The 52,081-nt window shown below is 59.8% G+C and carries 48 protein-coding genes, 1 other RNA gene and 1 riboswitch; of the genes, 38 read left to right on the top strand and 11 right to left on the bottom strand.

The genetic code is table 11. The features are described 5' to 3' along the window. Positions 1 to 118: 118 nt before the first annotated feature. The 23 genes from DXC99_RS04550 (at position 119) to DXC99_RS04660 (ending at position 23,736) form a co-directional block, all read left to right on the top strand. On the top strand, positions 119 to 553 hold the full coding sequence (locus tag DXC99_RS04550; RefSeq protein WP_006234269.1) for a division/cell wall cluster transcriptional repressor MraZ: 435 nt from the start codon (positions 119 to 121) through the stop codon (positions 551 to 553). 20 nt (positions 554 to 573) lie between these two features. Next, positions 574 to 1,539 carry a 16S rRNA (cytosine(1402)-N(4))-methyltransferase RsmH gene (gene rsmH, locus DXC99_RS04555; protein WP_117584231.1) on the top strand — a complete coding sequence of 322 codons (966 nt, stop codon included), beginning with the start codon at positions 574 to 576 and terminating at the stop codon, positions 1,537 to 1,539. A 90-nt stretch (positions 1,540 to 1,629) separates the two neighbouring features. Continuing rightward, a complete protein-coding gene (locus DXC99_RS04560) occupies positions 1,630 to 2,100 on the top strand; it encodes a hypothetical protein (RefSeq protein ID WP_117584230.1) in 471 nt (156 codons plus the stop codon). 182 nt (positions 2,101 to 2,282) lie between these two features. Next, positions 2,283 to 3,983 carry a penicillin-binding protein 2 gene (locus DXC99_RS04565; RefSeq protein ID WP_338134613.1) on the top strand — a complete coding sequence of 567 codons (1,701 nt, stop codon included), beginning with the start codon at positions 2,283 to 2,285 and terminating at the stop codon, positions 3,981 to 3,983. Between the two features lie 128 nt (positions 3,984 to 4,111). Next, complete coding sequence (murF, locus tag DXC99_RS04570; RefSeq protein WP_117584228.1) at positions 4,112 to 5,536, top strand: UDP-N-acetylmuramoyl-tripeptide--D-alanyl-D-alanine ligase; 1,425 nt, start codon at positions 4,112 to 4,114, stop codon at positions 5,534 to 5,536. 3 nt (positions 5,537 to 5,539) lie between these two features. Then, positions 5,540 to 6,559 (top strand): phospho-N-acetylmuramoyl-pentapeptide-transferase, encoded by a 1,020-nt coding sequence (gene mraY / locus DXC99_RS04575; protein WP_006234262.1) that lies wholly within the window; start codon positions 5,540 to 5,542, stop codon positions 6,557 to 6,559. Between the two features lie 9 nt (positions 6,560 to 6,568). Next, entirely contained in the window at positions 6,569 to 7,975 is a 1,407-nt protein-coding gene (murD, locus tag DXC99_RS04580) for a UDP-N-acetylmuramoyl-L-alanine--D-glutamate ligase (protein ID WP_089571580.1), read from the top strand. A 36-nt stretch (positions 7,976 to 8,011) separates the two neighbouring features. Beyond that, positions 8,012 to 9,505, top strand: a complete 1,494-nt coding sequence (ftsW, locus tag DXC99_RS04585) for a putative lipid II flippase FtsW (protein ID WP_055251664.1) — start codon at positions 8,012 to 8,014, stop codon at positions 9,503 to 9,505. Then, positions 9,495 to 10,610 (top strand): undecaprenyldiphospho-muramoylpentapeptide beta-N-acetylglucosaminyltransferase, encoded by a 1,116-nt coding sequence (gene murG / locus DXC99_RS04590; protein WP_117584227.1) that lies wholly within the window; start codon positions 9,495 to 9,497, stop codon positions 10,608 to 10,610. Before ftsW ends, murG begins: the two co-directional genes overlap by 11 nt. 97 nt (positions 10,611 to 10,707) lie before the next feature. Then, positions 10,708 to 12,126, top strand: coding sequence for a UDP-N-acetylmuramate--L-alanine ligase (murC, locus tag DXC99_RS04595; protein ID WP_117584226.1), 1,419 nt, complete (start codon positions 10,708 to 10,710; stop codon positions 12,124 to 12,126). A gap of 5 nt (positions 12,127 to 12,131) precedes the next feature. Beyond that, a complete protein-coding gene (gene murB, locus DXC99_RS04600) occupies positions 12,132 to 13,043 on the top strand; it encodes a UDP-N-acetylmuramate dehydrogenase (RefSeq protein WP_117584225.1) in 912 nt (303 codons plus the stop codon). A 370-nt stretch (positions 13,044 to 13,413) separates the two neighbouring features. Then, positions 13,414 to 14,256, top strand: coding sequence for a cell division protein FtsQ/DivIB (locus DXC99_RS04605; RefSeq protein WP_055251672.1), 843 nt, complete (start codon positions 13,414 to 13,416; stop codon positions 14,254 to 14,256). A gap of 199 nt (positions 14,257 to 14,455) precedes the next feature. Further along, entirely contained in the window at positions 14,456 to 15,610 is a 1,155-nt protein-coding gene (gene ftsZ, locus DXC99_RS04610; protein WP_055251674.1) for a cell division protein FtsZ, read from the top strand. Between the two features lie 210 nt (positions 15,611 to 15,820). Further along, positions 15,821 to 16,621, top strand: a complete 801-nt coding sequence (locus DXC99_RS04615) for a polyphenol oxidase family protein (RefSeq protein WP_117584224.1) — start codon at positions 15,821 to 15,823, stop codon at positions 16,619 to 16,621. Then, positions 16,618 to 17,454 carry a phosphate ABC transporter substrate-binding protein gene (locus DXC99_RS04620; protein WP_099431531.1) on the top strand — a complete coding sequence of 279 codons (837 nt, stop codon included), beginning with the start codon at positions 16,618 to 16,620 and terminating at the stop codon, positions 17,452 to 17,454. The genes DXC99_RS04615 and DXC99_RS04620 overlap by 4 nt, the downstream gene beginning before the upstream one ends. Position 17,455: 1 nt before the next feature. After that, on the top strand, positions 17,456 to 18,382 hold the full coding sequence (gene pstC / locus DXC99_RS04625) for a phosphate ABC transporter permease subunit PstC (protein WP_117584223.1): 927 nt from the start codon (positions 17,456 to 17,458) through the stop codon (positions 18,380 to 18,382). A gap of 3 nt (positions 18,383 to 18,385) precedes the next feature. Further along, a complete protein-coding gene (gene pstA, locus DXC99_RS04630) occupies positions 18,386 to 19,291 on the top strand; it encodes a phosphate ABC transporter permease PstA (RefSeq protein WP_055251684.1) in 906 nt (301 codons plus the stop codon). A gap of 12 nt (positions 19,292 to 19,303) precedes the next feature. After that, entirely contained in the window at positions 19,304 to 20,107 is an 804-nt protein-coding gene (gene pstB / locus DXC99_RS04635; protein WP_089571588.1) for a phosphate ABC transporter ATP-binding protein PstB, read from the top strand. Positions 20,108 to 20,199: 92 nt separating this feature from the next. Then, complete coding sequence (locus DXC99_RS04640) at positions 20,200 to 21,057, top strand: PhoU domain-containing protein (protein ID WP_117584222.1); 858 nt, start codon at positions 20,200 to 20,202, stop codon at positions 21,055 to 21,057. A gap of 119 nt (positions 21,058 to 21,176) precedes the next feature. Continuing rightward, positions 21,177 to 21,914: a YggS family pyridoxal phosphate-dependent enzyme gene (locus DXC99_RS04645; protein WP_117584221.1), complete on the top strand. Its 738-nt coding sequence runs from the start codon at positions 21,177 to 21,179 to the stop codon at positions 21,912 to 21,914. Between the two features lie 60 nt (positions 21,915 to 21,974). Beyond that, a complete protein-coding gene (locus tag DXC99_RS04650; RefSeq protein ID WP_089571591.1) occupies positions 21,975 to 22,697 on the top strand; it encodes a cell division protein SepF in 723 nt (240 codons plus the stop codon). 57 nt (positions 22,698 to 22,754) lie between these two features. Then, positions 22,755 to 23,000 (top strand): YggT family protein, encoded by a 246-nt coding sequence (locus DXC99_RS04655; RefSeq protein WP_227790178.1) that lies wholly within the window; start codon positions 22,755 to 22,757, stop codon positions 22,998 to 23,000. 61 nt (positions 23,001 to 23,061) lie between these two features. After that, positions 23,062 to 23,736: a DivIVA domain-containing protein gene (locus DXC99_RS04660; protein WP_006234242.1), complete on the top strand. Its 675-nt coding sequence runs from the start codon at positions 23,062 to 23,064 to the stop codon at positions 23,734 to 23,736. A gap of 165 nt (positions 23,737 to 23,901) precedes the next feature. Here DXC99_RS04660 and DXC99_RS04665 read toward each other — a convergent pair whose 3' ends face one another. The 3 genes from DXC99_RS04665 to DXC99_RS04675 all read right to left on the bottom strand — a co-directional run bounded on the left by DXC99_RS04665 (position 23,902) and on the right by DXC99_RS04675 (position 26,456). Further along, positions 23,902 to 24,432, bottom strand: a complete 531-nt coding sequence (locus DXC99_RS04665; RefSeq protein WP_117584220.1) for a nitroreductase family protein — start codon at positions 24,430 to 24,432, stop codon at positions 23,902 to 23,904. A gap of 283 nt (positions 24,433 to 24,715) precedes the next feature. Then, positions 24,716 to 25,339, bottom strand: a complete 624-nt coding sequence (locus DXC99_RS04670; RefSeq protein ID WP_117584219.1) for a DUF47 domain-containing protein — start codon at positions 25,337 to 25,339, stop codon at positions 24,716 to 24,718. Between the two features lie 67 nt (positions 25,340 to 25,406). Further along, the gene (locus tag DXC99_RS04675; RefSeq protein WP_117584218.1) at positions 25,407 to 26,456 is read right to left on the bottom strand and encodes an inorganic phosphate transporter; all 1,050 of its coding nucleotides are present in this window, start codon (positions 26,454 to 26,456) and stop codon (positions 25,407 to 25,409) included. Between the two features lie 250 nt (positions 26,457 to 26,706). On the opposite strand from DXC99_RS04675, the gene DXC99_RS04680 reads away from it, so the two are divergent. The 4 genes from DXC99_RS04680 to DXC99_RS04695 all read left to right on the top strand — a co-directional run bounded on the left by DXC99_RS04680 (position 26,707) and on the right by DXC99_RS04695 (position 29,844). Next, positions 26,707 to 27,045: a hypothetical protein gene (locus DXC99_RS04680; RefSeq protein ID WP_117715971.1), complete on the top strand. Its 339-nt coding sequence runs from the start codon at positions 26,707 to 26,709 to the stop codon at positions 27,043 to 27,045. 84 nt (positions 27,046 to 27,129) lie between these two features. Continuing rightward, complete coding sequence (locus tag DXC99_RS04685; RefSeq protein WP_117584216.1) at positions 27,130 to 27,825, top strand: Bax inhibitor-1 family protein; 696 nt, start codon at positions 27,130 to 27,132, stop codon at positions 27,823 to 27,825. Between the two features lie 141 nt (positions 27,826 to 27,966). Next, complete coding sequence (locus DXC99_RS04690; RefSeq protein WP_117584215.1) at positions 27,967 to 29,106, top strand: TIGR02452 family protein; 1,140 nt, start codon at positions 27,967 to 27,969, stop codon at positions 29,104 to 29,106. Between the two features lie 78 nt (positions 29,107 to 29,184). After that, positions 29,185 to 29,844 carry an SGNH/GDSL hydrolase family protein gene (locus DXC99_RS04695; protein WP_117584214.1) on the top strand — a complete coding sequence of 220 codons (660 nt, stop codon included), beginning with the start codon at positions 29,185 to 29,187 and terminating at the stop codon, positions 29,842 to 29,844. Positions 29,845 to 30,096: 252 nt separating this feature from the next. On the opposite strand, the gene thiD is transcribed toward DXC99_RS04695, so the two are convergent. Beyond that, entirely contained in the window at positions 30,097 to 30,927 is an 831-nt protein-coding gene (thiD, locus tag DXC99_RS04700) for a bifunctional hydroxymethylpyrimidine kinase/phosphomethylpyrimidine kinase (RefSeq protein WP_117584213.1), read from the bottom strand. Positions 30,928 to 31,105: 178 nt separating this feature from the next. Further along, the gene (gene thiC / locus DXC99_RS04705; protein ID WP_099431544.1) at positions 31,106 to 32,440 is read right to left on the bottom strand and encodes a phosphomethylpyrimidine synthase ThiC; all 1,335 of its coding nucleotides are present in this window, start codon (positions 32,438 to 32,440) and stop codon (positions 31,106 to 31,108) included. Further along, positions 32,433 to 32,548, bottom strand: a riboswitch (TPP riboswitch). It overlaps the preceding gene by 8 nt. A gap of 63 nt (positions 32,549 to 32,611) precedes the next feature. Here thiC and DXC99_RS04710 point away from each other — a divergent pair. Then, complete coding sequence (locus tag DXC99_RS04710; protein WP_117584211.1) at positions 32,612 to 33,133, top strand: hypothetical protein; 522 nt, start codon at positions 32,612 to 32,614, stop codon at positions 33,131 to 33,133. A 23-nt stretch (positions 33,134 to 33,156) separates the two neighbouring features. Here DXC99_RS04710 and DXC99_RS04715 read toward each other — a convergent pair whose 3' ends face one another. Further along, the gene (locus tag DXC99_RS04715; RefSeq protein WP_117584210.1) at positions 33,157 to 33,966 is read right to left on the bottom strand and encodes a YaaA family protein; all 810 of its coding nucleotides are present in this window, start codon (positions 33,964 to 33,966) and stop codon (positions 33,157 to 33,159) included. A gap of 103 nt (positions 33,967 to 34,069) precedes the next feature. Continuing rightward, on the bottom strand, positions 34,070 to 35,467 hold the full coding sequence (locus tag DXC99_RS04720; protein ID WP_117584209.1) for an aminopeptidase: 1,398 nt from the start codon (positions 35,465 to 35,467) through the stop codon (positions 34,070 to 34,072). A 166-nt stretch (positions 35,468 to 35,633) separates the two neighbouring features. Here DXC99_RS04720 and polA point away from each other — a divergent pair, with 166 nt between their 5' ends. Next, entirely contained in the window at positions 35,634 to 38,384 is a 2,751-nt protein-coding gene (gene polA, locus DXC99_RS04725; protein WP_117629406.1) for a DNA polymerase I, read from the top strand. 211 nt (positions 38,385 to 38,595) lie between these two features. Here the strand turns inward: polA and DXC99_RS04730 are convergent, their stop codons facing one another. Further along, positions 38,596 to 39,423, bottom strand: coding sequence for a Cof-type HAD-IIB family hydrolase (locus tag DXC99_RS04730; RefSeq protein WP_117629407.1), 828 nt, complete (start codon positions 39,421 to 39,423; stop codon positions 38,596 to 38,598). 554 nt (positions 39,424 to 39,977) lie between these two features. On the opposite strand from DXC99_RS04730, the gene DXC99_RS04735 reads away from it, so the two are divergent. The 4 genes from DXC99_RS04735 (at position 39,978) to ndk (ending at position 43,946) form a co-directional block, all read left to right on the top strand. After that, on the top strand, positions 39,978 to 41,204 hold the full coding sequence (locus DXC99_RS04735) for an argininosuccinate synthase (protein ID WP_055251721.1): 1,227 nt from the start codon (positions 39,978 to 39,980) through the stop codon (positions 41,202 to 41,204). 233 nt (positions 41,205 to 41,437) lie between these two features. Then, positions 41,438 to 41,608 carry a hypothetical protein gene (locus DXC99_RS10340; RefSeq protein WP_158551645.1) on the top strand — a complete coding sequence of 57 codons (171 nt, stop codon included), beginning with the start codon at positions 41,438 to 41,440 and terminating at the stop codon, positions 41,606 to 41,608. A gap of 118 nt (positions 41,609 to 41,726) precedes the next feature. Beyond that, positions 41,727 to 43,157 (top strand): argininosuccinate lyase, encoded by a 1,431-nt coding sequence (gene argH / locus DXC99_RS04740; RefSeq protein WP_117629408.1) that lies wholly within the window; start codon positions 41,727 to 41,729, stop codon positions 43,155 to 43,157. Positions 43,158 to 43,541: 384 nt separating this feature from the next. Continuing rightward, positions 43,542 to 43,946, top strand: coding sequence for a nucleoside-diphosphate kinase (gene ndk / locus DXC99_RS04745; protein ID WP_055251725.1), 405 nt, complete (start codon positions 43,542 to 43,544; stop codon positions 43,944 to 43,946). 175 nt (positions 43,947 to 44,121) lie between these two features. Here the strand turns inward: ndk and rpiB are convergent, their stop codons facing one another. Next, the gene (rpiB, locus tag DXC99_RS04750; RefSeq protein WP_117629409.1) at positions 44,122 to 44,589 is read right to left on the bottom strand and encodes a ribose 5-phosphate isomerase B; all 468 of its coding nucleotides are present in this window, start codon (positions 44,587 to 44,589) and stop codon (positions 44,122 to 44,124) included. Positions 44,590 to 44,859: 270 nt separating this feature from the next. Here rpiB and DXC99_RS04755 point away from each other — a divergent pair, with 270 nt between their 5' ends. Further along, a complete protein-coding gene (locus DXC99_RS04755) occupies positions 44,860 to 46,179 on the top strand; it encodes a serine dehydratase subunit alpha family protein (RefSeq protein WP_117629410.1) in 1,320 nt (439 codons plus the stop codon). On the opposite strand, the gene DXC99_RS04760 is transcribed toward DXC99_RS04755, so the two are convergent. After that, on the bottom strand, positions 46,176 to 46,934 hold the full coding sequence (locus DXC99_RS04760; protein WP_117629411.1) for an HAD family hydrolase: 759 nt from the start codon (positions 46,932 to 46,934) through the stop codon (positions 46,176 to 46,178). The genes DXC99_RS04755 and DXC99_RS04760 overlap by 4 nt on opposite strands. A gap of 315 nt (positions 46,935 to 47,249) precedes the next feature. Between DXC99_RS04760 and rpsA the strand changes: the two genes are divergently transcribed. From rpsA to DXC99_RS04775, 3 genes are all read left to right on the top strand, one after another. Continuing rightward, the gene (rpsA, locus tag DXC99_RS04765; protein WP_022095232.1) at positions 47,250 to 48,416 is read left to right on the top strand and encodes a 30S ribosomal protein S1; all 1,167 of its coding nucleotides are present in this window, start codon (positions 47,250 to 47,252) and stop codon (positions 48,414 to 48,416) included. Positions 48,417 to 48,739: 323 nt separating this feature from the next. Further along, an RNA gene (gene rnpB, locus DXC99_RS04770) (RNase P RNA component class A) lies at positions 48,740 to 49,101 on the top strand. Positions 49,102 to 49,314: 213 nt separating this feature from the next. Further along, positions 49,315 to 49,953: a YigZ family protein gene (locus tag DXC99_RS04775; protein ID WP_195403962.1), complete on the top strand. Its 639-nt coding sequence runs from the start codon at positions 49,315 to 49,317 to the stop codon at positions 49,951 to 49,953. Between the two features lie 67 nt (positions 49,954 to 50,020). Here DXC99_RS04775 and DXC99_RS04780 read toward each other — a convergent pair whose 3' ends face one another. Beyond that, the gene (locus DXC99_RS04780; RefSeq protein WP_117629413.1) at positions 50,021 to 50,467 is read right to left on the bottom strand and encodes a C-GCAxxG-C-C family protein; all 447 of its coding nucleotides are present in this window, start codon (positions 50,465 to 50,467) and stop codon (positions 50,021 to 50,023) included. Positions 50,468 to 50,700: 233 nt separating this feature from the next. Between DXC99_RS04780 and DXC99_RS04785 the strand changes: the two genes are divergently transcribed. Beyond that, positions 50,701 to 51,984 carry an O-acetylhomoserine aminocarboxypropyltransferase/cysteine synthase family protein gene (locus DXC99_RS04785; protein ID WP_117629414.1) on the top strand — a complete coding sequence of 428 codons (1,284 nt, stop codon included), beginning with the start codon at positions 50,701 to 50,703 and terminating at the stop codon, positions 51,982 to 51,984. Positions 51,985 to 52,081 lie beyond the last annotated feature (97 nt).

Raw genomic sequence — 52,081 nt, forward strand, 5'->3', positions numbered from 1 at the left:
GGGAAGGGGTGGGGAAAGGTGTTGAAAAATGGGGCGGTTCCCCATATTATTGATGACGTCGACAGGCGGGGTGGTTCCCCGCGTACGTGCCATCTGAGTAACCGAGGGGAGGGCGCACATGGGAATGACTGGTGCATATGAGCGCAATCTCGATGCAAAAGGTCGTCTGTCCCTGCCTGCACCCCTTCGCGAGGAGCTTGGAGAGCACGTTCGCGTGTTCAAAGCCCTGGATGTCGATGCTCTGTACGTGTTCTCTGCCGAGGCCTTCGATAAGTGGGTCGAAGGACTCTTCGCGGGTCGTGAGGGCCACGAGGGTTTTAACCCGCGCGACATCAACGACCAGAAGCTCATGAGGGCGATCAACAAGCGCACCACGTCGATGGACGTGGACAGCGCCGGTCGTATCGGTCTTTCTGAGTCTCTCCGCAAGCAGGCGAACCTCGACCGCGAGGTCACGGTTGTGGGCAACTACGACCACCTTGAGGTTTGGGATCGCGCCGCGGCCGATGAGGACGATGACGATGAGGCCCTGCTGGACCTCTTCTTCTCGTAAGGGCAAGGCACGGGTAACGGATGGAGCGTGGGATCTTGACACAAGAATATCGGCATGAACCTGTCATGCTCGGCGAAGTGCTTGAGTCGCTGCAGCTAAAGAGCGGCTCCGTCGTCTGCGACTGCACCCTTGGCGGTGCCGGCCATTCGGTAAAGATGGCCGCGCAGGTGGGGGAGACCGGCCTTTTGCTCGGCGTCGATCAGGACGACATGGCCCTCGAGGCCGCTGGCGCCCGTCTGGACCGCGAGGTTCCCGGCGTACCGCACCAGCTGCTGAAGGGCAACTTCGGCGACTTGGACGAGCTGCTTTGCTCGGCCGAGGTGCCCGGGGTCGATGGCTTCCTGTTCGATTTGGGCGTTTCGTCACCGCAACTCGATATCCCTGGCAGGGGCTTTTCGTATAACGAGGACGCCCCATTGGACATGCGGATGGATCCGGGCAATAACACCTTAAACGCAGCTGAGGTCATCAACACCTATAACGAACACGACCTCGCCCGGATTCTACGCGTCTACGGCGAAGAGAAGTTCGCCTCGCAGATCGCGCGCGAGATCGTGCGCCGCCGCGAGCAAGAACCGATCGAAACCACCGGCCAATTTGTCGAGATCATCAAGGCGGGTATCCCAGCTGCCGCTCGTCGGCATGGTGGACACCCGGCCAAGAAAAGTTTCCAGGCCATTCGCATCGAGGTCAATCACGAGCTCGATGTGCTCGAACGAGGGCTTGATGCCGCCACCAGGTGGCTCAACCCGGGCGGACGTATCTGCGTCATTTCGTATCACTCGCTCGAGGACCGTATCGTAAAGAACCACTTTAAGGAGATGAGCCAGGGGTGCACGTGTCCGCCGGAGATTCCGGTGTGCGTGTGCGGCAACGTGCCGATACTCAAGGTCATCACCCGCAAACCCCTGGTTGCCCAGCCTGATGAGGTTGAGCGCAACCCTCGGGCGAGATCAGCCAAAATCCGCGTGGCGCAGCGTCTGTAGGCGCGACCGCGCGATATTGGACCTCCCGCTCGCACCATAAACGAAGCTTAAACACACTACCAACGTACTCGGGATGGGAGGCGGCATATCATGGGCTACAACACTTCAAACGCAGCACTCGCCTATGATATGAACGCCATGCCCGCCTATCGTGAGACGCCGCAGGCCCCCGTTGCTCCCCGTGAGCAGCGCACGCCGCGCTTTGATGTCTACACGGGCGCGGGCCGTCAGGCAAACCAGGCGGTAAGCCCGGTTTTCATGAGCGTTCTTAAAACGTTTTGCATCATTGCGGCTATCTTCATGACGATCGGCGTCGCCCGCGTGGCGCTCGCCGGCGTTACGGCCCAGGTGCTCAACAGCAACGCCGAGCTTACCAACACGCTCGAAAAGGCGACCGATGAGAGCTCCGACCTGGAGGTCATGCATTCGGTCTATGGCGCCGACACGCGCATTCGCGACCTTGCGGGCGCTTATGGCATGGTGGAGCCCAGCGAGAGCGTTACACTTGACTTTTCGCAGGATGCAGCCGCGGGCGCCAACGCGACCGCGACCGCTCAGTAGCAAGACGGTAGCTGAGTATGACAAATGACTATCGCCGCGGTTCCGATGGGGGCCGCGGTTCTGGACGTCCCTCGTCGCGGGGACGTTCTGGTTATCAAGGAACGGGTCGGCAATCTTACAACGCCGGGCAGTCCCGTGGCAACGACCCGGCGTCGCGACTTCGCGGCTCGGGCGGCCCTCAAGTGCATAACACTAGGTCGCGCAAGAGTTCGTCGACCGAATGGCTCACAGGCACGCCGCTGCCTCGCCGCAAAGCCGTCATGGGATTCATTGGGCTTGGCTTGGGCTTGGGCGTCTTTCGCCTTGCCGACTATCAAATTGTCGAAGCCGATAAACTGCGCGAGCGTGCCGATGCGCGTCGCCTGCTTGCGCAGACCCTCTATGCCAAACGTGGCACCATCTACGACCGCAACGGTAACGTGCTGGCGTCGTCGGTCGAATGTCGCAACATCGCTGTGAACCCGCAGCTTGTCGAGGATGTTGACAAGACGGTGTCGGCGCTGGTCAAGGCAACTGGAATCGATAAAAAGACCTGCCGCAAGCTCGTTGAGTCCGATGGAACCTGGGTGTATATCAAGCGCCAGGTGGACGAAGACGATGCTGTGGCGCTGGAGAAGAAGAACCTGCCCGGCGTGCTTTTTGAGCAGGCCATGAAGCGCGTATATCCATACGGCAATCTGGCATCGCAGGTGCTGGGTGTAGTGAATGTAGACAACGACGGCTTGACTGGTCTCGAAAAGCAATACAACAAGCTTCTAACCGGCACGAACGGTTCTCTCGTACGCGAGCGCGCGAGGGACGGCAGCTATATCGCGGGCGGTGCCTATAAAAAGGTGGCTGCGGTCGACGGCGTTGATCTCGTGACGACGCTCGACGTCAATATCCAGCGTGCGGCCGAGGATGCCCTGGCAGAGGCTGTCGAGAAGACAAAGGCCAAGAACGGCTCGGCGCTGGTCACCGATCCTACGACAGGCGAGATCTTGGCAGCCTGCTCGTATCCGACCTACGACCAGACCAATTTGGAAAACGCCAAGACCGAGGATATGAACCTGCGCCTGGTCACCGACGCCTACGAGCCCGGCTCGGTCTTTAAGACGCTCGTGGCGGGCGCCGGCTTCGACTTGGGTGTCGTGCGGTCGAGTACGTCGTTTGAGGTGCCGGCGAGCATCAAGGTGGGCGACGATACCGTCACCGATGCCGACAAGCGCGACTACGCCATGACCATGGATGTGCGCGAGATGATGCGCCGTTCGTCCAACGTGGGATTTGTCCTGGTGGGGCGCAAGATCGGTGCCGACGACTTTGCCGCCTATGTGGACAAGTGGGGCATCGGTCACAGCTCTGGTGTCGATTTTCCGGGCGAGAGCCTGGGCATCGTCAAGGAGCGTGACCAGTATGACGGCGCCACGCTGGGCTCGATGAGCTTTGGACAGGCGCTGTCTGTCTCACCGATTGAGATCGCACGTGCCGTGGGCGGCATCGCCAACGGCGGCGTGATGATGACCCCGCACTTCTATAAGTCCAGCAAAGGCGACGAGAAGGACTGGGGCGAAGGCGAGCGCGCGATTTCGGAGGACGCCGCATCCCAGGTGACATCGTGCATGCAGACGGTCGTGTCGGAGGGAACGGGCGTTGGCGGCGCGGTTGACGGCTATGACGTGGCGGGTAAGACCGGTACGGCCGAACGTGCCGACGAGAACGGCGGCTACCTCAAGGAGAACTACATGTCGTCCTTTATGGGCTTTGCACCGGCACAATCGCCCAAGGTGCTGTGCTATATCACGCTCGACGGAACGCCGAGCGGCTCAGATGCCGCTGCGGTGCCGTTCCAGTCCATTATGGCCAACGCGCTCGACGTGCTGGGTATCCCACACACGAAGTAGGGGGTTACAATCTTTGGGGCGTGGTTTGTTGTCCCATATGAGGGGTGTTCACATGCCCTGCACCACGCATGCGCGGCGCTGGGATACAATACGCCGATAGCATTATTTAGGTTTACAGGGGAGCTGCAATGATAGAGATCGCCGTCAACAACCTCGCGGCCGCAACAGGGGCCCGAACCGTGACGGGAGAAGTCGATCGGGTATGCCGCGGGTGCGTTATCGACTCGCGCCAGGTCGAGGAAGGGACGATTTTCGTCGCCTTTCCCGGTGAAAACGTCGACGGCAATGATTTTGCTTCCCGTGCCGTCCAGTCGGGTGCCGGCGCCGTCGTGATGACGCGTGAGCCCGAGGCCGAGCTGGTCTCGCTGGCGCAGGACAAGGGCTGTGCCATCTTGCTGACCGATGATCCCGAGGAGTTTCTGCTGCGTTTGGCGCACGCGTATCGCCTGGAGCTTGGCTGCCTGGTCGTTGGCATTACCGGTTCCATCGGCAAGACGACGACCAAGGACGTTCTCGCCGCTGTGCTCGCCAAGCGCTATCGTGTCTGGGCCACCAAGGGCAATTTCAATAACCTGATCGGCATGCCGCTCACGGTGCTTTCCGCTCCGGCCGATACCGAGGTCCTGGTGCTCGAGATGGGCATGAATCATTTCCACGAGATCGAGCGCCTGTCCCAGTCCGCCAATCCCAACCTTGCCATCGTGAGCAAGATCGGCACCTCTCATATCGGCATTTTGGGCAGCCGCGAGAACATCGCCCGCGCTAAGGCCGAGATTGTCCAGGGCATGTGCGCCGCCGGCGACTATTTGCCGCTGCTGGTTTTGGGCGGCGAGGACGATTTTACGCCGTTCATTCGCGATACGTTCGCCCAGCCTGCTGGTATCGACGTGATGCTGGCCGGTGTCTCTGACGATGATGAGGTCCGCGCCCGCGACGTTCGCGTTGATGACGAGGGCCGTCCGGTCTTTACGCTCGATTTTGGTCAGGGCGAGACAATCGATACCATGCTTGCCATCCCCGGCGTGCAGTCCGTTCCTAATGCCGTTAAGGCCGCCGCGGTTGCCTATCGCCTGGGCGTGACGCCCGAGCAGATCGATGCTGCCTTTAGGGGTCTTACGATCACCGGGCACCGCCAGGAGATCAAGCGCGCCAAGAGCGGTGCACGCATCATCGACGATTCCTATAACGCCAGCGCCGAATCGATGGCAGCCGGCCTCGATCTGCTGTGCTCGCTTTCATGCACGGGGTCTCGCATGGCGATCCTGGGCGAGATGGGCGAGATGGGCGATGAGGCTCCTCGCATGCATGAGCTCGTGGGCGCCTATGCCGCCGCCAAGAAGCTCGACATGCTGGCGTGCGTGGGTGGTGAGCTGGCCCAGCTTATGGCCGATGCCGCGCGCATGATGGGCATGGACGAGGACCGCATCCAGGTGTTCTCCGATTATCAGCAGGTGCTCGACCGCATGGGCGGCGCGCTTGAAAAACATGATGTTGTACTGGTCAAGGGTTCCCGCTTTGTTGAGCTCGACCGCTTTGTGGAAGGTGTGTGCTAGCCCATGTTCGGCAATCCCTCGTATCCAACGTATCAGGCTTTTTTGGGGCTTGGCATCGCCGCAGCCATTGCGCTGCTGCTCATGCCGTGGTGGATTAAGCTGCTCAAGGTCGAGGGTATCGGCCAGCAGGTTCGTGCCGACGGCCCCAAGCGTCATTTGGTTAAGCAGGGAACGCCCACCATGGGTGGCGTTGTCATCCTCGTCGCGATCTCGCTGACCTGCCTGCTGATGGGCAAGCTCACCACCGAGCTCGTGCTCGTGCTGCTCGCCACGCTGGCGACCGGCGTGCTGGGCCTGATCGACGATCTGACCTCCGTTACGCATGGGCGCTCGCTCGGTCTGACGCCGCATGCCAAGATGATCGGCCTAACCATTATCTGTGTCACCTTTACGGTGCTTGCCGTCAACTGGTGCGGCGTCGCCCCCGAGATTCGTTTTCCCGGCGGCCTGACGATCGACCTTGGCGTGCTTTCGACCACCATCTGCGGCCTTTCGTTCCCGTGGCTCTATATTGTCTTTTGCTGGCTGATGATCGCTGGTCTTTCCAATGCCGTGAACCTGACCGATGGCCTTGACGGTCTTGCTGGCGGCACCTCCATGATTGCCATGCTCGCCATGGCTGCCATGGCGTTTTTGCACGGAGACGTGAACCTGTCCATCTTCTGCACCGCGTGTGCCGGTGCCTGCTTGGGCTTTCTGTGGTTCAACTGCTATCCGGCGAGCATCTTTATGGGCGATACCGGCTCGCTTGCTCTGGGCGCCGCGTTTGCCTGTACGTCCATCATGACTAACACCGAGGTCGTCTCCCTCATCATCGGCGGCCTGTTTATCGTTGAGACTCTGTCGGTCATGATTCAGGTTGTCTACTTCCACTTTACGCACAAGCGCGTCTTCCTTATGGCGCCCATCCATCATCATTTCGAAAAGAAGGGCTGGGCCGAGACCAAGGTCGTCATCCGTTTTTGGATTATCGCTGCGGCCTTTGGTGCCGTTGGCCTTGCTCTGTTCTTCCAGTTGGGATAGTGGTCTTTCATGCCTCTTGCTGATGTCTTTAGCCTGCTCGTTTTGGGTCAGGGCAAATCCGGTCTCGATGTCGCCCGCTGGGCGCTGGCACATCCAGAGCGCGTAAGCGCCGTTACCGTGTATGGCGGCGGCACCTCTGAGCCCAATGACGCCACGCGTGCGCTCGAGGCTGCTGGCGCGTCGTTTGTCTATGGGACCGAACAGGTCGAGGGCGCCTATGACGTATGCGTGACGTGCCCGGGCATCTCGGAGTTCTCGGGCTTCTTTAAGGCCGGGCGCGAGCATGCCGCCCAGATTATGGGTGAGCCCGAGTTTGCCTATCGCCTGTCGCCCGATAACTGGATTGCCATCACGGGCACCAACGGCAAGACGACCACCACGTCGCTGACTGATTATCTGCTCAAGGCTGCCGGCGAGGCCAGCGTAGCCGTCGGCAACATCGGCGAGCCGCCGGTCAACGAGATTGACGGACGAGCCCACAACGAGTGGTTTGTGGCTGAGCTCTCGAGCTATCAGATTGCTACGACCACCGAGCTCCACCCTCGCGTGGCGGTGCTGCTCAACATCACTCCCGACCACTTGGGCTGGCATAAGAGCCATAAGAACTATGCGCTTGCCAAGATCAAGCTGTTTGACAATATGGTCGATGACGATCTGGTGGTTGTCGACGTCGAAGACGCCGGCATTCACGAGTTCGATGAGTACATCTATACGCCGGGTCGCCGCATCTGCAAGGTCGCTTTTGACGAGCCCGAGGGTGCAGATGCCGCCTTTGTGCGCGACGGCAAAATGGTCGTGCGCCTAAAGGGCGTCGAGACTCAGCTTGTCGCCACGTCCGAGCTCAAGATCTCGGGCCATCACAATGTCATCAATGCCTTATGTGCCGCCACGGCTGCTCTGGCCGTCGGTGCCGATGTCGATGGTGTCCGCCGCGGTCTGGCCTCGTTCCAGCCGCTCGAGCATCGCGTGGAGCCGTGCGGCGAGATTGACGGTGTGCGCTACGTCAACGATTCCAAGGCGACCAACACCGACGCGGTCGAGAAGGCGCTGACGGCATTTCCCGATGACGACGTGATCTTGCTGCTCGGCGGCCACGATAAGGGCACGCCGCTCACGGACTTCGCGCGCGTTGTTATGGATAACGTGCGCTCGGTCGTCTGCTTTGGCGATGCGCGCGAGCGCTTCACCGCCGCTATGGACGAGGCCGATGTCGATGGCGATGTGGATATCGCCCAGGCGGATGACCTACGCGATGCCGTGGACGTTGCTCGTTCGCTGTCGAGCCGTGGCGACGTGATCTTACTTTCTCCTGCCTGCTCTTCGTTCGATGAGTTCTCGGGCTATGAGGAGCGCGGCCGCGTGTTTAAGGACTATGTGGCCCAGCTTGCCGCTGCAGCGAAATCGCAAATGGAATAGGGGTTGCCGGTGAGAGAGGAGAGCCCCCGACAAGGTATGAGGAGGCCCGACTCGGACCGTGCTTCCTCGCGGCGTAGCACACCGCGTTCCGGTCGCGGCGGGCAGTCGTTTAGCGAACGCTATATTGCCGGCGTTCCCGCCCGCATCATGCGCCCCCGTCTGATATTCATGGCCTGTCTGTTTATCTTGGTGTGTTTTGGCCTGCTGATGGTGTACTCGGCGTCTTCGGTCGAGGCGCTGCACGAGAATGGCTCAGCGACGTTTTTTCTGGGTCGACAGGCTGCGTTTGCCGTGGTCGGTGTTCTGGCGCTGATTGCCATCGTGCGCGTTTTGCCGGACAGCTGGTTTGGGGAGGATGTGCTCAGGATCTTCCTCATAGGCATGATAGGGCTACTGTTTCTGGTGTTCTTGGTGGGCAGCGGCAGCCGTGGCGCCACGCGCTGGCTCAACATCGCCGGCATTCAGTTCCAGCCTTCCGAGTTTTTAAAGCCATTTGCCATTGCGTATTCGGCCATCATGCTTGATCGCTTTTTTTCGCCCGGTGGCAACATCAACGAATTCCTTCGCAAGATGGGCATCTACCTGGGCATTCCGCTCTTTCTGATCTTTATCCAGCCCGATTTCGGTACCGTCCTGATCATCCTGCTGACCCTCATGTGCATGGCGTTGTTTGCGGGTCTCGACCCCAAATTTATCATCGGCGTGATAATCTTCGGCATTCTCGTGATCGTGATTGCGCTTGTTGCAGAGCCGTACCGTATGGTGCGTATTCAGGTTGCCTTGAACCCTTGGGCCGACGAGTATGGTGACGGCTATCAGGCCACGCTTGCCATCATGGCCTTTGCCTCGGGCGGTCTGTTCGGCCGTGGCATCGGCAACTCAACCATGAAGTACTCGTATCTGCCCGAGGCGCACAATGACTACATCCTGGCCATCATTGGCGAGGAAGTCGGTTTTGTCGGAACCGTGCTGTTCTTCTTGGTGTTTGCGATGCTGATCTACTCGGCGTTTCGCATTGCCGAGCAGGCGACCGATCGTCGGGGCGCGCTCATGGCGTCTGGCTCCGCGGTCATTCTCGCGGTGCAGTTTTTGATCAATGCGCTGGGCATCCTCAACGTGTTTCCCATGACGGGCAAACCGTTGCCGTTTATTAGCTACGGCGGTTCGTCGATTATTGTGTCGCTTATGCTTGCCGGTCTGATCCTGCGCGTTTCGTACGAGAGCGCCCGTCGCGATGAGTACGACCGTCGCCGCGAGAGCTTTGCCGTTATGGATGAGAGTACCGCCGGCGTGCCCCACGTACGCGGCGAGCGATCTTCGCGTAACGGCTTTACCGTTCTGGATGGCTCTGCGACCGAGCCGGCAGCCCGTCCGCGTCAGCGAACGGCGCCGCAAGGTCGTCCGCAGCGCCCCAGCCCTCGCAGCGCGGGCGGCGGATATAATCGAATCGATTTGAACTCGGACCCGTCGGCGCGTTTGCGCACCGACGACCAGGGACCGCGTGTACGAAGGGACTACCATGACCGATAAGATGACCGTTGCTATTGCAGCCGGCGGCACGGCAGGACACATTAACCCCGCGCTCGCTTTGGCCGAGGAGCTGCATGACCGTGGCCACCACGTTGTGTTCGTGGGCCAGTCGCGCAAGCTCGAGGGTCGTCTGGTCCCCGAGGCTGGGTTTGATTTTGTGCCCATTACGGTCACGGGCTTCGACCGCTCCCGTCCCTGGACGGCGCTGACCTCGCTGTGGCGTGTCAACAAGGCCAAGCGTGCGCTCGCCAGTCATTTCTCAAAGGTCGGCAAGCCCGATGCTGCCATCGGTTTTGGTGCCTATGTCGAGGTTCCGCTGCTGGGGTGGTGCAAGGGCGCAGGCGTTCCGTATCTGCTACATGAGCAGAACTCTGTTCCGGGCCTGGCCAACAAGATGATGAACTCCCACGCCGCTCGCGTGTGCATCTCGGTGCCGGCAGCGCGCTCGGTCTTTGAGCGCGAAGGTGACCCTGACCACGTGCTCATGACCGGCAACCCCGTACGTCGCTCGGTGATCGAGGGCGATCGCGCTCGCGGCCGCAAGGCACTTGGCGTTCCCGAGGACGCTACGCTGCTGCTCGTCTTTGGCGGTTCACTCGGCGCCCAGCACCTCAACGAGCGCGTGGCTTCGCTCAAAAACGAGCTGCTTTCGCGCAAGAACCTCTATGTGTTGCATTCGACGGGTGCCGACGGCTTTGAGGAGACCGAGCGCGCTTTGGCGCTGACGCTCGAGGAGGCGAAGCGTTACCGCGTCCAGCCTTACATCGACAACATGGGCGACATGCTGGCTGCTGCCGATTTGGTGCTATCGCGTTCGGGAGCATCGAGCGTGGCCGAGATCGCTGCGCTCGCCGTGCCTTCGGTGCTCGTGCCGTACCCGCATGCGACGGCCGACCACCAAACCACCAATGCCCGTTATCTGGTCGACGCCGGGGCCGGCGTGCTCTGCGCCGATGCCGATATCGACGGTTCTGCCTTTGCCGATGAGCTGCTGCACCTGGTCGATGACGCGGCGGCGCGCGACGCCATGCGTCAGGCGGCGCGTGGTCTGGCTCAGGATAGAGCCGCCGCTCTTCTGGCGGATGCAGTAGAGGGTTTGCGTTAGTTAGACGGGATATCTTCGGTCGCCCTCGCGCTGATGCGGTAGGTGCGGTACAGTTAACGGGTTACAGGCAGTGTTTACGCAAGGAGTACACGAGCACATGGCTGATTCCCAGACTGCAACCTCCGCGCCCGAGTTTAAGAGCGCCCACTTTATCGGTATCGGCGGCGCCGGCATGAGCGGCATCGCCCTCGTTCTGCACGAGCGCGGTTATGCCGTTACCGGCTCCGACCTTAAGACGTCACGTTATATCCGCCAGCTTACCCGCGCTGGTGTGAAGGTGCATGTGGGCCATGAGGCCGCCACGATCGACGAGGTCAAGCCCGACGTGGTTGTTGTCTCCACCGCTATTCCGGAGTCCAACCCTGAACTCGTGCGCGCTCGCGAGCTTGGTATTCCCGTGTGGCCCCGTGCCAAGATGCTCTCTGCTTTGGGTCACGGCTACACCACCGTCGCTGTTGCCGGCACGCATGGCAAGACCACCACGTCTTCGATGTGTGCCACCATGCTCGACCGCATGGGTCTGGATCCGAGCTTCCTGATCGGTGGCATCGTCGAGGGCTATGACACGAACGGCAAGAACGGCTCGGGCGACTACTTTGTCGCCGAGGCCGACGAGTCCGACAGCTCCTTCCTGTTCCTGAACCCCAACGTAGTCATTGTGACCAACGTCGAGGCCGACCACCTCGATCACTACTCGGGTATCGAGGAGATCGAGGCAACTTTCGCCAAATTCATGAGCCTGGTGGGCGAGGACGGCACCGTCATCGTCTGCGGTGAGGACCCGCATCTGGTCGAGCTCGCCAAGTCGACGGGCCGTCACGTGCTTTCCTACGGCTTTGCCGAGAGCAACGACATCGTCTGCATGCACCCGGATGTCAAGGGCATCCAGAGTGACTTTATCGTTCGCTTTGAGGACGGCACTGAGCGCGCTGTGGAGATCAAGAGCAATCCCGGTCGCCACAACATGCTCAACGCCACGGCGGTGCTCACCGTCGCCCATGTCCTGGGCCTTGACATCGACGCCGCCGCCAAGGCGCTCTCGAGCTTTGAGGGCGTCCGCCGTCGCTTTACCCACGTGGGCGATATCAATGGCATCACCGTGGTCGATGATTACGGCCATCACCCCACCGAGATCAAGGCGACGCTTGCTGCCGCTTCGTCGCTGGGTTACAAGCACGTCGACGTCGTGTTCCAGCCGCACCGCTATTCGCGCCTGCAGGCCCTGTGCGAGGACTTTGCCGATGCATTTGCCAATGCCGATAAACTGCTGCTGATTGATGTGTTCTCGGCTGGCGAGATGCCCATTCCGGGTGTCACCTCTAAGATGCTCGCCGATACCGTGCGCGCCAAGCATCCTGGCAAGGAGGTCGTGTACTGCTCCAGCCGTCTTGAGCTCAATCAGGAGCTCGAGCAGATGGTGGGCGAGGGCGACCTGCTGCTCACCATGGGTGCCGGCGACGTTACGACCGTCGGTCCCGAGTTCATTGAGTATCTGACTGCCAAGAAAGACGCTTAAGTCTAATGGGTCTGTTTAACGCCGTCATGGCGCTCTCGGGCATGATCGACACGGATGTGATCGAGGACGAGCGCCTTGCGCGTCATACGAGCTATCGTATCGGCGGCAAGGCCGACCTCTTTGTGACGTGCCATAGCTATCATGCCCTCCGCCGCGCCGTGGCGGTGCTCGATCGCGAGCAGGTGCCGTGGGTCATCATCGGCAAGGGCTCCAATCTGCTGGTTGCCGATGGCGGTTATCGCGGTGCCGTCATTTCGCTCGGACGTGAGTTCCAGCGCACGGTTGTTGCCGATGACGGTTGTACGCTGACGGTCGGTGCGGGCGTGATGTTTGCGCGCCTGGTCAACGATGCCCTGTCGCGTAGCCTCTCGGGCCTTGAGTTTGCCGTTGGCATTCCTGGTTCGGTCGGCGGTGCGATATCTATGAATGCCGGCACGCGGACCGAGTGGATTGGCTCGCTGGTTGAGGATGTCGTAACGTTTGACCCGGCATCCGGTATCAAGCATTATGCGGGGTCCGAGATCTCTTGGGGCTACCGCGAATGTAGCCTTCCCCGCAATGAGATCATCCTCGAGTGCGTGCTCAAGCTTAAACCGGCGCCCAAGGCCGACATTCGCGAGCGCATGGAGCGGTACCTTACAAGGCGCAAGCGTACGCAGCCCATGGGTCGCGCATCCTGCGGGTCTGTCTTTCGCAACCCGCCCGATGCGAGTGTGGGCAAGCTTATCGAGGATTGTGGATTAAAGGGTTTTTCGATTGGCGGCGCGGAAGTTTCGCCCGTTCACGCTAATTTTATCGTTAATAACGGAACTGCCACGGCCGATGACGTTGCCGCGGTTATCAGACATGTGCACGGAAAGGTGAGGGAGGCGTATGGCATCGAGCTCAGACCGGAAGTTAAATTCCTCGGCTTCTAGAGCATCGAAACCCACCTTCCGCCGCGCCGGAGGGCGTTCCGGCGCGCCTGCCAAACCTCAACGCAATACCGTCGCGCACTCTAAGTCTGTCAGGCATGCTCGACAGACCAGTCGTCCGGTCGTCGGCTCGCAGCTCGGTAATCGTCCGGCCGCAAAAAAGTCCTCGCGTCCCTCGGTGACGTCAAAGCCTGTTATGGGCGCCAAGCCTGCCCGTCCCATGGCAGCTCCCAAGCCCTCGACGGGAACTAAAGCGGCGCGTCCAGGTCTCACGCTGGGCGCATCGAAACCGCGCTCGCTGACATCGGTGCCGGCTACCGCCAAGAAGCCTTCGAGTAAAAAAGGTTTCAACCCGTTATCTTCACTTGGAGCGATGGCAAATAAAACATCAGATGCCGCTTCTGTCGTTACAGGCAAAGGCAAAATCGTGGGCGGCGTTCTGGCCGTCTTGGCCGTGCTCGTCGTCGTTGCCATCGTGGTGATCAACTCTGGACTGTTTACTGCCACTGATATTCAGATTCAAGGCAGCGAGCATGTGACGAAGCACGATGCTATCCAGCTGATCGACTTGCCCGAGGGAACGTCGCTTTTTAACGTCGATCCCGACCAGATTACCGAGGATCTCAAGCAGAACCCGTGGGTTTCGGGCGTGGATGTCCAGCGCCAGTTTCCCCATACGCTTATCATCACGCCGACGGAGCGTAAAGTTATCGCCATTGCGTATATCAGCTCCGACGACCTTGCCTGGGCTATCGGAGACGATGACACCTGGATCGCCCCGCTGTCGACGTCGGTCGAAGTGGACGACCAGGGCAACGTCATCACGACAGGGCAGGGCTCAAATACCTTGACCGGAATCGATGCCGCGCTGGCGCTCGCCAAGCATTATGGCGCGGTGTTATTGACTGATGTCTCGGCGGATGTCGCTCCGGTTTCCGGCCAGGCGGTGAACTCCAAAGCCGTTAAGGCCGGCCTGGATTATGTGCGTGGTTTTTCGAGCGAGTTCTTGGGACAAGTCAAGGATATTTCCACGCCTTCGGTCGAAGCCATCTCGGCAAACCTCAATAACGGCATTGAGGTGTCGCTGGGCGATTCGGACGATATCGCCAAGAAGGAACGCGTAGTCACCAAGTTGCTTTCGCAGGTAGAGGGCGTAACGTATATCAATGTGCGCTCTCCGGGCAACTACACATTTAGGAATGCTCCGACCTCGTAGCGCTGGTTGATGCTTTGTTGAGGGGCCATACCACGCCGTTTATCTGGTTTGTTTGGTTTTCACGGTCAATTATTTGACTGATACGTTCATAATGTGCAAACATAATACGGTTTACCTTTGCATTTACTTTCAACCTGAAGGTTAATGTGCGCAGGGGTCGACCCATGCTATGGCTATAACCTTTGTTCGGAGGACCGACATGCACGAGACAGAGATCAACAACTACCTTGCCGTCATTAAGGTGGTCGGCGTCGGCGGCGGCGGTACCAACGCGGTCAATCGAATGATCGAAGAGGGCATCCGCGGCGTCGAGTTTGTTGCCATCAACACCGATGCTCAGGCACTCGCGATCTCTGATGCCGATATCAAGGTGCACATCGGCACCGACCTTACCCGCGGCCTGGGCGCCGGCGCCAATCCCGAGGTTGGCCGCAAGGCTGCCGATGAGTCCCGCGACGACATCGCCGAGGCGCTCGCTGGCGCCGACATGGTGTTTATCACCTGCGGCGAGGGCGGCGGCACCGGTACCGGCGCTGCTCCCATCGTTGCCGATATCGCGATGAACGAGGTCGGCGCACTGACCGTCGCCGTCGTGACCAAGCCCTTCACCTTCGAGGGCCGCAAGCGTAAGAAGAGCGCCGAGGAGGGCATCAAGACCCTCTCCGATTGCGTCGACACCATGATCGTCATTCCTAACGATAAGCTGCTCGACATCGCCGAGAAGAAGACCACCATGCTCGAGGCCTTCGCGATTGCCGATGGCGTCCTTTCCCAGGGCACCCAGGGCATCACCGACCTCATCACCGTCCCCGGTATCATTAACCTGGACTTCGCCGATGTTAAGACCATCATGAAGCAGGCCGGTACCGCCATGATGGGTATCGGTACCTCTTCTGGGGATACTCGTGCCGTCGACGCTGCCCAGCAGGCCATCTCCAGCCCGCTGCTCGAGAGCTCCATCGATGGTGCCACGCGCGTGCTGCTCTCCATCGCCGGTTCCAAGGACCTGGGCATCCAGGAGATCAGCGACGCCGCCGACGTTGTCGCCAACGCCGTCGACCCCGAGGCCAACATCATCTTCGGTACCGTTGTCGACGAGTCCCTGGGCGATCAGGTGCGTATCACCGTCATCGCTACGGGCTTCTCCGACTCCAACGTCAACCGTCAGGATGAGCTCTTTGCTGCTCAGCAGTCTCAGAGCAAGGCCGCTGCCTCCGCTGAGCCGCAGCGCACCGCCCCGGCTGCCAGCCCGGCTCAGGCAGCTCCGACCCGCAACGTCGGTGGTACCGAGCTGCCCAACTTTGGCAACGACCAGTTCGAGCTTCCCGACTTCCTGAAGCGCGGTAGCTTCTAGTTCGTTTTTCTCAACGACCTGCACGGGGTGTGTCCATTTGGATGCACCCCGTTTTGTTTCTCGTTTGTAAACGAAAGCCTCCAATCTCCTTACGTTCCCTTTACGTTTGGTCCCTACCGCTGCGGGTATCCTTTTAAGGAAGTATGACAGCCGTATAAACGCGGACTGCGCGGCGACGCCGCGGTACTTGTGTTATTAGGAGGCTTTAGTATGGCAGCACGTGCGGACAACGTTTCGCGTGTCGACCATGATGGAGTTACGTTGGTGGAGGGCGCGACATCCGATGTCCGCTTTGCCTTTACCGAGCGCACCGGTGGCGTTTCTGAAGATGCGTACTCCTCGCTCAACCTGGGCTCGCATGTAGGCGATGACCCCTTTGCTGTTCAAGAAAATCGTCGTCGAGCGCTCGAAGCTATGGGCGCCACTGAGTGCGAGCATAATCTGCTCGTGCCCAATCAGGTACATGGTGACCATATCGTTACGGTGACTTCGAACGGTGCCGACGATCTTGAGGCTGTTCGCGAGCAGATTGCCGAGGGCTGCGATGCCATCGTCTGTACGGCTCATGACGTGCCCGTGCTGCTCTGCTTTGCCGACTGCGTTCCCGTGGTGCTGGTGGCCCCTGGCGGATTTGCCGTGGTGCACTCCGGTTGGAAGGGCACGATTGCACGTATTTCTGCCAAGGCGTGCCAGGCGCTTTGCGATGCTGCCGGCTGCGATGCGAGCGACGTTTCCGCCTATATCGGCCCCCATATCTTGGCTGACGAATATGAGGTATCCCAAGAACTCATGGACCGCTTTGCCGCCGAGTTTTCGTGCATCGATGCGGGCGCTTCTCGCATGCTCGATCTATCTGCCGCCATTCGTGAGGCGTTGGTAGATATCGGTGTGGACGCGGATAATATCGTGGATACCCAGCTTTCGACTGTGCGTCAGAACGACCGCTTTTATTCCTACCGTAACGAGGACGGCACCTGTGGGCGCCATGCTGCGATCGGCGTGATGCTATGAGAAAGATCGTATCGGTCCTGAGCGCCGCTGTGCTTACGCTTACGCTGTGCGCCTGTTCTTCGGGATCTTCTACCTCTTCCATTACCGTGGCCGGCTCCACGACCTGCCTTCCTATCGCCGAGATTGCGGCAGAGGGCTTTAAGGAGGAGACCGGCATCGACGTGCTCGTTTCCGGTTTGGGCTCTTCCGCTGGCATCGAAGCCGTCAGCGCTGGCACGGCCGATATCGCCAGCTCCTCCCGTGGACTCAATGCCGACGAACAGGATCTGGGCCTGACTCCCATCGTCATTGCCCACGACGGTATCGCGGTCATCGTGAACGACGATAACCCGGTCGATAACCTCTCGACCGAGCAGCTCCGCGATATCTATGCCGGCAAGATTACTAATTGGAAAGAGGTCGGTGGCGAGGACCTGAAGATTCAGGTCATCAACCGAGACGAGGCGTCTGGCACGCGTGAAGCATTCCGCACCATCGTGATGGACGGCACCCCGTTCGATCGCCGCTCCGCCGTTCTTTCGGGCACGGGCCAGGTGCGCGACGTGGTATCTCGTTCGCGCGGTGCCATTGGCTACATTTCGCTGGGCTTTGTCGATAGCCTCAACGCCAAGACCTCGGTCAAGGCCGTCTCGGTCAATCATGTTGAGGCGTCCGAGAAGACGGTCGCGAGCGGCGGCTATCCCATCTCACGCGACCTTTACTTCTTTGTGAAGGGTGCGCCTTCGCAGCAGGCGCAGGATTACATCGACTATGTGACGTCCGAAAAGATGGACAAGCAGATTCGCGAGGCGGGCTTTATCCCCGTCACCAACGACGAGAAGGGGAGTGAGTAGCATGGAAGCACAGGAAAACTCCCAGACTGAGCGGAATGTTCAGACGCCCAAGAAGCGCGAGCTGGCGCTCGTATCGCGCAGTACCTATATCAAGGAGAAGGCGCTGCAGTGGATCTTCTTTGCCTGCGCGTTCTTGGCGGTCGTTACCGTCATCCTGATTTTTGTCTTTACCACGTACTCGGCGCTGCCCGTCTTTACCGACATCGGTCTGGCGGACTTCTTTAGCTTTACGTGGGCGCCCTCTGAGGGTCACTACGGCATCGTGTCGCTGCTTGCCGGCTCGGGTCTGGTGACCGTCGGTGCACTCGCCATGGGTGTGCCCCTAGGCGTGGGCACGGCCGTGTATCTGGTCGAGATCGCCAGCAAGCGCGTGCGCAAGCTCATCAGCCCTGCCGTTGACCTGTTGGCCGGCATCCCTTCTATCATCTATGGCTTCTTTGGCATGATCATCATCCGCCCGTTTATCGCACAACTGACCGGCGGTCTTGGTTTTGGCGCGCTGACGGCGTGGTTCGTGCTCGCCATTATGATCGTGCCCACCATCACGACGCTTACCATCGATGCTCTCAATTCCATTCCCATGGGCATTCGCGAGGCATCGTATGCCATGGGCGCCACCAAGTGGCAGACTATCTATAAGGTCGTGTTACCTGCCGCCAAGCTGGGTATCGTGGATGCCATCGTGCTGGGTATGGGCCGTGCCATCGGCGAGACCATGGCCGTGCTCATGGTCGTGGGTAACGCCCCGGTTATTCCCGACAGCATTGCGAGCCCCATCTCGACGCTCACGAGCCAGATTGCGCTCGACATGAGCTATTCCTCGGGTCTGCATCGCTCGGCGCTGTTCGGCATGGGCGTGGTCCTGTTTATCATTTCCGCCACGCTGGTGGGCATCGTCCGCCTGGTTTCCAAGAAGAAGAGGGGGTAGGCTATGTCCGATTCCGTTGACACGACGGTCGATACGACCTCGTCGCGCGAGCGCATCAAGCGTGCCCTTTCCCACGGCAAGAAGGGTCGCATCAACAAGGACCTGTCCAACAAGATCATGCTCGGCGTATTCCGCGCGGCTGCCTACATCACCACGCTGGTGCTGGTCGCTATCATTGCCTATGTGGTCATTAACGGCCTGCCGCATATCTCGCTCGACTTTATCTTCGGTTGGCCCCAGGGCGTCAACGCCGAGGGCGGTATTTGGCCCACGATCGTCTCGACCGTCTATGTGACGGCGCTCGCCATGCTTATCTGCACGCCGATCGCTGTGCTGGCAGCCGTCTATCTGGCCGAGTACGCCAAGCAGGGCAAGATCGTCGAGCTCATTCGCTACGCTGCTGACGCTTTGGCCTCGGTGCCCTCCATCGTTATGGGCCTGTTTGGCTACGCCTTGTTTGTCGAGGCTATGGGTCTGGGCCTTTCGATGGTCTCGGCCGCTCTGGCGCTTGCGCTCTTGATGCTTCCCATCGTCATGCGCACCACCGAAGAGGCCATTCGCGCCGTTCCGCGCTATATCCGTTGGGGCGCGTATGGCCTGGGCGCCACCAAGTGGCAGGTTGTCTCCAAGATCGTGCTTCCTTCTGCCTTTGGCCGTATTGCCACGGGCATTGTCCTTGCCATCGGCCGTGCCATTGGCGAGACCGCCGTGGTGCTCTACACCATGGGCCAGGCCATCAATCTACCTATCTCGCCGCTCGATTCCGGCCGCCCCATGACCGTTCACCTGTACCTGCTTGCCAACGACGGCATCAACATGAACGCAGCCTACGGCACCGCGCTCTTGCTGATGGTGATCATTCTGGCCTTCAACCTGTTTGCGCGCTTCCTGTCGCGCAAGCGTCGCTAGTTAAGGAGTCCCATGTCCGTTTATCAGTCCGCTCCCACGCTGGAGCAAGCGGCCATTACGGCCAAGGATTTCAACTTTTGGTACGGTGACTTTCATGCGCTGACGGGGCTCGACCTCAACATCGCCAAAAACGCCATCACCTCCTTCATTGGCCCTTCGGGCTGCGGCAAGTCGACGTTTTTGCGCTGCATCAACCGCATGAATGACCTGATCGAGGGTACGCGCGTCGAGGGCACCATGACGCTCGACGGCAACGATATCTATGCCGAGGGCGTCGACCCGGTCGACCTCCGTCGCCGCGTGGGCATGATTTTTCAGCAGCCCAACCCGTTTCCCAAATCCATCTACGAGAATGTCGCCTTTGGCCCTCGTCTGCAGGGCGTGACTAGCAAAAGCGACCTCGATGACATCGTGGAAGAATCGCTCAAGCGCGCCAACCTCTGGAAAGAGGTATCCAATCAGCTCAACAAGGATGGTTTGGCGCTCTCGGGCGGTCAGCAGCAGCGTCTGTGCATCGCGCGCGTGCTTGCGGTGCAACCCGATGTCCTCCTGATGGACGAGCCCTGCTCCGCCATCGACCCCACGTCCGTCTCTAAGGTCGAGGATTTGATGGCCGAGCTGGCGCCCGAGATGACGATCATCATCGTCACGCATTCAATGCAGCAGGCAGCTCGTATCAGCGACTACACCGCATTCTTCTTGCAGGAAGTTGCCGGTGAGCCTGCCACGCTCATCGAGTATGGTCAAACCGACGCGATCTTCACCAGCCCGGTGGACTCGCGGACGGAAGACTATATCACCGGCCGCTTTGGCTGATCGGTGCGACTAGTCCCAAGCCGATCGGACCTGGTCCGGTGCGTATTCACTGTGCGGGCGGCATGACCGCACCCAACTGATTGGAGTGAACCATGCGTAAACTGTTTTCCCGTCAGCTCATCGAGGCCCGCCACGAGATGCTGAGCATCTACGAGGCCGTCGATCTGGCCCTCCACGATGCCGTTAAGGCCTATGTGACCGACGACCGCAAGCTCGCCACCAAGACCAAGAAGCGCACGCTTTCGATTGACGCACGCTGCGCCAACCTGGAGGCCGTCTGCTACAACCTGATTGCCACGCAGTCACCGGTCGCCTCCGACTTCCGCCTGCTTCAGACGATCATCTACGTCGACTTTAACCTGCAACGCATGACCGATAAGGTCCGTCAGATCTGCCGTGCCACGCGTCATATGATCAAGGCCGACATCTCGCTGCCCAAGGAGCTTGTCGGCACGGTCGAGGCCGAGGCTGAGGCCGTCTACCAGGTGCTGGGCTCTTCGCTTTCTGCGCTCGTCACCAACGACATGTCCATCATCTGCAACTTGGCCGTCGAGGACGAGCCAGTGCACGCCGCCTACGAGAAGTTCTTCCGCACCTTTAACCGTATGGATACGGGCGACTTTATGGACGACGACAGCAACTATGACGACCTGCGCCGCGCCATCATGGTTTCGCGCTACCTCGATCGCATCGCCTCGATTTCCATCGATGCCGCCTGCCGCCTGACCTTCCTGCTGACTGGTCAGCGCATGAATGCCGGCGATATCGCCCGCACGGACGAGGACGAGCTCGAGAGCATGCGCGTGCCTTCGGGCGAGGGCGTCATCATGAGGCCCGCCGTCGATGCGCGCTACGTTGCCAAGGTGCCCGTTAACGAGGTCAGCGAGGGACTTCGCTACCTGCTCGATCATCTTGAGGACGAGGACGATGACGAGGACGACGAGGAGTAAGTAATCCCGTTCGTCGAAAGATTGTAAATACCTAAGTGAGCGCGGCCTTGCACATGCGGGGCCGCGCTCTTGCGTTAGCATGGGACTACTTGTTTGGCCGTCAGCGGAGGCGATTGGCAATGGATAACTATTTGGACTTGATGCGCGCTCGCCGCGAGCAGATTCTGGAACGTTTTTATGCGGCGCTCGATCGCGCAGGCCGTCCCCACGACGCCGCGAGCCTCATTGCCGTGTCCAAGACCGTTGGTGTCGATGAGACCGTTGCCGCCATCCAGGCGGGGTATCGCCATTTTGCCGAGAACCGCCCGCAGGAGCTGGTTCGCAAGCTCACGGGTCTGGCGGAGCATCCGGAGCTGCCCGAGGTGCGCTTCGATATGATCGGCAACCTGCAGACCAATAAGATCAATGCGGTGCTGGGCTCAGCCGAGCTGATTCACTCGGTGGGTTCGCTGCATCTGGCGCAGGCGATCTCGAGCCGTGCTGTCCGCAAGATTGAGGCAGGCGAGCTCGCCGGCCCCCAGCGTGTGCTCATTGAGGTCAATGTGAGTGGTGAGGAGTCGAAGGGAGGCTTTTCGCCCGATGAGATTCGCGCCGCCGCGGGTGAGCTTGCGGAACTTGAGGGAATTTGCGTGCAGGGGCTTATGACTATGGCGCCCCGGGGGAATAAGGATGTGGCACGCCGCACCTTTGCGGGGCTTCGTGAGCTGAGGGATGAGCTGGAGGCGGCGCATCCCGATTTGAACCTGCCTGAGCTTTCCTGCGGCATGAGCGAGGACTTTGAGCCTGCCCTTGAGGAGGGCTCTACGCTCGTTCGCCTGGGCAGGGTAGTATTTAGCCCGGAGTTTGCAGTAAAATAAGGCTCTGAAGTGCGCACTGATTATCGGGGCGCCTGCACTAAACCGCGAGAGGACACAACCATGGGCTTCCTTGACGAGATTAAAAATAAGATGCACCTGGGCGGCCAGCAGGGTTACGACCAGGGTTATGGCCAGGACGACGACTACGGCTACGATGACGGCTATGACGATAGTTATCAGGGCAACGGCTACGGCGGTGCTTCGGGCGAGGGCTTCTACACCCAAGACGAGCCGAGCAACGGCCTGCTTGGTCAGACGCGCCGCGGTGAAGCTGAGTCGGTTGCCGTGTATACGCGCTCCGGTCAGCTGGTCGGCGATGACTCCCGCCATGCCACGACGTATAACCCGCCTTCGCGCTCGCAGGACAGCGTTGCGAGCGGTTATCGTCCTGGTGCCTATGACACGCCGTCGAGCTACGCCGAGAACACCCGCGCCCGTGCCGCCGCTGCACCCGCGCCTGCACCGAGCGATGCCTCGGCCTATGCGAGCAATATCATCAACGCCACGCCGCAGCTGCCGGCCTATGTCCTGCGCCCCGAGAGCTATGACGACGTGGAGACCGTGGTGCGCCGCGTTCGCACCAAGCAGCCTGTCGCACTGATTTTTGTGGGCGTACGCACCGAAGTTGCCAAGCGCGTCTTGGACTTCTCTTACGGCTTTGCCTGCGGTCTGGGCGCCACGGTCAAGGAGGTGGGCGACCGCGTGTTCATGGTGCTGCCCGCCGGTTGCGAGGTCAAAGATTCCGATCTCAAGAAGCTTCGTGCCGACGGCTACCTTAAGTAAAGACAAGACGAGGAGATTCCCATCAACATCTACACTATCGTCCAGCTGGTCAACACGCTGTTCAACTTCTATTCCACGCTCATTGTCGTCTACTGCTTTATGACGTGGATTCCCATGAAGCAGGGTGGTTTGCTTCAGGATATTGCTGCGGTGCTCGATAGCGTGTGCGGTCCGTGGCTCAACCTGTTCCGTCGTTTCATCCCGCCGATGGGCGGTATCGATTTTTCGCCGGTCGTTGCGATTATTGCGTTGCAGTTGGTGCAGAGGCTGGTTCTGCAGCTTCTTATAGGTATACTCGTATAGAACTGACTTAGTAACTTACGTCGGGCGTGTAGCGCCGAGGCGATGAAAAAGGAGACTTGTTATGGCTATTACCCCTGCAGACATCCAGGCTCAGACTTTCTCTGAGGCCAAGCGTGGCTACGATCCCGCCGAGGTCGACGTCTTCTTGGAGACGCTGTCCTCCGAGGTTGACGCTATGCTCGCTAAGATCGTCGACCTTAAGGGTCGCCTGACTGCTACCGAGCAGCAGCTTGCCGATGCGCAGGCTCAGCTTGCCCAGGCTCAGGATGCCACCGCCCAAGCCGTTCCTGCCGCCCCCGTGGCTGCTCCCGCCCCTGACTTCTCCGCTCAGGAGCGCCAGATTTCCGCTGCCCTGATCGCTGCCCAGCAGACCGCTGAGACCATCGTCAACGATGCCAACGAGAACGCTGAGCGTATCCGCAACGAGGCTGACGCTAAGGCCCGCGAGGTTATCCGCCAGGCTCTGACCGAGAAGCAGGCCGAGCTCGAGGAAATCGATCGTCTCAAGGCTTCCCGCGAGGAGTTCAAGGCCGAGTACCTCAAGCTCATCCAGCACTTCATGGACGATGCCCAGAACTCCTTCCCGGCCGACCTCATGGCCTCCACGCCGGTCGGTTCTGCCGCTTCTCCTGCGGTGACTGTTCCCGCTGAGCCGCTGCCCGTCGCTGACCCGGTTGTCCCCGTGGCCGATCCCTTTGCCCCGATCGACAACTTTGCTGCCGACGACCTGGACTAACATTCGGCCTACAATTTAGTGCCTAGAAAGGACCCGCAGCTTGCGGGTCCTTTTTTATGACTGTGCCGGGGTGCGTAACATAAAAAAACCGAGCCCTGCACATAGTGGCGCAGAACTCAGCGACGGGTGAGCGGTCAAGGGTAGATTTTAAGGTATGTCCAAAAACTACTTGAGGAGGAAGTTGGAGAGGGGAATAGTGCGGGCCTCGCGATGCTCGGGATCGGCGATGTGGTCGGCGGGATAGCCACAGACGAGCATGTGATAGGGATAGACGCCCTTGGGCAGATTGAACTGCTCCTGTGCCACCTCAGGCTTAAAATGGCATACCCAGCACGTTCCTAGGCCCTGCTCGGTGGCCTCCATCATCATCTGATCACACACGATGGACGTATCGATTTCACTGGAATTCATCTGGTCATACGGGCGTACCCAAGCATCATCGGTAACGCAGCAAATAAGGAAGATGAGCGGAGCGCCAAAGATAGACCCATCACGAGCAAACCGAGGCTGACAAGCAGCAGCCTTCTCCAACAGCTCAGGCGTATCCAGCACCATCACACGGGCTGGATGATTATTACAAGCAGAAGGAGCAATACGCCCAGCCTCAACAATGGCATCCACCACAGCCTGCTCAACAGGACGGTCCTCAAAAGAACGACAAGAATACCGACCACGAGCCAGATCCAAATAAGACATACAAGCCCTCCTAAAATTAAAAATCAAACAAACCAAAAGTAACCCAAAGAGTACCCAAAGCAGCAATCAGCCAAACGCTCATCAAGGGCCAAAGTGTCCGAACGGATACCAAAGGTCCCTTCAGCCAAACCCCCATCGCGCTAAATCTATCAGCCAAAGTTCCCAATGGTGGTACGTAAGGCGAAGGGCCGGCCACGGTTTACTTTCGAACGACTCTGCAAAGCAGCCGGAGTGAGAAAGCAAACCGTGGCCGGCCCTTCGCCGCCGGGACACGTACCCCCAATTAACTGTTCTTCATGACAATCGAATCCACGACATCGGCCACATTCTCGCAGCAGTCGGCGCAGTACTCCAGGAAGGCGTACACGTCACGCCAAGCGATGACCTCGAGCGGGTCCTTGCCGTTAACGTGCAGGTTACGCATGGCGTTGATATAGAGCTCGTCGGCCTCGGACTCGATGGTGTTGATCTGGATGACGAGCTCGCGCAGCGTTTTGGACTTGCGGTAGTTAGGCAGCTCGACCATCAAGTCTTTCATGGCGCGGCAGGCGTCGGTCACCTTGTGGGCGATCACGATGGCATCGGGATGGATGCTCTGGATGTTGGTGAAGTAGACGCGCTGCACGACGCCCTCGATACGGTCGAGCACGGTGTCGAGCGAGCAGCTCATCAGGTCCAGATCCTCGCGCTCAAGCGGGGTGATAAAGGCGGTGAGCAGGGCGTCCTCAAGCTCATGGTGCTTCTTGTCGGCCGCATGCTCGATCGCATGCATCTTGTCGAGCATATCGTGAATCTTTGCGGGATCGAAGTTCTCGAAAATCTTGATGAGCAACTCTGCGGCCTGGACAGCAAGGTCGGCGCAGGCGACGTAGTTGTCAAAGTAGAACGAATCGGGTTTCTTTGCCATGGGTGGGTCCTTTCGAGGTGAAGACGGGTGGGCGAAGTGTTGCGGTCCAGATGGACGTTCGGTTTGACTAGAGGAACATCATGAACAGCTTGGCCATGACAAAGCTGATGAGTCCGCAGGCGGGGAAGGTGAAGAACCAGGTGAACATCATGTCCTTGACGACGCCGAAGTTGATGGCCGAGAGGCGCTTGACGGCACCGACGCCCATGATGGCGCAGGTCTTGATGTGTGTGGAGGACACGGGGATGCCGGTAAGGGTGGCAAGCAGCAGGTTCGCGGCGCCCGCCAGGTCGGCGGAGAAGCCCTGGTACTTTTCGAGCTTGACCATGCTCTGGCCAACGGACTTGATGATGCGCTCGCCGCCCACGCTGGTGCCGATGCCCATGGTGGCCGAGCATAGCAGCATAATCCAGATGGGGATGCCGGCATCGCCGACGCTCGTCTGGCCGCTGGCAAAGGCCACGCCTAAAAAGAGCACGCCGATGAACTTCTGTCCATCCTGCGCGCCGTGCATAAAGCTCATGGCCGCAGCGCTCGCGATCTGAGCGTATTTAAAGAAGACATTGGCACGTCGCCTGTTGGCGGCGGCGAAAAGAATCGAGACGAGCTTGCACAGGACCCAGCCCATGACAAAGCCCAGACCGATGGAGAGCGCCAGGCCGTAGATGACCTTCATCCACTCGTGGACGTTGACGCTGCTCGCACCGCCGAGGGCGATGGCGGCACCGGTCAGGCCGGCGATAAGGCTGTGGCTTTGCGAGGTGGGGATGCCAAAACGCGACGCTGTGGCGCCGTAGACGACGATGGAGAACAGCGCCGCGCACAGACAGGCGAGCGCCATGGTGCTGTTTCCTCCAAAGTCGACAATATGGGAGATGGTGTTGGCGACGCTCGCGTTAAAGTGCGTCATGATGAGCACGCCAAGGAAGTTGAATGCGGCACTCATGAGAATAGCGGCGCGGGCGGGCATGCAACGCGTAGTGACGCAGGTCGCGATGGCGTTGGGTGCGTCGGTCCATCCATTGACGAAGATGGCGCCGAGCGCGAGGATCACGGTGACGGCAAGGACTGGGTTCGACACAAGTTGGCCGAGGAAGGTTGAGAACGTTACGTCCATATATGGGCTTTCTCGAAGTTTGCAGGCACGTTACAGAAACATGATAAATCGTATCACCTCCTGCGGGTTTCTTTACCGAGTTCTGATGGGAGCAGTGAATTTTTTGGCACTAAAAATGAATATTAGCCCTGTTGACCGTGGGTGTTCTTTTTGCTAACACACCATGAGGACACGTGCGCGCGCCCCAACACCCCAAAACCACAGCCTGTTCGCTTTACAACATGCAAACATGCGTTCGATAATAGGAGGCATGGAATATCGACAGACAGATGGCAAAACTCGGCGCGTGCACAAGCAGTATGTGGACGTCGTGGCTCGCATCCTCGCGGGCGGACAGGTCGTGCCGGTCACCGTCTGCTGGGTCGACGGTCGTTGCTTTACGATTGACGAGATTGTCTCGACCACTGGGTTTGGCCTGACGGTTCACGGCATTCGTACGGCAACCTATAAGGTGCGTTTTGGCGGGCACGCGACCGAGTTGTATCTGGAGGACCAGGCGCGCGAACGGCCGGACGGCTCGCAGGCCCACGTGATGCGTTGGTGGGTCTGGGCGTTTGACCGCACGCTCGAGGGCGAGCGCCGTAGGTAGGGACGCACGGCGTTCGGGTACAATGGTAGGAATCTTGTCATCTGCTGCGCCGTCATTCGCGGCGCTTTTTGAAAGGACGAAGCTATGAACGATATCCAGGGCTATCAGAACGGCCCCGTCGAGACCGGCGCAAGCCGCGCCAAGGAGATGTCGCCGCGCGCGTACAATCTCGCCATGTCTGCCCTGATCTTCTTGGGCTTTTGCGCCATGGGCGCCGGCGCCTACTTTACGAGCACCATGTCGTTTGCGCGCATGATGATGAGCGGGGCCGCCCTGCCGCTGGTTTTTGGCTCGTTTATCCTGACCATTGTCGGCATCGTCATGATGTCAGCTGCCGCCAGCAAGCAGTCCGTGGGCCTGTCCCTTGTGGGCTACGTAATCTTTGCGAGTACCTTTGGCCTGACCGCGTCGTTTGGCCTTGCCAACTACGACCTGCCCACCATCAACACTGCCTTTATCGCCACGGCCGCCATCACCTTTGTCTTTGGCGCCTTGGGCGTGACGTTCCCCAAGTTTTTCCAGCGCGTATATGGCATCGGTTTTGGCATTCTGCTCGCCACGATTCTGGTTGAGATCGTGCTGATGTTCATGGGCGTCTCGCAGACCATCACCGACCTGATCGTGATCGTGGTGTTCGCCGGCTTTATTGGTTACGACACCTATGTTGCCACGACGGTGCCACCCACGCTGCCCAATGCGGTGCTCATGGCGTCCAACCTGTTCGTGGACATTATCAACGTGTTCCTGCGCATCCTGAACATCCTCGGTCGTCGCGACTAGCGCGGGGGATTGCAGCGTTTCTTGTCGGACGCGGTAAAACGATGCGAAAGGCGGTCCTGCGGGGCCGTCTTTTTTGTGCGCGGCGGGGTATCATGGATGGGAAAAAGCCGATAGCGGCAGCGACAGGAAAGGTGGCCACGTATGGCAGACGTCGACAACAGGAACCGTAACCGCAGGCCCAACCGCGCGGGACAGCCCAACCCCAAGCGCGAGGCCCGCGCCAAGGCCGCCGAGCGTCACGTGGCAACTGTGTCCGAGGCGTGTGCCAAGGATATCGAGCGCTCGCTTGCCGGCGTTCGCGAATTCGACGGTATGCCTGCCGGCTTTGTCGCGGCGATGAAGGCCAAGGCCCAGAAGGCTGCGGCTGCCGAGGAGCCGGTTGCCGAGGAGTCTGAGTCCGCTGAGGTTGCGTCCGCCGAGGCTGAGGTTGCGTCCGCCGAGGCTGAGGTTGCGGCTGAACCTGCGCCCGCAGAGGAGACCGACGAAGTCGAGTCCGCGCCTGCTGCTGAGGAGCCCGCTCCGGTCCTGCCCGAGGTCACTGTGCTTGATGCCTCCGCCACGCAGGCAATCCTCGATAACGGTCGCGGCTATGCGCAGTTCTGCGACATGGCCGTGCTCGCCTTTGCCTCGTTTACCAATCCGGGCGGTGGATATATTCAGGGTTATCTGGGCCAGGAGGCCACGCTGTGCGCCGATTCGTATCTGTACAACGTTCTCGATAAGCAGCGTAAGTGGTACGGCGAGAACCGTCGCCGCAACATCAACTGCGAGCTCTACCGCAACCGTGCGCTGGTGGTGCCTGCGGTGCGCTTCGACCGCAACCACGTGCATGCATACGCCGACGTGATCGTGGCCGCCGCGCCCAACGTTAGGCGCGCCCGCCAGGAGTATCGCGTGAGCGACGATGCTCTGCTGGATGCCCTGCGCGACCGCATCCGCTTTGTCCTTGCCATCTGCGATGAGCTTGGTCGCGAGAAGCTCGTGCTGGGTGCTTGGGGCTGCGAGAACAACGGCTTTGATGCCGAGGCCGTGGCCGAGCTCTTCCGCAAGGAGCTCGCGTCGGGCGACTTCAAGGTCAAGCAGGTCTTCTTTGCCGTGCCCTCTACGCGCTGGGATGAGGACTTTGCCAAGTTCGAGCACGTGCTGGCAAACTTCCCCGAGCGCAACGAGGAGTCCTATGCCCAGGTTGCCGCCCGCGCCGCAGCCGCTCGCGCCGCCGAGCAGGCCCAGACAGCAGTCGAGGATGATGAGGACGAGGATGACTGGCGCAAGTACCTGTAAGCGGTGCGCGCGATGTGATATGCCAAGCCGACGGGAGGGGTTGCCCCCGTCGGCTTTTTACTGAATGAGGAGCTCAAGATGAAAAACGTTCTGTGCTTTGGTGACAGCAACACCTATGGCTATGATCCGGCGGGCATGCGCGACGGTACCGCGGTGCGCTATGCGCAGGATGTGCGCTGGTGTGGCGTGGTCCAACGTGACTTAGGCGAGGGCTGGCATGTAATTGAAGAAGGCCTCAACGGCCGCACGACGGTACGCGACGACATGTGCCATCTGGACACTAACCTCAACGGCATTCGCGCGCTTCCGATGCTGCTCGAGGCCCATAAGCCGCTGGACGCCATTGTGATCATGCTGGGCACCAACGACTGTAAGACGGTCTTTAACGTGACAGCTTCCGATATCGCCCGTGGCGCCATGGCGCTGATTCGCGCCGTCCGCGCGTTTCCGTGGACCGACGCTGCGCCTTGCCCGCGCATCCTGCTGATGGCTCCTATCAAGATCAAGCCGCAGATCGCCGATGTATATATGACCGATTTTGACGAGCGTTCCGTCGAGGCATCTGAACATTTTGGCGAGTACTATGCGCACGTGGCCGAGCAGTTTGGCTGCGACTTTTTGAATGCCGCCGAGTTTGCCGAGCCGGGCGATATCGACTATCTGCATATGATGCCCGAAAGCCACGAGAGCTTGGGACATGCCGTGGCAGCCAAGCTCCAAGAGATGCTCGGTGAGTAGCACGGCCCCAAACCACCACAGAGTTCCCCTTGCGGGGGCTTGTTTCGTTTGTTTGTCTTGATCTGTAACAGTTCCAAGGCCGAAAACGGGCTAGATGTTACAGATTAAGATTATTTAGGTCGATATCGATTGTTTGTCTTGATCTGTAACATCTAGGGTCGATTTTGCCGAGTTACTGTTACAGATCGAGATGTTTGTGGGAGCCACCGCAAAGGTGCCTGTCCCCTTTGCGGCGGTTTTGGGCTGCGAATCTTAATATTGCCACATGTGATTGACGGGGCCGGAGCCTTTGCCCATGTTCAGGCCGGCGGCCAGAGCGCCGGTTAGGTAGGCCTTGCCGCCGTTGACGGCGTCGGCAAGATCCATGCCCTGGGCCAGCGCGCAGGCGATGGCGGACGAAAGCGTGCAGCCGGTGCCGTGTGTGTTGTCGGTCTCGATGCGCTTGTGGCGGAACCACGTGGTGAGCGGATCGCCCAGATGGTTGCCCTCGTCATCGAGTGGCGCGGGTTCGGCCAATACATCGTTAGCCTCGTTGACAAGATGCCCACCCTTAACGAGGGATGCGCAACCAAAGCGGCGGGTGAGGAGCATGGCAGCATTTTGCTGTGTGCGCTCGGAGTCGACCTCGTAGTCAAGCAGGGCCATGGCCTCGGGAATATTGGGCGTGATGACGGTTGCTAGTGGGAACAGGCGGCGGGTGAGCGCCTCGGCGGCATCTTCGGTAATCAGCCGTGCGCCCGAGGTGGCTACCATGACGGGGTCGACGACCACGTTTGTCGCGTTCCAGGCGCTCAGGCGGTCGGCGATAACCTCGATAATCTCGGCAGAGGAAACCATGCCGATCTTGACGGCGCTGGGGCGGATATCGTCAAATACGGCGTCGATCTGCGCAGCGACGATATCAGGGGAGATATTCTGCACGGCGGTGACACCGAGCGTGTTTTGTGCGGTGATGGCGGTGATGGCCGTCTCGGCATACAGGCGGTGCGCCGTGATGGTCTTGATGTCGGCCTGAATGCCGGCGCCACCGCTGGAATCGGATCCTGCGATGGACAGGACGGCAGGTACCTTACTGCGATCCATGTTTGCTCCCTTGTTCGGTCGGAATCAAATGGGTCTTTAAGCCAGCATTATAAAGATGCCCGGGCCGACTCTATGTCGAACCCGGGCGGGCGATGCAATCTTTACGCAAATGTAAGCAAATGTTCACACGTCAACAATTGACGAACACCATGTTACCGATTGTGGCTCCGGTGACGAGTTAGTCCTCCATGCCGAGGTCGATCGTCGTGCCTTCGAACACCTTGTTAACGGTGCGGACGGCGCACATCTTGCCGCACATGGTGCAGGTGCCCTCGGTGGCGGCGGGGGATTCTTCGTAGCGTTTCTTGCCGGTGACCGGGTCGAGAGCACACTTCCACATGGCATCCCAGTCGAGCTTGCGGCGTGCCTGGCCCATCTTGTCGTCCATGTCGCGGGCGTGCGGTACCTTCTTGGCGATATCGGCGGCGTGCGCGGCAATCTTAGTGGCCATGAGGCCATCGAGCACGTCCTGGGCGTTGGGCAGGCACAGGTGCTCGGCCGGCGTCACGTAGCACAGGAAGTCGGCACCGGAGCTGGCGGAGATGGCACCGCCGATGGCAGCGGTGATGTGGTCGTAACCCACGCCGATATCGGTCACCAGCGGCCCGAGCACATAGAACGGGGCGTTGTGGCACAGGCGCTTCTGCAGTTTCATGTTGGCGGCGATCTCGTCGAGCGCCATGTGACCCGGGCCCTCGACCATGACTTGGACGCCGGCGGCCCAAGCGCGCTTGCACAGCTTGCCCAGCTCGATCATCTCGGCGGTCTCGGTGGCGTCGTTGGAGTCGTAGAGGCAGCCCGGGCGGCAGGAGTCGCCGAGCGAAATCGTCACGTCGTACTCGTGGCAAATCTCGAGCAGCTCGTCAAAGTACTCGTAGAAGGGGTTTTCGTTGCCGGTGACCTCCATCCAGCCAAACAGCAGCGAGCCGCCGCGGCTCACGATGTTCATCAAGCGGCCGGTCTCCTTAAAGGTCTTGGTGACCGACTTGTTGATGCCGCAGTGGATGGTCATAAAGTCCACGCCGTCCTCGGCGTGCGCGCGCACGACCTCGAACAGGTCATCCTTGGTAAGCTTGACCAGCGGCTTTTCCATGTAGCCGATGGCGTCGTACATGGGGACGGTGCCCACCATGAGCGGCGTCTCGTCGATGAGCTGCTGGCGGAACTGGCGCGTCTTGCCCGAGTTGGAAAGGTCCATGATGGCGTCGGCGCCAAAGTCCTCGGCGATCTTGACCTTCTTCCATTCCTCGGCGGCATCGGCTTTATCGCCCGAGATGCCCAGGTTGACGTTGACCTTAGTAGACAGGCCCTCGCCGACACCAAAGGCGCGCATGCCTTTTTTGATGTGCACGATGTTGGCGGGAATGGCGATGCGGCCGTCGGCCACGCGCTCGCGGATGTACTCGGGGTCGCGATGCTCGCGCTCGGCGACTTCCTTCATCTGCGGCGTGATCTGCCCGGCGCGGGCGAAGTCGATTTGCGTGACGAGCTTGGGCTCGGTCTGTGTGCTCATTGGCACGGCTCCCTTCGTTGGCATTACCCATATCAGGTTTGCGGGTCAGGGCGGGCGCGCCCAGTCTCAGCCTGCCGTCTTGTCCTGCAAGCTCCCCGTTTATGTAATGGGCTCAAGTATAGCTCGAATGGGTACGATTGGCCTAACGAGCGTGCCTGTGGGGAGGCGAACATGGAAGACAAGCATCTATATCGAGAGACGCAATGGGATGTATCGGCCGAGGAAAGCCGTGCGCACCATGGCCTTGTCGCGATTGGTTTTGCGGTGCTTGCCGTGCTGGTGATTGCCTTTTGTATCTGGACGTTTGGCGGTCACGGCGGCGCTGCATGGGAGTTCGAGGCTGATGATAGCCTACCGATTATGACGGTGAGGAGTACTGGCGGTAATGCCAATACGCTCGCCGTTCCAGGCGACTATTGGTATCCGCGCGACGAGTTTGTGCAGCTGCAGTTGAGTGGTGGGTCGATTCCTGGTGAAGAAATCGAACGCGTGACTTACGACGTGGCGCTTAAAACGCTGACGGTGCAGCTCAAAGACCGGGGAGACGTCCCCACGACCATGGATATCGCCCTGACGGAATGGCGTCTGGAGCCTCCTGCGGGTGTTACGGTGTCCGAGGTCGAGCACGTAAAGATTACTTATCAAGATGGCTCGACGAGCGAGATTGCAAAGGCCGATGGCTTGGCGGAGTAACGGGGTGTTTGGAAACGGTGGGCCTATTGTGCCCGCGCGTTCATGAAAACCAGGGAGTCTTTGTCTGAAAGCTCGGGGATGTGACGATAGCCGATGTTGAATGCGGTAAGTTCGCTTGTATCCTCGAGCTTGTTTTCTGCCATCCACCGCACCATGGCGCCGCGCGCCTTTTTGCTGGCGGTCGAGCGCTGGATGGGCTTGCCGTTGCGGATGCCTTCGCCAAAGAGGCATGTGACGACCGTGGCGTCGCCCGCGAGGTGGGGCAGAACGGCTTTGGCATACTCTACGCTGGCGAGGTTGACGATCGTGGTGTTTGAGCCTGCCGGGGCGATAGCCCGCGCGAGCTTGTCGCTCCAAAACGCGTAGAGGTTTCGGGCATCGTCGACGGCGAGCTTCGCGCCCATCTCCAGTCGATACGGTTCAACGGCATGAAAGGGGCGTGCGCATCCGTAAAGGCCCGAGAGGATCCACAGATGGTCTTGCAGCCATGCGAGCTGTGCGGCATCCATGACCTCGGGCGCCATGCTCTGGTATTGAATGCCGTGATAGGACATGACGGCAGGGGAGAGGTGACGGGCGAGTGCGGGATTGTCAAGATCGCCGTTATTCAGGATGGGCCGGAACTCACGCAGGGTGTTGAGGCAAGGTCCCAGCAGTTTGTCACTCACGTTCCACAGCGCCTGCAGGCCGCCGCTGCCTTCATTCCGCTCGATATCTAGCAATGCGCGGTGGAGGCGAGCCGTCTCGTGCGCAGAGGGTGGAATGCCCTGGACTTCAAAAGCATCTTGGGCCGCGCGCATTTGCTTGGCGGGCGAAATGATGACCTGCAGCATGGACTCTCCTCTGCCAAGAAGGAAGTTGCGGTGGAATACGGTCTGTCTTGGCCGTTTATGGGCCAGTTTAGTCCGTATTTCACCGCAATTGATGAAGGGTCGGTTAGGCGCGCTCGAGGAAGGCCTTGTAGCCGCGATAGGCCTCGTAGATATCGGCCTTGTTAGCGACCTCCCACAGGGCGTGCATGGACAGGACGGCAACGCCGGAGTCGATGACGTTCATGCCGTACTCGGCCATGATGTAGGCGATGGTGCCGCCGCCGCCCGCGTTGACGCGGCCGAGCTCGCAGGTCTGGAAGTCAACGCCCGCCTCGTCCATGATGTCGCGGATGAGGGCCACGTACTCGGCGTCGGCGTCGTTGGAGCCGCCCTTGCCGCGGCTGCCCGTGTATTTGTTAAAGCACAGGCCGCGACCCATAAAGGCTGCGTTCTTGGTCTCGAACTTGCCGGCGTAGCCCGGGTCAAAGCCGGCGGACACGTCAGAGGAGAGCATGCGGCTGCGGGCGAGTGCGCGGCGCAGGGCCAGCGGGCTGCTCTCGCCGGCGAGCGTCATGATTTCGGCGACGGTGTTCTCGAAGAAACGGCTCGTCATGCCGGTGGCACCCACGGAGCCGATCTCCTCCTTGTCGACGATGAGCGTGATGCTCGTGCGCTCGACGTCTGCCACGTTGATCTGAGCGAGCATGGAGGGGTAGGCGCAGACGCGGTCGTCGTGGCCATAGCCCAAGATCATGGAGCGGTCGAGACCCATGTCGCGGGCGGGGCCGGCGGGCACGACCTCGATCTCGGCAGAGAGGAAGTCCTCCTCCTCGACGTCGTACTGTTCCTTGAGGATGTCCAGGAACATCTGTTTGACGGGCTCCTTGGGGGCGTCCTTGTCGTCCTCGTCAAACTTGACGGGGCGGCCGCCCACGATCACGTCGAGGATCTCGGCGTCGACGGCGTCCTTGGCGGGCTTGGCCATCTGCTCGCTCGAGAGGTGGATCAGCAGGTCGGAGATGGTAAAGACCGGATCGTCGGCCTTGTCGCCGATGTTGATGTCGACGGTGGTGCCGTCCTTTTTGCAGATGACGCCTACGAGCGCGAGCGGGGAAGCGACCCAGTGGTAGCTCTTGACGCCGCCATAGTAGTGCGTGTCGAGATAAGCCATGTCGCCGGCCTCGAAGGCGGGGTTCTGCTTAAGGTCCAGGCGCGGCGAGTCAACGTGGGCGCCCAGGATGTTAAAGCCCTGCTCGAGCGGGGCGGTGCCCAGGTTGACGAGCATGAGGTCCTTGCCGTGATTGGCGGCGTACACCTTGTCGCCGGCCTTGAGCGCGCGTCCCTCGGCGATCACAGTCTCCAGGTCGACGTATCCCGCCTCCTCGGCCATCTTGATACCGGTCTTGACGCACAGGCGCTCGGTCTTGTTCTCGCTCAAAAACTGCTTATAGCCGCGGCAAAGCTCCTCGAGCTCCTCGACTTGCTGTGGCGTGTACTTTTTCCATGCGCAGGGACGCTCCATGACGCAGGCTCCTTTCGGATCGATCGTGCTGGTTGATGTACCGTGAGCCATCGTATCACGCGCGGGCTCACGGTGGCGGGGGAGCTTGATGTGCGGTGGCCGCGGGGCGGGGAGCGTGTAAACTGGAGTGAGCAAACCGTGCCCAGTCCAAAGCGAGGTATTTAATATGTCTGACAAGCGCCGCACTTTTGCCGTTATCGACGGCAACTCGCTCATGCACCGCGCCTTCCACGCCGTGCCGCCCACCATGAACGCGCCGGACGGTCGCCCCACCAACGCGATCTTTGGCTTTCTGAACATGTTTCTTAAGATGATCGATGCCTTTAACCCCGACGGTGTGGTCGTGGCGTTTGACAAGGGCAAACCGCGCGTGCGCATGGAGATGCTGCCGCAGTATAAGGCGCAACGCCCGCCCATGGACCCCGATCTGCATGCGCAGTTTCCGATGATCAAGGAGCTGCTCGGTGCGCTCAATGTGCCGATTCTGCAGTCCGAGGGCTGGGAAGGCGATGACATCCTGGGCACTATGGCGCGCCTGGGCGAGCAGGCCGGCTGTGACATGCTGCTGGTGACCGGCGACCGTGACATGTATCAGCTTGTGACCGAGCACGTTAACGTGGTCTCGACTCGCAAGGGCCTGTCCGACGTGGCGATCATGACGCCCGAGAGCGTAGACGACCTGTATCACGGCATTACGCCGGCGCTCGTGCCCGATTTTTACGGTCTGAAGGGCGATACGTCGGACAACATTCCCGGCGTACCGGGCATCGGCCCCAAAAAGGCGAGTGCGCTCATTGCACTGTACGGCAGCCTGGACGAGGTCATTGCGCACGCTGACGAGGTCAAGGGCAAGATGGGCGAGAACCTGCGTGCACACATCGACGACGCGCTGCTGAGCCGTAAGGTGGCGACCATCCGCACCGATGCGCCCGTCGAGCTCGACTTTGACGCAACGTCCTTCCCGGCGTTTTCTGCCGACGAGGTGTCCGCGGCGCTGGGCACGCTCGGCATCACGGCCATGCAGAACCGTTTCCTCTCGCTGATTGGCGGCGAGGGTGGGGCTGCGGCCGCTGGCAGCGCGTTTGAGATGCCTGCCGTTTCGCGTGCCGCCGCCGGCGATGCCGACGCGCTTGGCGCCGTTGCGGCTGAGGTCTCCCGCGCGATTGATGCCGGCGAGTGGGTCGCCGCCGTGGTGGACGACGACAAGGAAGAGGGCGCGCTCTTTGGACTGACGCGCACGCTGTGGCTGGCGACGTCCAAGGGCCTGTTCGCGCTCGAGGAGGGCGACAGCGGTGCGGCGGCTGAGGTTGAGGGCTTCAACTTCGTCCGCGGCGTGATCGCTGGCGTGCTCGCGCGCCTGTTTATGGAGGGCCGTGTGGCGAGCCCGGATATGAAGGCGCTGCTGCATGAGCTTTCGCCCATTGATTCTTCTGAGCCCGAGCTTATGGATCCGCTGGCCGTCGATTCCACGCGCATCTTCGATACCGTGGTCGCCGCCTACCTGCTGGATTCCGACCGCTCCGAGTTTGATGAGGCGTATCTGGCTGATACCTATCTGCAGATGGCGCTGCCTGCGGCGCGCGGCGCGGAGGGTGCCGGCGAGCACGCTCCTGTTCCCGCTGCCCGCACTGCGGCCCTGACGCTGACGCTCGTGGCGCCGCTGCGCGACCGCATGGCCCGTGAGAACGCTGCCAACGTGTTCGATGGCATCGAGATGCCGCTCGTGCCGGTGCTTGCCAAGATGGAGCGCGCGGGCATGCTCGTGGATCCCGACCGCCTGCGTAATCTGTCCGAGGGCCTGGCGACCCAGATCACCGAGGTCGAGCGCAGCATTCGCGACCTAGCGGGTGATGAGACCTTTAATATTGGCAGTCCCATGCAGCTGTCGCATGTGCTCTTTGATGTGATGGGGCTTCCGACCAAGGGCCTCAAGAAGACTAAGCGCGGCTACTATTCGACCAACGCCAAGGTGCTGAGCGACCTTGCGCGTGACCACGAAATCGTGCGTCTGATCTTGGACTGGCGTGAGAAGTCTAAGATCAAATCCACCTATCTGGACACCCTGGGCCCGCTGCGCCGTGGTGACGGCCGTGTGCACACCACGTACAACCAGACCATCACGGCGACGGGGCGTCTGTCTTCGAGCGACCCCAATCTGCAAAATATTCCGACTCGCTCGGAGCTGGGGCGTACTGTCAAGACGGCGTTTTCGGCAGGCGAGGGAAGCGTCTTTTTGGCGGTGGACTACTCGCAGATCGAGCTGCGTCTGCTGGCACATCTTTCGGGTGACGAGCACTTGGTGCGCGCCTTTAACGAGGGCGAGGACTTCCATGCCGAGACGGCCGCGCGCGTGTTTGGCGTGCCGGTGTCCGAGGTGACGCCCGACTTGCGCAGCCGCGCCAAGGCCGTGAACTTTGGCATCGTGTATGGTCAGCAGGCCTACGGCCTGTCGCAGTCGCTGCATATCTCGATGGCCGAGGCACGCGACATGATCGACCGTTACTACGAGGCCTACCCGGGCGTGCGCACGTTCCTCGACAATGTGGTGGCACGTGCCAAGCAGACGGGCTACGCCGAGACCATGTACGGCCGCCGTCGCCATATTCCTGAGCTCAAGGCCAAAAACCCGCAGCTCCGCGGCTTTGGTGAGCGCACGGCCATGAACCACCCCATGCAGGGTACCGCCGCCGACATCATCAAGATTGCGATGGCCCGCGTGAGCCGCCGTCTGGAAGAAGAAGGCTTTGCCGCTCACATGATCCTGCAGGTACACGACGAACTGGACTTTGAGTGCCCCGTCGACGAAGTCGAGCGCCTAACCACCATGGTCCGCGACGTCATGGAACACGTCGTAGACCTCCGCGTACCGTTGATCGCCGAAGCCAGCACCGGCATAACCTGGGCCGACGCGAAATAGGGAAGCACTCCGTAAGGCAAGCTCGCCCAAGACGCAAGCCCCCACATACTTAAGATTTGGGACAAACACTACTGATTAATTTGTCCCACAGTAACCAAAACAGAGGGGAGCCCCTCCCAACAAGGAGCTCCCCTCTGCTCAAATCATTTCAGCTAAGTATCTAGACACTCAAGACGCCATCTTGGCGCCCGGCTGGGTCCGACGAGCCCCGTTAACGAGCCGCCAAGATGGCGTCGATGAGCGTCAGTACGCCCCCGTCGTTGTTGCTCGGAATGCGCCATTTGGCATGCGCGTTCATGTGCTCCTCGGCATTGTCCACGATAAAGCTATGCCCGACGCGCTCCAGCATGGGGATGTCGTTGTACGTATCGCCCACGGCAGCGGCGTCGGCGATATCGATGCCCAGGCGCTCGCAGAGATGTGCTACGCCCGACCCCTTGTCGACGCCCAGGTTCATAAAGTCGATCCACTCGCGGCCAGCATTGGTGACATAGAGTCGGTCCGAGAATGCCGGGCTGTAGTCCTCGCGAAACGCTGGCTCGGCATCGTAGGCGGGGAAGAAGATCGAAATCTTGTTAGACTCGATGTCAATGCCCTCAAAGCTATCGACGTAGTTGATCGTGTTGTAGTAGACGCTGATCTCGTCGTGGTATTGATGATCGCGGGCAAGTACATAGAACTCGTCGAAGCAGCACAGGACGGGGACAGCGCGCGAATCCTCCGAGGCGCGGCTCAAGACCTGCTGATACAGCGCCACGTCGATAGTGCTCTTATAGATATAGTTGCCGCGGTAGATAACGCACGCGCCGTTATCGGGGCAAAAAGCGATGCGGCTCTTGATGTCCTCAAACATCTCCTCGAGTTTGGGGGCGGGGCGTCCGCTGGCGGGGCAGAACACGATGCCAGCCTCGGCGAGCTTGTCCAGGCGCTCGTCGAGGCCCTGAGGCAGCACGCGCTCGTCGGTCAGTAACGTCTTGTCCATATCGACAGCGAGAATCTTAATGTTGCCGATGTTGGCGTCTGATTCGTAAGTCTGCATAAAACGCGCCTTTCGGTTTCCAGAATGTTTCGGGTGATTGACCCTCTACTTGATAGTCGGGCGTATTTTCGCAGGATTGGCGCATATTTGCATCATCATTCACAAAGTAATGAAAAAACTTTTCAGAAATTTGAATTTGTCGCTTGTACAGCAGGCACTTTAGCGTAATATAGCGACCATCGAAAACGGAGACGGAAAAACAACCGCTTACCGAGGAAAAGGTACCGTTTACGATATTAGAATTGCGCCCGGCGATAGGTGAAAGGAGAGGCAGATGCAGTTCGTAAAGATTATCACTACTGCAGACAATGCCATCCGACGCCAGCGCGCAATTTCCCGACGACGATAACAATCGTCTCTGTCCGCATGGGGCTAAATGCCCCAACAGAGTCATTTTGAGGTCGTTGGGTTTTAGCACGACATTGCTGCATGTTTCTAGGGCATGCTGTGCCGCTTTTTGCTATTTAACCTGATATTGCACGGTTTTTTGACCTCGAAATGACTTGCAACTGACCGATGTTCTAACTAGCTACCAAGGGCGAAAGGAAACAGCCATGAGCAAGGAAAAAGTCGTTCTCGCATATTCCGGTGGTCTTGATACATCCGTATGTGTCAAGTGGCTCCAGGACGAGAAGAATCTCGATGTCGTTTGCGTCTGCGGCAACGTGGGCCAGGAGGAGACCGGCTTGGATGCCAAGAAGCAGAAGGCGCTTGACCTGGGCGTTCTCGATTGCCAGGTGCTCGACCTGCGCGACGAGTTCTCCGATGAGTTCCTGACTAAGGCCATCGCCGCAAACTCCATGTACGAGAACAAGTACCCGCTGCTCTCCGCGCTGTCTCGCCCGCTGCTCGCCAAGAAGCTTGTCGAGGTCGCTCACGAGTTTGGCGCGACCTACGTCGCCCACGGCTGCACCGGCAAGGGTAACGACCAGGTTCGTTTTGAGGCTGCCGTCAAGGCCCTCGACCCCGAGCTTAAGGTTATCGCCCCGGTTCGCGAGTGGGATCTGAAGTGCCGTCCCGATGAGGTTGCCTATGCTCACGCCCACAACGTGCCGGTTCCCGAGGGCGCCAACGACAACCCCTACTCCATCGACGACAACCTGTGGGGTCGCGCCATTGAGTGCGGTCACCTGGAGGATCCCTGGAACGAGCCGCTCGATGACGCCTGGGTTATGACCAAGAACCCCGAGGACGCGCCCGACACCCCGACGTATACCGAGATTGAGTTTGAGGCCGGCAAGCCCGTCGCCGTCGACGGCAAGAAGATGAAGCTCTCCGAGATCGTCATCGCCCTCAACAAGATCTCTGGTGACAACGGCTTTGGCCGTCTCGACCTGGTCGAGGATCGTCTGGTGGGCCTCAAGAGCCGTGAGTGCTATGAGGTTCCCGGCGCCCTGACGCTCATCACCGCCCACAAGGCACTTGAGGACATTTGCGTCGAGGGCGACCTGCTCAAGACCAAGATCAAGCTCGAGCAGGATTGGGCCACCGCCGTGTACAACGGCCAGTGGTACAGCCCGCTCAAGAACGCGCTCGATGCCTTTATGGCCGATACCCAGAAGTTCGTGACCGGTACCGTCCGTCTGAAGTTCTTTAAGGGCAACTGCCATGTCGTCGGTCGCAAGAGCCCGTTTAGCCTGTATGACTACGGTCTGGCTACCTACGACCGCGACACCACGTTTGACGAGAAGGCCAGCGCCGGCTTTATCGAGATCGATACGCTGTCGCTCAAGACGTGGGCAAAGGTCCAGGGTCCCAGCTCCGCTGCCGCCCAGGCCTAGCGCCTCCTTCCCTTGGTATCCGCGCGGCCCATCCGCGTGATACATAACGGGCGCACGGGGTCCCTACCTTTCGTTATGCTTGCTGACACTTCTTAACATCGGTGGCCCCTACGTTCCGCCCGCATAAATGATGCCGCGTCTACGGCTGAGTCCGAGCCCCGCCGGGGTTGTCCAGCGGGGCTCCTTCTATCAATTTGGCGGCTCTGTGCCTATATATATGAGGAGTATCCATTATGTTCAACGCTATCGCGCATGCCTTGCTTGCCCTCGCGCCCGAGTTCGATGCTGCAAAGGTCGAGGATGTTCCTATGAGCCTGAAGGCCTGGATCGATGGTTCGCAAGGCAACATCCGGAGGGAGACGTTGGGCACCAAGTGCCTCGTGCGTCACTTCTTTGCATATTAGCTACATGGCCCCGTGCACGGTGGGGAATGTGTAAAACTTGCGGTTGAAAAATCGCTTTAGCGACATGGCTCATTGCTTTGGGCGCTTGTTTTGGTATTTGGAGAAAGGGGACGGTTCCATGGCTCTTTGGGGCGGTCGTTTTGAGGCGGGAGTGGCCGAGGTCACGCAGGAGTTTGGCGCGTCGCTGCCGGTTGACAAACATCTCTATAAGCAGGATATCGCCGGTTCTAAGGCGCATGCCAAGATGCTGGCGGCCCAGGGCATCATCAGTGCCGAGGACGAGCAGGCGATTGCCGAGGGCCTGACCGGAATCGAACAGGATATCGATGCCGGCAACTTCACCTTCGATATCAACGATGAGGACATTCATATGTCCATCGAGAGCGAGCTGACGCGCCGCATCGGCGAGGCCGGTAAGCGCTTGCATACCGGGCGTTCGCGCAACGACCAGGTGGCGACCGATACGCGTCTGGGCGTCAAGGCGCTGGCCAAGGAACTCATGGAGGCCAATCTTGAGCTGCGCCATGTGCTGGTGGATGCGGCCAAGAAGTACGACAAGGTGATTCTGCCGGGCTACACGCACATGCAGCATGCTCAGCCCGTGCTGCTGTCGCATCATCTGCTGGCGTATTCCTGGATGTTCGCGCGCGACTTTACACGCCTGAAGGCTGCCTTTGATGCCGCTGACAACTGCCCGCTGGGTGCTGCCGCTCTTGCCGGTACGAGCTATCCGCTCGATCGCCAGATGACAGCTGCCGAGCTTGGCTTTGCGGGTGTGATTCCCAACTCGCTCGATGCGGTTTCCGACCGTGATTTCCTGCTCGATTTGCATTACGCCGGCTCCGTCATGGCCATGCACCTGTCGCGTCTTTCCGAGGAGATCGTGGTGTGGTCGAGCTCCGAATTCGGCTTTATCACGCTTTCCGACTCGTATTCCACCGGCTCGTCCATCATGCCGCAGAAGAAGAACCCCGACTTTGCCGAGCTTATCCGCGGCAAGAGTGGCCGAGTCTATGGCAACCTGGTGCAGCTGCTTGTGACCATGAAGGGCCTGCCGCTCGCTTATAACAAGGACTTGCAGGAGGACAAGGAGGGCGCGCTCGATACCGCTCACACGCTCATGCAGTGCCTGTCGGTTATGGCCGGCATGATCTCGACCTGGACTGTCAACGAGGACGCCATGGCGCGCGAGTGTGGTGTGGGCCACTTGGCAGCCACTGATGTTGCCGATTACCTGGCAAAGCGCGGCCTGCCGTTCCGCGAGGCACATGCCGTGGTGGGTCATCTTGTCCTGATGTGTGAGAAGCGCGGCTGCAATCTTGAGGACCTGCCGTTTGAGGTGTTTCAGGAGGCAAGTCCGCTCTTTGAGCGCGACATTACCGAGGCACTCGACATCCCGTCGATTGTCGCCGCGCGCACGACCGAGGGTGGTACCGCCCCTGCTGCCGTTGCCGTGCAGTTGGGAAGCGCCGAGGCGCAGCTCGCGGCCGATGAGGGTGTGTTTGGCTCGTTATCCAAGGTCGTCGAGATGGGCCACGGGGCAAAGTAGAGGTTTGGCTGAAGACGTATTGTCCATTTATTGATAAATCGTTTTAGCTTTACGGGCGTCTGCTGATGCGGGCGCCCCTATTTTGCTGCTATGGGGGAGGGGCTTGTCGAGAACTTCTGTAGGACCTTTGGGCAGGTTGTGAAGGGGGTACGTTCGCGGGTGGCAACCGACCGCCCGCTCTGTTCCATGTGGTTGATGAGCGGTCGGATGGTACTCTAATCGGGCTTCGAAACAGAAGTGACATATATGGAGCGCTTTAATAAATTGCAGCGTTTCAATAAACAGCTTTTTGTTTAACTGCAGCTAAAACTCTGTTACGATGCAGTCCAGGCGGGTGCCGGAATGGGACTTGGGCACGCGCGAACCTACTTGAAAGGCTACCTTATGGCTATCGAGAAGACCTTCATCATGATTAAGCCCGACGCGGTGCGCGATCGCAAGATCGGCGAGATCGTTGCTCGTATTGAGCGTAGCGGCCTTGTCATCGAGCGCATGGAGATGACCACGCTCGAGCGCGCTACCGTCGAGGAGCACTACGCCCATCTGGCCGACAAGCCCTTCTTTGGCGGTCTCTGCGACTTTATGACGAGCGGTCCGGTCGTCAAGATGGTCGTTTCCGGTCTCTCCGCTGTTTCCAAGATGCGCACCCTTATGGGCGCTACCAACCCGCTTGATGCTGCGCCCGGCACCATTCGCGGCGACTTCGCTGTCGATGTCAACGCCAACGTGATCCACGGCTCCGACTGCCTGGAGAACGCCGAGATCGAGATCAAGCGCTTCTTTGGCTAAACCAGCTTTGACTCCTTAAAGCTGTTAGCGTGTGGCTTGGGCGCCGCGGAATTCCAACCGCGGCGCCCTTTTATTCCGGTAGATTTTTGGTAAACGCATAGAAAACTACTAAAGAGCCCCGTCCGGATGTTTCTTCCGGGCGGGGGCTGGCGCTAGCGTATGGCTTTGTAAGTCTTTAGGCCTCGTCGACAATCTTTAGTCCGCGGGTCTGGTCGATCTCGTTGAGGAGATTGACGCGACGCTCGTGGCGGCCGCCCTCAAACTCGGCGTCGAGCCATTCGTCGACAATCATCTTGGCGAGCTCGGAGCCCACGACGCGGGCGCCAAAGGCCAGCACGTTGGTGTTGTTGTGCATACGGGAGAGCTTGGCGCTGAAGGGCTCGGAGCACACGACGGCGCGTACGCCCTCGACCTTGTTGGCAGCCAGGCTAATCCCGACGCCGGTACCGCAGATCAAGATACCCAGGTCGACGTCACCGTTGGCCACGGCCTTGCCCACCTTGTAACCGGCGATGGGGTAGTCGAAGCTCTCGGAGGTGTCGGTGCCATAGTTCACGACCTCGCAGCCGCGCTCCTTCAGGTGCTCGGAAATGATGTTCTTGAGCTCGACGGCGGCGTGGTCGTTACCGATACCGATCTTCATGAGTGGTTCCTCTCTGGTCCGTGCGGCGGAATTGCTAAAGGTTTTACCGCGTTCGACTGCATGATAGCGCGACTTTTGTGTAAACGCTCGGGCGTTTTTTGGTCAAACGCTTTAGCATGCAACAAGACCTGCTTTTCATGAATGAATGCCGCCAGTTTGTGCTTGAGCGCCGTCCGCCGGAACCGTGGTTGCGGTTTTTGATGCATTGTTATCAAATAAAGGAGCTAACTTTTTTGAGAGTCCAGCCCGTTATGCAAGCAGGAGATACCTATGCCTACCGATTCCATCCGTGATGCCGCGTTTTGCGATGTTTTGAACCGCGAGCTTGTCTGTGCACTCGGCTGCACCGAGCCCATTGCCGTTGCCTATGCAGCGGCGCTGGCGAGCCAGACGCTCGGTTGCGAACCCGATCATATGGATGTTGCCTGCTCGGGTAACATAATCAAGAACGTTAAGAGCGTGACCGTGCCCAACTCGGGCGGTATGCACGGTATTGAGGCCGCGGCCGTGCTGGGCGCCGTGGGCGGTGACGCCAAGAGCGCGCTCGAGGTGCTCGAGAGCGTTAACGATGAAGACCGCGCTCGTGTGGCCGAGCTCCTCGCCGACGCTGGCTACTGCGATGTGTCGCTTGTCGAGGGTGTGCCCAACCTCTACATCAAGGTGACTGCGACGGCCGGGGGCCATACCGCGGTCGTCGAGATTACCGATCACCACACTAATGTCACGTGCCATACGCTCGATGGTATTCCGGTATGCGGCAAGTCGGCGGGGGAGTGCGCCGCCTGCGCCGAGCGCGTGGTGGCCGAGCGTGCGGCAGATAACGCCGATACGCCCATGTCCATTGATTCCATCATCGACTTTATCGAGGACGGTGACATTGAGGGCGCCCGCGCTGCCGTTGAGCGTCAGATTGAGCTGAATGGCGCAATCAGTGCCGAGGGCCTTGCGCACGCTTGGGGCGCCGAGGTGGGTCGTACGCTGCTAGGTGCTCGTGCCGATGACGTCGCCTGCCGTGCCCGTGCCCGTGCGGCCGCCGGGTCCGACGCCCGCATGAACGGTTGCGCGCTGCCGGTCGCCATTGTGTGCGGCTCGGGCAATCAAGGCATTACCTGCGCATTGCCCGTCATGGAGTATGCCGAGTACCTGCGTTGCGACCACGAGCGTCTGGTGCGCGCCGTGATGCTGTCCGATCTTATCGCCGTGCATATCAAGAGCTATATTGGTGCGCTTTCGGCGTTTTGCGGTGCTATTTGCGCCGCGTGCGGCGCCGGCGCTGCGATTACCTGGCTGTGCGGTGGCACGCGCGAGCAGATTGGCGCGACGGTCTCGAATACGCTCGGTAACGTGGGCGGCATCGTGTGCGACGGCGCCAAGGCGAGCTGTGCCGCCAAGATCTCGGCTGCCGTCGATGCAGCGATTCTGGGCCATGATATGGCCATGCAGGGTCGCGGCTTCCGCGCCGGCGAGGGCCTGATCCAAGATACCGTTGAGCAGACAATCGCCAGTATGGGCTACGTAGGCCGTGTGGGCATGAAAGATACCGATGTCGAGATCCTCAACATCATGATCGGCAAAACCCAAGTGTGCTAGGACAGTTCGTCGGCTACTTGGTGTTCGTAGAAGGCTTCTACTACGGCGTTAAAGTCGCGGGCGAAGCCTTCCATGGTTCCGCGCCAGGTGACTCGGTTGGGCTTGCCCTGGCCTACATAGGCAGTCTGAATGCCGCAGGCGGGACTAGGGAAGTCGCGTTTGGGATCGTTGCCCACCATAAGGACCTCGTGCGGTTCGAGTCCCATCACCTGAAGCTGCTCTAGATAGTAGGTGGCATCAGGCTTGCAGCGGGTGGCGTTTCCCATGTGCGTGACGAGCTCAAAGGGGGCGTCGGCCAGGTCGCCCCAACCCATGCGGCACTCGATGGCCCCCTGCGGAAAGCTGGGGTTGGTAAAGAGCGCGCAGCGCAGCCCTGCGTCCTGTACGGTCTGAAGCGCGGCGTGTGCGCCCGGCATGGCATGGGCGTTGATGAGTTCGTCATTCTTGTACGGAAGAACTTCGCGGTCGTAGTAGGTAAACGCCTCGTAGATAAGTGGGTCCGAGAGGCAAATGCCGCATCGGCGCTCGACCTCTTCTTGGTAAAACTCAAGATTGGTGCGATTGTCCGTGCTGCTGCGGCGATTGGCGTTGAGGTCGACCAGGATGGTGCCGAGGCGTGCCATCGTGCCACCGCGGCTGCGGCGCCCGATATCCGCGAGCATCGAAGAGACATCCTTAAAATATCGAAGGATGAACGCGTTGAGGTTGATGCTAAGAAGCGTTTCGTCCATATCGAAAACGACTGCTTTGAGCACGCGGGCACCTTTCTCGAAAAATCGTTCCAGAATCGTTGGCTTGGGATACTTTACTCCAAAGCCGTATGCCCAACTGCTTATCGTCAGCTTGTGGAGACAGTCGTTCACAAGATTGCGAAAAAGTCTCCATACGAGTAAAAAATGGCAGTTCACGCTTGAAATCGAACTCATTTCCCCGTAACCTATACGAACGTGATTGCATAAGCGTCACATTAGTATCTGTCGGCTCCCGAGTGTTCCTAAACGTTGTGTGCTTGTCGCACCCTTCTGTAGGTCCTAGCAATCGGGGCCCCGTAGTTCGAAAGGGGTCCACCTTTGAGTGAGATTCAGAACTCGTCCATTTTCTCTCTTGACGATGTCAACGAGGAGGAGATGAACAACCTCATCGACGGTACGATTACCGACTTTGATGAGGGCGATCTCGTTAACGGCACTGTCGTTAAGATCGAGCATGACGAGGTGCTCGTTGACATCGGATTCAAGTCCGAGGGCGTTATCCCGGTCCGCGAGCTGTCCATCCGCAAGGACGCTAACCCTGCAGACATCGTTGCACTCGGTGATCCCATCGAGGCTCTGGTTCTCCAGAAGGAGGACAAGGACGGTCGTCTGGTCCTGTCCAAGAAGCGTGCCGAGTACGAGCGTGCTTGGAACCGCATCGAGGAGAAGTTCAACTCCGGCGAGAACGTCGAGGGCGAGGTTATCGAGGTTGTCAAGGGCGGCCTGATCCTCGACATCGGCCTGCGTGGCTTCCTGCCCGCTTCCCTCGTCGACCTCCGTCGCGTCAAGGACCTCACCTCCTACATGGGCACCCGCATCGAGGCCCGCGTCATCGAGATGGACCGCAACCGCAACAACGTTGTCCTCTCCCGTCGCGTCGTGCTCGAGGAGTCCCGTAAGGCCGAGCGCTCCGAGATCCTGTCCAAGCTCAAGTCTGGCATGCGTCTCCAGGGCACCGTTTCCTCCATCGTCGACTTCGGCGCCTTCGTCGACCTCGGCGGTATCGACGGCCTCATCCACATCTCCGAGCTCTCCTGGAACCACGTCAACCATCCTTCCGAGGTTGTCAAGGTCGGCCAGGAGGTCGAGGTCGAGGTTCTCGACGTCGATCTCAACCGCGAGCGCATCTCCCTGGGTCTCAAGCAGACCACCGAGGATCCGTGGCGCGCACTGGTCAAGAAGTATCCCGTCGGCGCTATCGTCGAGGGCACTGTGACCAAGCTTGTCCCGTTCGGCGCTTTCGTCGATCTGGGCGAGGGCATCGAGGGCCTGGTGCACATCTCCGAGATGGCCAACAAGCACGTCGATCAGCCTTCTCAGGTCACCCACGTGGGCGACAAGGTTCAGGTCAAGGTCATGGAGATCGACCTCGACCGTCGTCGTATCTCCCTGTCCATGAAGTCCGCTGCTGAGACTCTGGGCGTCGAGATCGAGGTTACCCCGCTGCCTTCCGAGAAGAAGGACGAGGAGACTGACGCCGAGTAAATCGGTTTGACGATCACTTGTTTTAAGGGATCCGTCCGTAATGGACGGGTCCCTTTTTGCATTTGGCACCGAGATGCGCAATGCTGCCGGGCTGTCCACAGGCTATTGAATTGTCGGTGCATGAAAAAGCCGACATCCCGCCTCGGGGAGGAGGCGGGAACGCACCGAGTAGACGGAGGGGTGCGGAGCGCGGTCGCGTCTCGACTGACAACGTTGCCCATCGACGGGATTATTGTAGCGCATGGGCGCTTCTTGGTTTATCGTGTCGAGCGCTTGTGTTGTGCCGTTGCCTGTGGCGGCGGTGTGCTACACTCTTGCACTGCTGAGTGGGCCAGACGGTCGCGCGATGTACTGCTTGCGGTACGCGTGAGGAAAGTCCGGGCTCCAGAGGGCGGGATGCCGGCTAACGGCCGGGCGGAGTGATCCGACGGAAAGCGCCGCAGAAAAGAAGACTCCCACCTGCGTCGCAAGGCGTAAAGGGAAAAGCTGAAACGGTGGTGTAAGAGACCACCAGCGTCGTGGCAACACGGCGGCTTGGCAAGCCCCATCCGGAGCAAGCGCGAATAGGAACGCTATGGGCCGGCCCGGTCCGCGTTCGGGTAGCGTGCGTGGAGCTGCACGGTAACGTGCAGACAAGATAAATGACCGTTCACGACAGAACCCGGCTTATCGGCCCACTCGGCACTTTGTTGACGCTGCGAACCCGTCAGCGCGGCAATCTGCCTTTCAAACCTTCGGGCATGACCATAAGGTCAATGCCCTCGGCTTTCAAGGCACCTTGCTCGCGCTGACGGGTTCTCGCTTTCGTTGACGGAATCATCGGCGTTGCCATTCTTTTTACTAGGGTTATCGTATTATTGAGGCTGTTTGTTGCTGCGCTTTATTTTGTTGAGGGGCTTTGTTGGACAGCTATTTTACTCTGCAATCGAATATTGAGGTTTCGGGCGAGTTTGTGGACCGCAAGAGCCGGTTTATTGCCCAGCTGGTCCATATTGAGTCCGAGGACGAGGCGAATGCCTTTATCGAGATGGTTCGCAAGCGTCATTATGACGCTCGACACAATGTTCCCGCGTGGATTTTGGTCGATGGACGCGAGCGCCAGAGCGATGATGGTGAACCGAGCCGCACGAGTGGTATGCCGACGCTCGAGGTGCTGCGCGGTGCGGGGCTCAAAAATGTTTGCTGCGTAGTGACACGCTATTTTGGTGGCACGCTGTTGGGGCCTGGTGGTTTGGTGCGCGCCTATACCGCGGCGACGCAGGCGGCGGTGGCCGCGGCTCAGGAGGCCGGGCAGATCGTCGAGATGACGAGCGTCGTGCCGGTTGATGTGCATGTGGCCTATCCACAGTATGAGCAGGTGCTTCGCTTGGCGCAGGATTCGGGTGCCAAGGTTTCGGATACCGATTACGCGGATGCTGTGACACTTCACTTGGTGTTTAAAGCGGGGGAGCAAGAGCCGTTTTGCGCTAAGATGCGCGAGCTTATGGCGGGGCGCGAGGAGATTGAGGTCAGCGCTCCCGAGTTTGCTGAGTTCTAACGACGACGGCCGGCGTGCATTTGGATGAATCCCAAGCGCGCCGGCTGTCGTTTTATGTCGCTGCCGTTTACTCGGCGAGCTGCTTTAGTACATCGCAGGCGATTTCGACGGCATCGTCGATGCAACCGGGGCAGCTGCGGAGCGGACCCTTATCCGATCCGACGCCCTTGAGCGTGCCGCAGACGGTCGTCGTGTTCTTCTCGCCAAAACGTTTGGCGATCTCGCGCGACAGTTTGTAGGTCTGGCCCTTGGTCTTGGGGTTTTCCATGCCATCGCTCATTACAAAGCCCATGATGGCCACGGCGCCCGAGATGGCGCCGCAAGTTTCGGTCATGCCGCCCATGCCGGCGCCAAAGCCCTCGGTGAGGGTAAAGGCGACCTGGGGGTCGAGCCCGACGGCGGGCGCGAGCGTGCAGGCGACGGCCTGCGCGCAGTTAAAGCTGCGGGCGTGGTATTCGGCAGCCTGAGCCTGGCAGGTGGCAGTGTTGAGCTGAGTGGTATCAATCTGCTTCATCGGTGTCTCCTTGATTGCGGTGTACCCGCCTATGGTACCCTTGCTGGCGCATTCGCTTATCGAGACCGCAGTGCATATCTCATTGTTTTTCGCCATCGAACACTTTCTTAAGATTTGGGACAAATAAACCTGATTAATTTGTCCCATAACCTATCGGCGGGATGGGTTGAGAGGGGTGCGGGGTAGCGGTATTGTGAACCGAATAAAACAAAACCCAAGTAAGGGAGTTGGATATGTGCGAGCAGACTATCGGTACCACGTGCGTTCAGGGCGGCTATCATCCGGGCGATGCGGAGCCGCGCCAGGTGCCCATCTACCAGTCCACCACGTGGAAATACGACACGTCCGAGCACATGGGCAAGCTGTTTGACCTGGAGGAGTCGGGCTACTTCTACAGCCGTCTGCAGAATCCCACGTGCGATCTGGTCGCCGCCAAGATCTGCGAGATGGAGGGCGGCACCGCTGCGATGCTCACGAGTTCGGGCATGGCCGCGAACTTCCTCGCGATCTTTAACGTGGCCGGTGCCGGTGATCACGTGGTCGCGAGCTCTGCTATCTACGGCGGTACGTATAACCTGCTCGCCCACACCATGGGCCGCATGGGCGTGACTTGCACGTTTGTCGCCCCCGACTGCACCGATGAGGAGCTGGAGGCAGCCTTTGAGCCCAATACCAAGCTCGTCTTTGGCGAGACGATTGCCAACCCCGCCCTTGCCGTGCTCGATATTGAGCGCTTTGCCAAGGCCGCGCATGACCACGGCGTGCCGCTGATGGTCGACAACACCTTCCCGACGCCCGTGATGTGCCGTCCCTTTGAGTGGGGCGCCGACATCGTCACGCACTCTACCACCAAGTACATGGATGGGCATGCGGCCTACCTGGGCGGCGTGATCGTTGACCACGGCCAGTTTGACTGGATGGCCCATGCAGACAAGTTCCCGGGTCTCACCACGCCCGACGAGAGCTATCACGGCGTGACCTATGCCGAGAAGTTCGGTCGCGAGGGTGCCTTCATTACCAAGGCAACCGCTCAGCTCATGCGCGACCTCGGCCCCATGCAGAACCCGCAGGCGGCGTTTTTCCTGAATAGCTCGCTCGAGAGCCTGCATGTGCGTATGCCGCGTCATTGTGAGAACGGCCTGGCCGTTGCTAAGTTCCTGCAGAGCCATCCCAAGGTGCGCTTTGTGAGCTATCCGGGCCTGGAGGGCGATAAGTACTATGACCTGGCTCAGAAGTACATGCCCAACGGTACCTGCGGCGTCGTGAGCTTTGGCTTTAACGGTGGTCGCGCGGCGGCCGAGACCTTTATGAAGAGCCTTAAACTCGCCCAGATCGCCACGCATGTGGCCGATGCTCGCACCTGCTGCCTGCATCCCGCTAACGCCACGCACCGTCAGATGAACGATGAGGAGCTCATCGCCTGCGGCATCTCCGCCGACATGGTGCGCCTGTCGTGCGGCCTCGAGGACACGGCCGATCTGATTGCCGACCTTGAGCAGGCGCTCGAGCAGTGCTAGGCTAGCTTCTCGTATGAAGCGACGGAGCCTCTTGGGGTTCCGGTGACATATAGTTCCGATTCCGTAGGCGGGGGGGGTCGACCTGCCACGGGAGCTG

This window comes from Collinsella sp. TF10-11AT (assembly GCF_003437565.1).
In the GTDB taxonomy this organism is placed as follows: Bacteria; Actinomycetota; Coriobacteriia; order Coriobacteriales; family Coriobacteriaceae; genus Collinsella.

Excerpts from the sequence above, each read along its gene's own strand:
- DXC99_RS04550 (WP_006234269.1), top strand. The coding sequence starts at position 119 with ATGGGAATGACTGGTGCATATGAGCGCAATCTCGATGCAAAAGGTCGT.
- rsmH (WP_117584231.1), top strand. The coding sequence starts at position 574 with ATGGAGCGTGGGATCTTGACACAAGAATATCGGCATGAACCTGTCATG.
- DXC99_RS04560 (WP_117584230.1), top strand. The coding sequence starts at position 1,630 with ATGGGCTACAACACTTCAAACGCAGCACTCGCCTATGATATGAACGCC.
- murF (WP_117584228.1), top strand. The coding sequence starts at position 4,112 with ATGATAGAGATCGCCGTCAACAACCTCGCGGCCGCAACAGGGGCCCGA.
- mraY (WP_006234262.1), top strand. The coding sequence starts at position 5,540 with ATGTTCGGCAATCCCTCGTATCCAACGTATCAGGCTTTTTTGGGGCTT.
- murD (WP_089571580.1), top strand. The coding sequence starts at position 6,569 with ATGCCTCTTGCTGATGTCTTTAGCCTGCTCGTTTTGGGTCAGGGCAAA.
- ftsW (WP_055251664.1), top strand. The coding sequence starts at position 8,012 with ATGAGGAGGCCCGACTCGGACCGTGCTTCCTCGCGGCGTAGCACACCG.
- murG (WP_117584227.1), top strand. The coding sequence starts at position 9,495 with ATGACCGATAAGATGACCGTTGCTATTGCAGCCGGCGGCACGGCAGGA.
- murC (WP_117584226.1), top strand. The coding sequence starts at position 10,708 with ATGGCTGATTCCCAGACTGCAACCTCCGCGCCCGAGTTTAAGAGCGCC.
- murB (WP_117584225.1), top strand. The coding sequence starts at position 12,132 with ATGGGTCTGTTTAACGCCGTCATGGCGCTCTCGGGCATGATCGACACG.
- DXC99_RS04605 (WP_055251672.1), top strand. The coding sequence starts at position 13,414 with ATGGCAAATAAAACATCAGATGCCGCTTCTGTCGTTACAGGCAAAGGC.
- ftsZ (WP_055251674.1), top strand. The coding sequence starts at position 14,456 with ATGCACGAGACAGAGATCAACAACTACCTTGCCGTCATTAAGGTGGTC.
- DXC99_RS04615 (WP_117584224.1), top strand. The coding sequence starts at position 15,821 with ATGGCAGCACGTGCGGACAACGTTTCGCGTGTCGACCATGATGGAGTT.
- DXC99_RS04620 (WP_099431531.1), top strand. The coding sequence starts at position 16,618 with ATGAGAAAGATCGTATCGGTCCTGAGCGCCGCTGTGCTTACGCTTACG.
- pstC (WP_117584223.1), top strand. The coding sequence starts at position 17,456 with ATGGAAGCACAGGAAAACTCCCAGACTGAGCGGAATGTTCAGACGCCC.
- pstA (WP_055251684.1), top strand. The coding sequence starts at position 18,386 with ATGTCCGATTCCGTTGACACGACGGTCGATACGACCTCGTCGCGCGAG.
- pstB (WP_089571588.1), top strand. The coding sequence starts at position 19,304 with ATGTCCGTTTATCAGTCCGCTCCCACGCTGGAGCAAGCGGCCATTACG.
- DXC99_RS04640 (WP_117584222.1), top strand. The coding sequence starts at position 20,200 with ATGCGTAAACTGTTTTCCCGTCAGCTCATCGAGGCCCGCCACGAGATG.
- DXC99_RS04645 (WP_117584221.1), top strand. The coding sequence starts at position 21,177 with ATGGATAACTATTTGGACTTGATGCGCGCTCGCCGCGAGCAGATTCTG.
- DXC99_RS04650 (WP_089571591.1), top strand. The coding sequence starts at position 21,975 with ATGGGCTTCCTTGACGAGATTAAAAATAAGATGCACCTGGGCGGCCAG.
- DXC99_RS04660 (WP_006234242.1), top strand. The coding sequence starts at position 23,062 with ATGGCTATTACCCCTGCAGACATCCAGGCTCAGACTTTCTCTGAGGCC.
- DXC99_RS04665 (WP_117584220.1), bottom strand. The coding sequence starts at position 24,432 with ATGTCTTATTTGGATCTGGCTCGTGGTCGGTATTCTTGTCGTTCTTTT.
- DXC99_RS04670 (WP_117584219.1), bottom strand. The coding sequence starts at position 25,339 with ATGGCAAAGAAACCCGATTCGTTCTACTTTGACAACTACGTCGCCTGC.
- DXC99_RS04675 (WP_117584218.1), bottom strand. The coding sequence starts at position 26,456 with ATGGACGTAACGTTCTCAACCTTCCTCGGCCAACTTGTGTCGAACCCA.
- DXC99_RS04680 (WP_117715971.1), top strand. The coding sequence starts at position 26,707 with ATGGAATATCGACAGACAGATGGCAAAACTCGGCGCGTGCACAAGCAG.
- DXC99_RS04685 (WP_117584216.1), top strand. The coding sequence starts at position 27,130 with ATGAACGATATCCAGGGCTATCAGAACGGCCCCGTCGAGACCGGCGCA.
- DXC99_RS04690 (WP_117584215.1), top strand. The coding sequence starts at position 27,967 with ATGGCAGACGTCGACAACAGGAACCGTAACCGCAGGCCCAACCGCGCG.
- DXC99_RS04695 (WP_117584214.1), top strand. The coding sequence starts at position 29,185 with ATGAAAAACGTTCTGTGCTTTGGTGACAGCAACACCTATGGCTATGAT.
- thiD (WP_117584213.1), bottom strand. The coding sequence starts at position 30,927 with ATGGATCGCAGTAAGGTACCTGCCGTCCTGTCCATCGCAGGATCCGAT.
- thiC (WP_099431544.1), bottom strand. The coding sequence starts at position 32,440 with ATGAGCACACAGACCGAGCCCAAGCTCGTCACGCAAATCGACTTCGCC.
- DXC99_RS04710 (WP_117584211.1), top strand. The coding sequence starts at position 32,612 with ATGGAAGACAAGCATCTATATCGAGAGACGCAATGGGATGTATCGGCC.
- DXC99_RS04715 (WP_117584210.1), bottom strand. The coding sequence starts at position 33,966 with ATGCTGCAGGTCATCATTTCGCCCGCCAAGCAAATGCGCGCGGCCCAA.
- DXC99_RS04720 (WP_117584209.1), bottom strand. The coding sequence starts at position 35,467 with ATGGAGCGTCCCTGCGCATGGAAAAAGTACACGCCACAGCAAGTCGAG.
- polA (WP_117629406.1), top strand. The coding sequence starts at position 35,634 with ATGTCTGACAAGCGCCGCACTTTTGCCGTTATCGACGGCAACTCGCTC.
- DXC99_RS04730 (WP_117629407.1), bottom strand. The coding sequence starts at position 39,423 with ATGCAGACTTACGAATCAGACGCCAACATCGGCAACATTAAGATTCTC.
- DXC99_RS04735 (WP_055251721.1), top strand. The coding sequence starts at position 39,978 with ATGAGCAAGGAAAAAGTCGTTCTCGCATATTCCGGTGGTCTTGATACA.
- DXC99_RS10340 (WP_158551645.1), top strand. The coding sequence starts at position 41,438 with ATGTTCAACGCTATCGCGCATGCCTTGCTTGCCCTCGCGCCCGAGTTC.
- argH (WP_117629408.1), top strand. The coding sequence starts at position 41,727 with ATGGCTCTTTGGGGCGGTCGTTTTGAGGCGGGAGTGGCCGAGGTCACG.
- ndk (WP_055251725.1), top strand. The coding sequence starts at position 43,542 with ATGGCTATCGAGAAGACCTTCATCATGATTAAGCCCGACGCGGTGCGC.
- rpiB (WP_117629409.1), bottom strand. The coding sequence starts at position 44,589 with ATGAAGATCGGTATCGGTAACGACCACGCCGCCGTCGAGCTCAAGAAC.
- DXC99_RS04755 (WP_117629410.1), top strand. The coding sequence starts at position 44,860 with ATGCCTACCGATTCCATCCGTGATGCCGCGTTTTGCGATGTTTTGAAC.
- DXC99_RS04780 (WP_117629413.1), bottom strand. The coding sequence starts at position 50,467 with ATGAAGCAGATTGATACCACTCAGCTCAACACTGCCACCTGCCAGGCT.
- DXC99_RS04785 (WP_117629414.1), top strand. The coding sequence starts at position 50,701 with ATGTGCGAGCAGACTATCGGTACCACGTGCGTTCAGGGCGGCTATCAT.